We start from the raw sequence: 57,671 nt of genomic DNA on the forward strand, positions 1-57,671 counted from the left end.
GCTTCCTGACTCCCTGGCTCGATCTTCCCGGCGCCGAAGACCGGCTGCGGGCCTGGTCGGCCGCCCTCGACCTGGACCTGGTCCACTACGGCACGAAGGCCGACGCGGACGAGATCCGTGACACCGCGGTCGCCCAGCCGCTGCTGGTGGCGGCCGCCCTGCTGTCGGCCCGTCAACTCTTCCCCGCCATCGGGGACGTGGTCCGGGACGTCGGCGTCGTGGCCGGGCACAGTGTCGGCGAACTGGCCGCCACCGCGCTGGCCGGAGTGTTCACGGACGACGCGGCCATGCGGCTCGTACGGACCCGCGGGCTGGCGATGGCCGAGGCCGCCGCCACCACCAGGACGGGCATGTCGGCGCTGCTGGGCGGCGACCCCGAGACCACCTTCGCGTATCTGGAGAAGCTCGGTCTGACTCCGGCGAATGTGAACGGCGCCGGCCAGATCGTGGCCGCCGGCACGCTCGAAGAGCTCGCCGTGCTGGAGGCCGAGAAGCCGGAGGGCGTACGCCGCGTGGTGGCGCTCAAGGTCGCCGGCGCGTTCCACACGCGGCACATGGCGCCCGCGGTCGAGACGCTGGAAGCGGCCGCCCGGTCGCTCGACGCCGCCGACCCGGCCGTACCGTACGTCTCGAACAAGGACGGCCAGGCCGTCGCCACCGGCTCCGGAGTCCTGACACGCCTGGTCGGACAGGTCGCCAACCCGGTCCGCTGGGACCTGTGCATGGAAACCTTCGTCCAGCGGGGCGCGACCGCGCTGATCGAGCTGAGCCCCGGTGGCACCCTGACCGGTCTCGCCAAGCGCGCCATGCCCGGCGTGAAGACCCTGGCACTCAAAACCCCCGACGACCTCGACGCGGCCCGCGCCCTGATCGCCGAGCACTCCTCCACGGCTGAATAGGAGCCAGAGAGCATGTCGAAGATCAAGCCCAGCAAGGGCGCCCCGTACGCACGCATCATGGGCGTCGGCGGGTACCGTCCGACCCGTGTCGTGCCCAACGAGGTGATCCTCGAAACGATCGACTCGTCCGACGAGTGGATCCGCTCCCGCTCCGGAATCGCGACCCGGCACTGGGCCTCTCCGGAGGAGACGGTCGCCGCGATGTCCATCGAGGCCTCCGGCAAGGCGATCGCCGACGCCGGGGTCACGCCCGAGCAGATCGGCGCCGTGATCGTCTCCACCGTCTCGCACTTCAAGCAGACCCCGGCCATCGCGACCGAGATCGCGGACAAGATCGGCGCCGGCAGGCCGGCCGCCTTCGACATCTCCGCGGGCTGCGCCGGCTTCGGCTATGGACTGACCCTGGCCAAGGGCATGATCGTCGAGGGCTCGGCCGAGTACGTCCTGGTGATCGGCGTGGAGCGGCTCTCCGATCTGACCGATCTGGAGGACCGCGCGACGGCCTTCCTCTTCGGCGACGGCGCGGGCGCGGTCGTCGTCGGTCCCGCCAAGGAGCCGATGATCGGCCCGACCGTCTGGGGCTCCGAGGGCGACAAGGCCGACACCATCAAGCAGACCGTGCCGTGGGACGATTACCGCGACGGCACGGTGGCGAAGTTCCCGGCCATCACCCAGGAAGGCCAGGCCGTCTTCCGGTGGGCCGTCTTCGAGATGGCGAAGGTCGCCCAGCAGGCGCTGGACGCGGCCGGGATCAGCTCGGACGACCTGGACGTCTTCATTCCGCACCAGGCCAATATGCGGATCATCGACTCGATGGTGAAGACTCTGAAGCTGCCGGAGAGCGTCACGGTCGCCCGTGACGTGGAAACCACCGGCAACACTTCGGCCGCCTCGATTCCGCTCGCGATGGAGCGGCTTCTGGCGACCGGACAGGCGAAGAGCGGCGACACCGCGCTCGTCATCGGCTTCGGGGCGGGTCTCGTCTACGCCGCGACGGTCGTTACCCTCCCCTAGGCACTCCGGATCTTCCGGATCGTGTTCCGATATATCCCTCTGCTGACTATCGAAGGAGCGCCCACATGGCCGCCACCCTGGAAGAGATCGTCTCCGGTCTCGCCGAGATCGTGAACGAGATCGCCGGTATCCCGGTCGAGGACGTCAAGCTGGACAAGTCCTTCACCGATGACCTGGACGTCGACTCGCTGTCCATGGTCGAGGTCGTCGTCGCCGCCGAAGAGCGCTTCGACGTCAAGATCCCGGACGACGACGTCAAGAACCTGAAGACCGTCGGTGACGCCGCCTCGTACATCGCGGACCACCAGGCCTGACGCAGGTCGCGCGGCTGACGCCACCCGGTGGTGGCGCCGTATAAATTCAGCACCCTCTACACGTGGAGAAAGAATTCCAGTGAGCTCGACCAATCGCACCGTGGTCGTCACCGGTATCGGCGCAACCACACCACTGGGTGGCGACAGCGCATCGACCTGGGAAGGCCTTCTCGCGGGCCGCTCCGGCGTCCGGCCCCTGGTGGGCGAACGCTTCGCCAGTCTGCCGGTCCGTATCGCCGCCGTCGCGGCGGTCGACCCGGGCGATGTACTGCCCCGTCCGCTCGCCCGCAGGCTTGACCGCTCTGCGCAGTTCGCGCTGATCGCGGCCAGGGAGGCCTGGGCGGACGCGGGTTACACCGGCAAGGCCGGCGAAGACGCCTCCGTCGACGCGGACCGGCTCGGAACCGTGATCGCCTCCGGTATCGGCGGCGTGACCACCCTGCTCGACCAGTACGACGTGCTGAAGGAGAAGGGCGAACGCCGCGTCTCCCCGCACACCGTGCCGATGCTGATGCCGAACGGCCCCTCCGCCAATGTCAGCCTGGAGGTGGGCGCCCGCGCGGGCGTGCACACTCCGGTCTCCGCCTGCGCGTCGGGCGCCGAGGCCGTCGGCTACGCCGTCGAGATGATCCGCACCGGACGCGCCGACGTGGTCGTCGCCGGCGGTACGGAAGCGGCCATCCATCCGCTGCCCATCGCGGCGTTCGCCAACATGATGGCGATGTCCAAGAACAACGACGAGCCCACCAGGGCCTCCCGCCCGTACGACAAGGCGCGTGACGGCTTCGTCCTCGGCGAGGGCGCGGGCATCGTCATCCTGGAGTCGGCGGAGCACGCGGCGGCGCGCGGCGCGCGGGTCTACTGCGAGGTGCTCGGCCAGGGCATCTCCTCGGACGCGCACCACATCGCCCAGCCCGAGCCCACCGGGCGCGGCATCGCCAAGGCGCTCCAGAACCTGCTGGACTCGACCGACCTCAAGCCGTCCGAGGTCATGCACCTCAACGCGCACGCCACGTCCACGCCGCAGGGCGACGTCGCCGAGATCAAGGCGCTGCGCCGGGTCCTGGGCGACGACCTGGACCATGTCGCCGTCTCCGGCACGAAGTCGATGACGGGCCATCTGCTGGGCGGCGCGGGCGGTATCGAGACCGTGGCCACGGTCCTCGCGCTCCACCACCGCACGGCCCCGCCGACCATCAACATCGACGACCTCGACGAAGAGGTCGACGCGGATGTCGTACGCGGCGAGCCCCGCGCGCTCCCGAGCGGCACGATCTCGGCGATCAACAACTCGTTCGGCTTCGGCGGCCACAACGTCGTCCTGGCACTCCGCACGATCTGATTCCGGCGCTTCGCACGGCTCAGGCCCGGTCCCTCGAAAGAGGCCGGGCCTGAGCCGTTCGGCGGGCCCGGCATCGTCCGTCCGCGGCGCCGGGCCGTCAGTTGTCGAAGCTGGCGAAGTAGGTCGCCACCATGTCCTCGTCGCCGTGGCCCTGGGCCTCGGCCCGGCGGAAGCGCTCCGCGCCCGCTGCCGCGAGGTCCAGGTGTACGCCGGCGGCGTCGGCGGCCTGGACGATCAGACGGGCGTCCTTGCCCGCCGTGGTGACCGAGAACGCCGGGGCGTAGTCGTCGTTGAGGATCGCGGCGGCCTTGACGCGCATATAGCCGTTGTCCAGCGGGCCTGACATGGCCTCCAGGAAGTACCGCGGGTCGACACCCAGCCCCTTGGCCAGGGAGACGGCCTCGGCCGTGCCATGGGTGAGCACCAGGACCCAGCTGTTGCAGACGAGCTTGAGACGGGTGGCGGCCGCCGTGCTGCCGTCCTCGTCGAGCCAGACCGTGCGCCGGCCGATGGCGTCGAAGACGGGATCGAGCGTGGGCCGCGCCTCCTCCGGGCCCGCGGCCAGTACCAGGAGCTCGCCGCTCTCGGCAGGCCCCTTCGTACCGAGTACGGGCGCGTCGATGAAGACGAGTCCCTGCTGACGGGCGAGATCGGCCAGTTGGGCGAGGCCCTCGACGCCGGCGGTCGTCGACTGGACCCAGATGGCTCCGGGACGCAGACCGGGACCGGCGGCCGTCATGGCCTCCAGTGCGGCCGGCCCGTCGTACAGCATGGTGAGGACGACATCGGCGCCGGTGACGGCCTCGGCCGGGGTCTGGGCGACCCGGGCGCCGTCGGAGGTGAGGGCTTCGGCCTTTTCCGGGGTGCGGTTCCAGACGCGGACGTCGAGTCCCGCGCGGCAGAGGTTACGGGCCATCGCGGAGCCCATGATGCCGGTGCCGAGGACAGCTACTGTGAGTTGATCAGCCATGGGGACCACGGTAGGACGGCGTGGCCGGACGCGCTCACACGACCTGGTGCAACCAGCGGACAGGCGCGCCCTCGCCCGCGTAGCGGAAGGGCTCCAGCTCGTCGTCCCACGGCTTGCCGAGCAGCTTGGCGACCTCTTCCTCCAACTGGGTCTCGCCCTGCCGGGAGCGTGCGAGTGCGGCGCGCAGCCGGTCCTCGGGCACGAGGATGTCGCCGTGCATTCCGGTGACGGCATGGAAGATGCCCAGGTCAGGTGTGGCGCTGTAGCGCTCGCCCTCTGCGGTGGGACAGGGCTCCGCGGTCACTTCGAAGCGCAGCATCTGCCAGCCGCGCAGGGCCGAGGCGAGCTTGGACGCGGTGCCCGGCTGTCCCTTCCAGGACACCTCGGCTCTCCAGGTGCCGGGCGAGGCCGGCTGTCTGATCCAGTCGAGCTGGACGCGCAGGCCGAGAACGCCCGCCACCGCCCATTCGACGTGGGGACACATCGCGCGCGGTGCGGAGTGAACGTACAGAACTCCACGTGTCGTCACCGGGACCTCCAGTGTGGGACGAGGTTCGCCTTTCCCAGCGGCCTCAGTAAACAGCATCGGGAGTAAAACTCCGCAAAAGGGACAGCATGTGACGTGATGTAATTTACCGGAGCCGAGAGATCAGGCACCTCTGGTTCGACGTGGCAAAAGCTACCGTGCGGCGGGGGGCCCGGGGTGACGTACCGTCGGTCCCGGCCCCGATATGCGCGAAGCTTTCACTCGCCGGGACGCCGCCGGATGCCTGAGGACGCCAACGGGGAAGGGCCGTGATGCGGGAGAGCCGTCGGAGCTGGAGCCGGAGCCGGGCTCACGGCCGTCGCTCGCGCCTGGGCGTCGCGGCGCTGACGGCGGCGGTGCTCGCCGGCGGCTCCGCGCTGACCGGCTGCGATGTCCTCGGTCCGGCCTCGGACGCGACGAAGCGCGCCAGTCCTTCGCCGCGCCCCACGCCTGTCTGGAACCGCAGTCCGGCCTCGGTGGCGGCGGTCGGTGACTCGATCACCCGTGGCTTCGACGCCTGTGTCGTCCTCGCGGACTGCCCGGAGGTGTCCTGGTCGACCGGTACGGACAGCGAGGTGCGCAGCCTCGCGTTGCGGCTGCTGGGCGCACCGGCGGTGACGGAGCACAGTTGGAACCTCGCGGTGTCCGGGGCCCGGATGTCGGATCTGCCCGGCCAGATGATCCAGGCGGCGCGGCGCGGACCCGAACTGGTCACGGTCATGGTCGGCGCGAATGACGCCTGCCAGGACTCAGCCAAACAGATGACGCCGGTGGCCGACTTCCGTACGTCTTTCGAGCTGTCGATGCGCCGGCTGCGCGCCGGAGCACCGAGAGCGCAGGTGTATGTGTCGAGCGTGCCGGATCTCAAACGGCTCTGGTCGACCGGCCGCGGCAATCCGCTGGGCCGGCAGATCTGGAAGCTGGGCATCTGCGCCACGATGCTGGGCAACTCGCAGGACATGAGCAAGCGCGCGCAGAGCCGGCGGGCCCTGGTGTACGACCGGGTCGTGGCGTACAACGGCGTGCTGAAGGACGTGTGCGCCAAGGACCGGCGCTGCCGCTACGACGGCGGAGCGGTCTTCGACTACCGGTTCACCGGTGCCCAGCTCAGCCACTGGGACTGGTTCCATCCGAGCAAGAACGGACAGGGCCGGCTGGCGGAGATCGCGTACCGCAACGTCACCGCGGCGCGGCCGCCGTCCTGACCCGGCGCGGGAGCGGTCCGGCGTAGGGTACTTATGTGACTGTCATGAACACCGAACGCGTCGGTGCGACCGCCGAGGGTACGCCCGTCCACCGCTGGACCCTCGAACGGGCCGAGTCCCGGGTACGACTGCTGACGTACGGCGGAGTCGTGCAGTCGGTGGAGGTGCCCGACCGGAACGGCGGCATCGCGAATGTGGCGCTCGGCTTCCCCGATGTCGCGGGCTACCTCGGCTCGCGCGGACCGTACTTCGGCGCGCTGGTCGGCCGTTACGCCAATCGCATCGCGGGCGCCGCCTTCACTCTGGACGGGCGGACGCACCGGCTCGCGCGCAATGACGGGCCGAACAGTCTGCACGGCGGTGAGCAGGGCTTCGACCGGCGGGTGTGGCACGCGGAGCAGGACGGCGACCACGGAGTGCGGCTGTCGCGGATCAGCGCGGACGGCGAGGAGGGCTTCCCGGGCCGGGTCGAGGTCTCGGCGACGTACACGCTGGAGGCGGACGGCGCGCTGCGGATCGACTACCGCGCGGTGACGGACGCTCCGACGCCTGTCAATCTGACGAATCACACGTACTGGAACCTGGGCGGCGCGGGCAGCGGCACCGCGACCGGGCACGAACTGCGGATCGCGGCCGGCCGGATCACTCCGGTGGACGGCGCCGGTGTGCCGACCGGAGAGCTGATGCCGGTCGACGGCACGCGCTTCGACTTCCGCGCGCCGCGCCCGGTGGCTCTTGGCTACGACCACAACTTCGTGCTGGACGAGTTCGGGCCGGACGCGGAGCGGCCGGTGGCCGAGCTGTACGACCCGGAGTCGGGCCGGCTGCTGACGGTGACGACGACGGAGCCGGGCATGCAGCTCTACACCGGCGACCATTTCGACGGGAAGCCGTACGGTCCGGGCGAGGGCATCGCGCTGGAGACCCAGCACTTCCCGGACTCGCCGAACCGCCCGGACTTCCCGAGCACGGTGCTGCGGCCCGGTGAGGTGTACACCTCGACGACGACGTACGGCTTCGCCGTCAGATAGCGGAGGTCGGCTTCGCCGTCAGATAGCGCAGTACGGCCCCTGGGCGGCGTCAGGTTCCGCCCCGGGGCCGTACGTTTCTGTCCGTCCGCGCGCTACGCCCGCGCGTCCACCGTGGCGCTCAGCCGGCGGTCGGTGACGGAGTGGGCGGCCTGGACCTTGTACGAACCGGGGACGAACGACCAGGAGCCGGACCGTTCGTCCCAGATCTCGAAGGACCGGCGGCGCAGCGGGACGCATACCTCGACCGTCTCGCCCGGCGCCGCCTCGGCCGAGGCGAAACCGGCCAGCCAGCGCGCCGGCCGCTCCACGGTGTCCGGGTCCTGGGCCGGATCGGCCACCGGGGCCAGATAGATCTGCACGACCTCGCGGCCGCCTCGGACACCGGTGTTGCGCAGCCGCACCCTGGCCTCGGTGGTGGTGGCCGCGATCGTCTCGTACTCCCAGTCGGTGTAGCCGAGACCGTGTCCGAAGGGATACGCCGGTTCGGTGCCGGCCCGTTCCCAGGCCCGGTAGCCGATGAACACGCCCTCGGTGTAGTGGAGTTCGCCGTCGGCCGGAGTGGTGTCCGAGACCGGCGCGTCCGCCAGGACGGCCGGCCAGGTGGTCGGCAGCCGGCCGCCCGGCTCGGCCTCGCCGAGCAGGACATCGGCCAGGGCCGCGCCGCCCTCCTGGCCCGGGAACCAGCTCAGCAGCACCGCCGCCACATCGTCGCGCCACGGCAGCTCCACCGGTGAGCCGGTGTTGACGACCACGACGGTGTTCGGGTTGACGGCGGCGACGGCCCGTACGAGATCGTCCTGGCGTCCCGGAAGCCGCAGATTCTCGCGGTCGAAGCCCTCGGACTCGACGGCCTCGGTGGTGGCGACCACGACGACCGCGGTGCCCGCGGTGCGAGCGGCCTCGACCGCCTCCGCGATCAGCTCGTCCGGGTCGTACCGCGGGCCGAGGTGAAGCAGTGAGAAGGCGACGGCGCCGATCGGAGCGTCCGTGATCTTGTACACGGTGTGCAGCAGGGAGATCTCGACCCGCTCTCCCGCCGTGAGTTCGGCGCGGGCGCGCTCCACCGGGGCGCCGAAGAACGCTTCGAACGGGTCGGAGGAGGTGCCGGGTTCCTGGCCGCCGTCGAAGAGGACCTCGCCGCCGACGGTGAGGACGAAGCCACCGAGACCGCGGGTGCCGAAGGTGTGCTCGCCGCTCTCCCGAGGCGTGAAGTGGCCGGTCAGCTCGACGGTGTGCAGCTCGTCGTGGGTGACTCCGTCGGGCAGGTCACCGCCGGCCCACTGCACCCGGCCGCCGGGCACCGTGGCGGTCCCGAGGACACGTCCGTCCTCGGCGCGGCAGACGGCGCTGAGCGTGAACCCCTTGTCGGCGGCGGCGAGTTCACCGCTCGGGTCGGCGCCGATGGAGTAGGTCAGAGCGCCCGCGGCCAGGTCGGACTCGGCGAGGCCGGATCCGGCGAGCGCGGCGCTGAGGCCGTCCAGCGGCGAGACGATGTGGTCGGGGAAGACCACCGCGGAGCCGCCGCCGAGGACCCTGGCGTCGCGGGCCGCGGCGCCGATGAGCGCGATGGTGCCGGTCCTGGCCGGGGCGATCGGAAGGACGGGACGCTCGCCGCGCACCTCGTTGCGTACCAGGACGAAGGAGCGGCGGGCCACCTCGCGGGCGAGGGCCGCGCCGTCGACGGGCGCGGGCAGCCGCGTGACGGCGGCCGGCGCGCCGTCCAGGATGCCGACGCGAGCGGCCAGCCGCAGCACATGGCGTACGGCCTCGTCGACGGCGGACTCCTCCACCTCGCCGGCCCGGACGGCGGCGGCGAGCGCCTCGCCGTACACGGTGCGCGGGCCGGGCATCGCGACATCGAGGCCGCCGAGCAGCGCGCCGGTGGTGGAGCGCGCGGCCAGCCAGTCCGAGACGATGGAGCCGTCGAAGCCCCACTCGCCGCGCAGGACCTCGTTCTGGAGATAGCGGTGTTCGGTCATCGTCGAGCCGTTGACCTGGTTGTACGCGGCCATGATGCCCCACGGGTGGGCGTTGGCGACGATGGCCTCGAAGGGCGCGAGATACAGCTCGCGCAGCGGGCGCGGAGCGATGATGTTGTCGACGGTGAAGCGGTCGGTCTCGGCGTCGTTGCCGACGAAGTGCTTGACGGTGGTGCCGACTCCGCCGTCCTGGACGCCGAGGACATAGCCGGTGCCGATCTCGCCGGTGAGATACGGGTCTTCGCTGTACGCCTCGAAGTGCCGGCCGCCGAGCGGTGAGCGGTGCAGATTGACGGTCGGCGCCAGCAGGACATGCACTCCCTTGCGGCGGGCCTCCTGGGCGAGCAGCCGGCCGGCGCGGCGGGCCAGCTCCGGATCCCAGCAGGCGGCGAGCGCGGTCGGTGACGGCAGGGCGATGGACGGGTCGTCGGCGGTCCAGCGGATTCCGCGGACGCCGATCGGGCCGTCGGACATGACCAGCGACGCCAGCCCGATCTCGGGAAGCCCGGGCAGCGACCACATGTCCTGTCCGGCCAGCAGCCGGGCCTTGGCGTCCAGATCCAGTGTGCCGAGCGCCGCCTCGACGGCCGCGTGGCGTTCCTGATCGGCCTGGGTGACGGGTGCGCCTGCCACGGCGGTCCCTCCTCGTCCTCGTTGACGTTCCCGCCGATGATTACATACCGGCCGGAAAATCTGTAGACAGGTAGGCTTCGTTACTTTTTCGTGATATTGATATGGCGTACGGTCCTGTCGGCGGCGAAGGGAAGGACGGGGCCGATGGCGAGAGCCAGAAGCGAGGAGCGGCGGGCGGACATTCTCCGCGCCAGCCTCGAAGTGATCGCCGAGCGCGGCTACCGGGGCACGACGCTGGGCGCGGTGGCCGAGCGGGTCGGCCTCACCCAGCAGGGACTTCTCCACTACTTCCCCAGCAAGGAGGCGCTGCTCGTCGCCGTCCTGGAGGACCGCGACCAGTGGGACACCGGCGGCGGAGGCCGTGGCCGGCGGGGCTGGCGGCTGGAGCTGCTGACCTCGCTCGTGGACTACAACGCGATGCGTCCCGGAGTCGTCCAGACCTTCTCGGCGCTGCTCGGCGAGAGCGTCACGGAAGAACACCCGGCCAGGGACTTCTTCGCGCACCGCTACGACCAGGTCCGTGGCGAGATGACGGCGGTCCTGCGCGACGAGTTCGGCGACCGGCTGCCCGGCGGCCTCACGCCGGAACAGGCCGCGCCGCTGCTCACCGCGGTGATGGACGGACTCCAGTACCAGTGGCTGCTGGACCCGGAATCGGTGGACATGTCCGCGGCGTTCCGGGACTTTCTCACGCTGTTGCGCGCGGGCGGCCCCGGGCCTTCCGCCTGACCGGTGCCGGACCACGGCCGTCCGCGCGTCCGGGTCGCGGGACAGGCGCCATGGTCATCGACCGCTCCGGAGGCGATACTTCCGCCATCCGACGGAAGGACTCCCGTGAGACTCATGAGGCCCATGAGCCGAATACGTGTACGCCCCGACTTGCTCGGTGTCGTCCTGCTCACCTCCGCCGCCCTTACTCTCGCCGTGCCACCGCCGTCCGCCGCCGCCCAACAGGCGCCCGCCTCGGCGTCGTTCACCGTCGAGGAGCAGCGCCTCGACGGGGCCGTGCCGCGGGAGATCCTGCGGCGCAGCGGCTTCGACGAGGTGGCGCCGGACTTCGTACGCGCGCTGCGCGGCGCGGACTCGTACGCCGAAGCCGAGCGGGCCGTCGCCCGGCAGGGAACGCGTCTGTGGCAGCGGGCGGTGGACCGCGCGCAGGGCCGTGGTCCCGCGCGCGGCGATCTGAGCCGGGACGACGACCGGCCGCTCTACTGGGCGCGTCTCGCGCTCACTCGTGAACTCCGGCAGTGGCAGCCGGAGTTCAGGCTGTCCGAGGCCGCGCGGACCCGTCTGCTCGGGACGCTGGAGCGCTCGTCCCGAGGCCAGGACTCGCTGACGTTCCCGGCGCGGAAAGGCGGCCACGACCGCGGAGTCAAGCGGATCGTGGTGACGGGCTTCGACCCGTTCACACTGGACAGCGACATCCGGATCAGCAATCCGTCCGGAGCGACGGCGCTGGCGCTGGACGGCACGGTGATCAGGACGGCCGACGGTCCCGCTCGTATCGAGACCGCCGTCTTCCCGGTCCGCTGGCAGGACTTCGCCGACGGCACCGTCGAACGGGCCCTGCGTGGACCGCTGTCGGAGGCCGATCTGTTCACGACGGTCAGCCAGGGCCGGGTCGGCAGGATCGATGTCGAGCGCTTCAACGGCGCCTGGCGCGGCGGTTTCGGAGACAACGAGAATGTCTCGGAGACCGGGCTCGTCCCGGTGACCGATCCGGCGTCCCAGCCGCAGTGGACGACGACCAGTCTGCCGTACCAGGCGATCGTGGCGGCGGACACCGGCCGTTTCCCGGTGTACGACAACACCTCGGTGACGGAGATCCCGGCCGGCGCCACGGCTCCGGTGGTACGGCCGGACGGACCGACCGCCGGTTCGGCGGCCCGCGCCGGAGGCGGCGGGGACTATCTGTCCAACGAGATCGCCTATCGGGCGACCCTGCTGCGCGACCGGCTGGGCCGGGACATCCCGGGCGGCCATGTGCACACTCCGGTGCTGCAGTTCGGAGCGGGCAACACCGATCCGGCGACCGGGACCGTGACGGATCCGGAGTTCGTACAGAACCGGCTGGACATCATCGAGCAGCTCCGGACGATCATCAAGGTGGCGGCCGAGGCCTCCTGAGAAGCCGAGCCTCCTGAGAACCGGGGCCGCCGGACGCGGCGGCCCCGGCCGGAAGTCACCGGGAGCCGGTGCCCGGGCTCTCGGAACGCCGGCCCGGGCCCGGCTTCGGGACCGTACCGAGGGAGAGTGTCGTCCCGGCGTCATGGCCGCCGTCGACCGGTCGGTCCGGCTCGTCCTCCGGCGGCGCCGTCAGATCACGGGCCATCAGCGTCGCGCCCGCCACCGCGCCCGGCATCAGGAAGACCGCCACCAGCGGGACGAGAAAGGCGAGCGTGAGCGGAACACCGAAGCCCAGTGTGAGCATCCGCCGGCCGCGGAGCAGTACGAGACGTTCCTTCAGAGCGATCCCGCGCCGCTGGAGCGCCACCGCCGTCAGCTCCTCCGCCAGGAAGAAGCCGGACACGCAGAAGCCGATCACCGGGACGACGGTCTGTCCGACGACCGGAATGAAACCGAGCGCGAAGAGCACCACGCCGTACAGCGCCACTCTGACCAGGATCCGCAGGCTGTCCCGGGCGGAGATCCACAGCTCGCGCCAGAACGGCAGCCCGGACTCGGGGACCTCGCCGCCTTCCGCGCGGTCGACCGCCTCCGAGAGCGACTCGTAGAAGGGCTGGCCGACCAGCAGGGTCACGGCGGTGAAGGTGACCACCGCGAGGAACAGCCCGAGCGCGAAGAGCAGGACGGTGAGGAAACCGCGGAAGAGACCGAGCCAGGGCGAGGACCAGTCGTCGGCGAAAGGTGTCGCCCAGGCCGTCAGGTCGTCGGCGCCGTAGGCGAGGCCGATGAGCGCTCCCGCGTACAGCACCAGGGTCACCAGACCGGGCAACAGCCCGAATCCGAACCACCGGCCATGGCCGGCGACCCAGCGCTGGCCCTTCAACAAGTAGCCGAAGCCCACCCCGAGATCACGCATGGCGTTCACCCTACCGGCAGTGTTCGAGGACCTCTTGAAGCCAGAGGCCGCAACCTGCTAGACCCCCCGTACCGATCACTTCCGATCAATTCCGAAAGACCGGAGGCTCAGACGCATGGGGATACCCAGACCCGTCCTGCTCGCGACCGCCGTCACGGCTGGTGGCCTGCTGCTCGTCCCGCTCCCCGCATCCGCCGTTCCCGGCCGCGACGATTCGCGCCCGCACCATGTCCGGGAGAGCGGCGCCCCGGCCGCCGCTCTTCCGCCGGCCGGCCGGATCTCCGCCGTCACCGCACTCGCCGCGCTCGGGACACCGGGACCGGCTCTGCGCAAGGACGGCGGCTATCCGCGTCGTACGGTCCTCGAAGCGCCTCCCGAGAACGCCGCCGACAAGTCGATCAAGCTCGGTCTGGCTCCGTACCATGCGCTCGCACCACGGCTCAACGCCCTCCAGAAGCTGGGCAATCGCGTCAGTGTGGAGGTCGCGGGACGCTCCGCCGGCGGCCATGAGCTGTATCTCGTCACCGTCACCGCGCCGGAGAGCGCGCGGGAGGCCGGCGAGCAGGAGCGGATGCGCGAGCTGATCGAGAACTCTCCGGCCGAGGCCGCCAAGGACCGCCGGATCAAGTCCGCCTACAAGACGCCGGTGTTCATCAACAACAACATCCACGGCAATGAGTGGGAGGGCACCGACGCGGCTCTCGGGCTCATCGAGGAGCTGGCGAAGGCGAAGGACGGCAGGACCAAGGACCTGCTCGCCAAGAACCGGATCTATCTCAATGTCACGTCCAATCCGGACGGCAGGATCGCCGGGACCCGTGCCAACGCCAACGGCTTCGATCTCAACCGTGACTTCATCACGGCCTCGCAGCCCGAGACGCGCGCGGTCCGGCAGATCGCCATCGACAAGCAGCCGGCCGTCATGCTCGATCTGCACGGCTATGTCAATGGCACGCTGATCGAGCCGACGACTCCGCCGCACGGCGAGAACTACGAATACGACCTCTTCCTCAAGAACGCGTACGCCAACGCCCTCGGCATGGAGAAGGCGGTGAACGATCTCGGCTACACCTCCGCGAAGGACGGTGTCGAGCCGCCCGTCATTCCGTTCCGCGACCAGCAGGAGGGCTGGGACGACTGGCCGCCGATCTTCACTCCGCAGTACATGCCGTTCCAGGGCGCGGTCGCCTCGCACACGGTCGAGTTCCCGATGACCGTCAACAACCGCTCCTACGACACGCTTCCGGCCGAGGAACTGCGCAGGCGCGCGGCCATCAACACGGACATCGCGGGCGCGGTGATGCGCGCGACCCTCGACTACACCCTCGACCACCGGACTTCGGTGATCGCCGACCAGATCGAGACGTTCCGGCGCGGCGCGGCGGGCGAGGCGCAGCGGCCGGTGTCCGAGAAGACCGTGCCGGGAGTGCCGGGCATCGGTCCCGAGGATGTGTACACCGCGTCCTTCCCACGGGCCTATGTCATTCCGGCCGGAGGCGCTCAGCGCTCCGCGACCGCCGCGGCCCGGCTGGTGGACCATCTCATCGCCAATGATGTACGGGTACGCCAGGCCCGCGCCGCCTTCCGGTTCGCGGGACGGTCGTATCCGGCCGGGTCGTATGTCGTCGACATGCACCAGCCCAAGCGCGGCATCGCCAATGTGATCCTGTCCGAGGGCCGTGACATCAGCGCGGACGTCTCCACGATGTACGACATCTCGGGATGGAGCCTCGGGCTGCTGTGGGGCGCGAGCGTCGACACGGTACGGAAGGCGGACAGCGGCCCGCGCTTCGACGGCCGTACGGTCCTGGCCGCCTCCGCCACCGGCTCGGTGGCGGCCGGTCGCGGTGATCTGCGGCTGCGGCTCGACGATCCGAAGGAGCTGGCCGCTCTCAACTCACTGCTCGGACAGGGAGTGAAGGTCCGGCGGGCGGCGGACGGCGCGGCGGTCGTGCCGTCCTCGGCGCGGCGTCAGGCCGGTGTCCTCGCCGACCGTTACGGCGTCGTCTTCTCCGCCACGAAGGAGAAGGGAACGACCGGGCTGCACCGCACACGCGTCGCCGCCGCGGTGACGCCCGGCGAGCAGTTCGCGCTGCGCGAGATGGGCTTCGAGGTGCTGCCGGTGTCGACCGCGACGCTGAACGCGGGCTTCGACTGGACGGCGGCGGACGTCCTGTACGTCTCCTCCGGCCTCCAGTACGGCGCTCTGAACCCGGCCGCCCGCGCGGCTCTGGACGGCTTCCTCGCCGGAGGCGCCGGGCTGGTCACGCTTGGTCCGACGGGAGCGGCCTTCAACACCGCCGCGGGTCTGCTGGCCGCCGAGCCGGTGGCCGGAAACGGCGACGCCAATGGTGTGGTGCGGGTGGCCAACGCGGGCGGCGCGGTCACCGGCGGCGCTCCGGCGCACACCTTTGTCTACTCGCCGCTGTGGTTCACCGACCTCGGTCCCGGCGTGCGGACGGAGCAGTCGTACGCGATCGCCGATCCGCTCGTCTCGGGCCACTGGCGCGCGAAGAGCGACGGCTCCGGTGGTCCCGAGGACGCGGCGGGCAAGGCGTCGATCGTCAGCGGCACGTCCGCGCAGGGCACGCCGGTGGTGATGTTCGGTACGGAACCGCTGTTCCGTGACCATCCCAAGGGCGCGTTCGCGCAGCTCGGACGGGCGCTGCTGAGCGGTTCGGCCGGATAGGTCCGGCCGGGCGGCGGAAGGACCGAGGGCCGGACCCGTGCGGGTCCGGCCCTCGGCCATGCTCCATGGCGCTGTGCTCAGCGGGCGGCACCGCACCGAGCGAGTCGCTCAGTGCCGCGGCCGCCGCTCGCCGGGCGCCGTGCGGTCAGGCTACGGAGAGCTCGACCTTGATGTTGCCGCGGGTCGCGTTGGAGTAGGGGCACACCTGGTGCGCCTTCTCCAGCAGCTCCTTGGCGGTCGCCTTGTCCACATTGGGGATGGAGGCTGTGAGTTCGACCTCCAGGCCGAAGCCGCCGGCCTCGATCTTGCCGATGCTGACCTTCGCGGTCACGGTCGAGCCGGAGATGTCGGCCTTCGCCTGACGGGCCACGACACCGAGCGCACCCTGGAAGCAGGCGCTGTAACCGGCGGCGAAAAGCTGCTCCGGGTTGGTGCCGGCGCCGCTGCCGCCCATCTCCTTGGGCGGGTTGACGACTACGTCGAGCTTGCCGTCGTCGCTGGAGACGCGGCCGTCACGGCCGTTCTCCGCGGTGGCGACGGCGGTGTAGAGGACGTCGATCTTCTGGATGGTCATGAAGTGTGTTCCTCCTGTTGTTCGCCACGGCTCGCGCCCACGGACCGCGACGGTCTCTGCTCAGCCTAACGCTCAAGGCTGACGATCATCTTCCCGGTGTTCTCACCGCGGAGCAGACCGAGGAAGGCGTCGAAGCCCTTCTCGATACCTTCGACCACGGTCTCGTGGTACTTGAGCTCACCGGAGGCGAGCCAGCCCGCGACGTCCTCGACGAACCGCGGCCGGAGCGCGGCGTGGTCGCGCACCAGCATGCCCTGGAGCCGCAGCCGCTTTCCGACGGTCAGCGCGAGATTGCGCGGGGCCGGAGTGGGCTCGGTGCTGTTGTACTGCGCGATCATGCCGCAGAGCGTGGCGCGGCCGTGCGGGTTGAACGAGGCGATCGCGGCTTCGAGATGGTCGCCGCCGACATTGTCGAAGTAGACGTCGATGCCGTCGGGCGCCGCCTCCTTGAGCTGCTCCCCGACCGGGCCGTTCTTGTAGTTGAACGCGGCGTCGAAGCCGTACTCCTCGACCAGCAGCTTGACCTTCTCGTCGGAGCCCGCCGAGCCGATCACGCGGGAAGCGCCCTTGATCCTGGCGAACTGGCCGGCCTGGCTGCCGACGGCTCCGGCCGCGCCGGAGACGAAGACCGCGTCGCCCGCCTTGAAGGAGGCGACCTCGAACAGGCCCGCGTAAGCGGTGTGACCTGGCATGCCGAGCACACCGAGATACGCGGAGAGCGGGGCCGGCCCGGCGTCCACCTTGGTGGCGTGCTCCGCCGGAAGCTCGGCGTACTCGCGCCAGCCCAGACCGTGCACGACATGGTCGCCGACGGCGAAGCCCTCGGCGCGCGAGGCGATGACCTCGCCGACCGCGCCACCGTCCATCGGCTTGTCCAGCTCGAAGGGAGGCGCGTACGACTTCGCGTCGTTCATCCGGCCCCGCATGTACGGGTCGACCGAGAAGTACAGATTGCGCACCAGGATCCGGCCCTCGCCCGGCTCGGTCACCGGCGCCTCACGCAGAGCGGCATCCGTCGGCTCGGGCCAGCCATGGGGACGGGCGACGAGATGCCATTCGCGGCCGGACACGGGAAGTGCGGTCATGTACGGAGCCTCCTCAGACAGTTTTCCGTTTTCCGACGGTGAACGAAGGAAAAGCTTCATCATCTGAAACAACCATGCTCCTAGATATTTCACGTTGTCAAGTAACGCGTTACGCTGGTACGCATGGCCGCCGCACGTATAGATCCCCTGACCCTTGAGGTCGTCGAGCTCATCGGCACCGTCGTGGCCCGCTACTACGAGGAGTACGAGCAGGCCGCGGCGGAGCACGGCCTGACGGGCGCCCAGGCGCGCGTACTGGGGCTGCTCTCCCTGGAGCCCATGCCCATGCGCCGGATCGCGCAGAAGCTGAAGTGCGAGCCGTCCAATGTCACCGGCATAGTGGACCGGCTCGAAGCACGTGAGCTGGCCGAGCGGCGCCCGGACCCGGCCGACCGCCGGGTCAAGCTCGCCGCGCCCACCGAGAAGGGCCTCGCGACGGCCACCCGGCTGCGGGATTCACTGGGCTTCGCCCGCGAGCCGCTCGCCGGGCTGTCCGACGAGGAGCGCGGGATCCTGCGCGATCTGCTCAAGCGGATGCTGGGCGAGACCGTGCCGTAGCCAAGGGCTGTCCCGGACGCGGCGGGCCCGGATCAGAAACAGAACCAGAAAATGGTGGTGCAGGTCTTCGTCGGCTCCGGCTCGGGCTCCTCGCCAGCGGGAGTGGAACCGGTCGGCGTCGGACGGGCCGAGGTGGGCCCGTCCGTCGGCTCCGGCGGCCCGGTGGTCCCGGGCGTGGAGTCGTCGGGAGCGGGCGACTGCGGCCGGGCCGAGGACGTGCCGCCGGCGCTCGGCGTACCGGAGGCCGACGCCGGAGCCTGCGCGGAGCCGCTGCCCGGACTCTCGCTCGATCCCGGACTCGGCGATCCGCTCGCAGCCGGGCCCGAGGACGCCACGGGACCGGGATCGCCGGATGCCACGGGCCGGTCCGTGTCCCGCGGGCCGCCCTCGAAGTCGACGGGCGTCTCCTCCTTGACCGCGGTGGCCCCGCCCTTGCCCGGTGCCTCGACGGCCAGTTGGGCCAGGCTCAGCGCGGCCCCGGCGAGCACCACTCCGAGCGTCCCGATCAGCACTCTGCGGCCCCGCTTGCGGCGCGCCCTGCGCGGTCCCGTACGAGACCGGGACGTACGGCGCGAGGCGTTACGGCGCCGGTCGGAGCCGTGTTCTGAGCCATGACCGGAGAGCTCGTACACCTCTTCCGGTACGTTTTCGCGCTCCTCGCGTTCCTCGCGCTCCGCGTGCCGCTCCTCGGACAGGCCGAACCGGCCCTCGTCGTCCGGATGGCGGCTGTGGTGCGACCCGGGCGGAGGTGTGGTTCGCTGCCGCAGCACCTCGGCGGGGGTGCCGCATCCGGCGCAGGCCAACGCGCCGTTGAGGTGCCGTCGGCACTGAGGGCAGTAGTCCATGGCGCCCGCAGATTATGCGGCGAGGAGACACCTCGGATAGCCGAGACGGTGAGGATGTTGTGTGGAATCTTCACTTCTACGCGTGTCAGCCCACTCGGAGCTGAGCGGGCAGGATGGCGGTATGACCGCCAATGGGCCGTTCGGGCCGCTCCAGTTCCAGCTCGTCCTGCTGCGCCGGATGGCCGACCACCAACCGGAGCTGGTCGACGAGGCCCGGCGCGAACTGGGCGCCTCACTGGCCGAGATGCGTGAGGCCAATCGCCGCTGGCAGTCGATGGTGCGCTCGCCGCGGGCCCGCGGGTCGCTGTCCCGCTACCGCTCCGTCCTCGGCGAACCGGAGCTGGCCTTCCAGCGGGTGGTCGGCGATCTGGAGTGCGACGCGCTGCTGTGGCCCGTACCGCTCTGGCCAGATCTGCGCTTCGAGGTGATGGCCGCGCCCGGCGGAGCCGTCTGGAACGAATGGCTGGTCCGGGCTCCCGGCGCGGCGGGCCCGGAGCTGCGCGCGGCCGAGGATCTGCGTCCCTGGTCCTGCACCGTGGACGAGGTCGCGCGGGCCTTTCCGCCCGCGCGTCCGCTGGAGGGCACGGCGCCGACCCGGCTCGGGCTGGCGTTCACCCTGCCCGGCGGACGGCCGGGCGTGGCGGAGTTCACCTGGGGGCTGCTCCAGCGCTGGTCCGAGCAGCGGCCTCGGCCGGAATGACCGGCACGGATCCGGCGGCGCCGCCGTCCTACCTTCCTCAGAGCCCTTTCTAACGGTCCGTCAGATGAGAACGCCCGACTGGCGTAGCCCAACGCGCGCGGCGGTCCTCGTCCGCGCACGATTCGAACAGGGCCGGCCTCCGCCGGTGAACCACTTTCAGCGTTCTCGGGAGATCCTGCCGTGACCGTCAGTCTTGAGCAGTTGCGCCGTTGCCATATCGCCGTCGACCTCGGGGCCGCCAGGACCCGGGTCTTTGTGAAGGGTGCCGGACTCGTCGTCGACGAGCCGAGCGCCGCCGCTGTCAACACGCGTACCGGTGCGCTCATCGCCGTCGGCACTCTCGCCGAGCGAATGACCGGCCGTACGCCCGACTACATCCGCGTGTGCCGCCCGGTCAGCGGCGGCACCGTCGTCGACATCGAGATGGCTCAGCGGATGCTCCGCCATCTCCTCGGTGACAAACTCCGGCGCCAGCTCCGCCGCAAACCCCGGCTCCGCGCCGCCGCCTCCACGCCGCACGACAGCGATCCGCTCGCCCGGCGCGCCGCCGTGGAGACGCTGGTCGGCCTGGGCGCGCGCCGGGTCGAGCTGGTCGACACACTGATCGCCGCCGCCGTCGGCTGCGGGCTGCCGGTGGAACAGCCCACCGCCACCATGATCATGGTGTGCGGCGCGGCGACCACGCAGGTCGCGGTGCTCTCGCTGGGATCGATCGTCACCGCACAGCGCATCCCGGTCGGCGGCAACGCCATCGACCACGCGGTGATCCAGTATCTGCGCCAGCAGCACGAGCTGATGCTGCCCAGCCAGTCCGTGCGCCCGCTGCAACTGGCACTCAGCGGCAATGGCCTCACTCCGCACGGCCCCTCCGTGACCGAGATCCACGGCCGGGACGTGGCGACCGGCGTCGCGCGTACGGTGCTGGTGGACACCGCCGCCGTACGGAAGGCGATCTACAGTCCGCTCACCGCCGTCATCGACGGCATCGGCAAAGTGCTCCGTGACTGCCCACCCGATCTGGTGGCCGACCTCGCCGACCGCGGGATCACGATGGTCGGCGGCAGCGCGCTGCTGCCCGGCCTCGACCAGATGCTGCGGGACGCGACGGGCATGCCAGTGGCCATCGCGGAGCGCCCGGACATCTGCGCCGTGCTCGGCCTCGGCGCGATGCTCGAAGGCAAGATCGAGCCGCTGGTGCTGAACCCACTGGCCGGCACTCGCTGAGAGCGAGGCGGGCGGCGCGATGAGCGACGAGAGCTCGGGCGCCGGCGAAGCCCGCGGGCCCACCGGTGACGCCGCGTCGGCGCCCCGGCTGCCCATGCTGCTGGAGGCCGTGCTCGGTATCGGCACCGACCTCGAAGTACGCACCACGCTCCAGCACATTGTCGACACCGCCACCGAACTCACCGGAGCGCGGTACGGCGCCCTCGGCGTGATCGGCCCCGAGAGCGCGCGCTTCACCGAGCTGTTCACGGCGGGTATGAGCGACACCGACCGCCGGCGCATCGGACGGCTCCCCGACGGGCACACCGGCATCCTCGGTGTCCTGACCGAGGACCCGCGGCCGCTGCGGCTCGACGATCTGACGACCGACCCCCGGTCCGCCGGGATACCACCGGGCCATCCCGAGATGCGTTCCTTCCTCGGCGTCCCGGTCCAGGTGGGCTCGGAGGTCCTCGGCAGTCTCTATCTGGCGGAGAAGCGGACCGGTTCCTTCACCGAGCAGGACCAGAGCCTGCTGCTTCTGCTGGCCTCACAGGCGGGCATCGCGATCACCAACGCCCGGCTGTACGGGACGGTCCAGCAGCGCGAACGCTGGATCGAGGGAGCCGCGGCCGTCACCACCGCCCTGCTGACCGGGCAGAACGCCACCGAAGCGCTGATCACCGTGGCCGAGTCGGCCCGGGTGCTCGCCGACGCCTACGCGGGCGTGGTGCTCCAGCCCACCGCGGAGGGCGGGATGGAGATCGTCGCCGCGTCCACCGTCGACGCCGCGTCCACCGTCGACGAACCGGGCGACATCGTCGGCGCCGTCATCGAGCCCGGCTCTCCCGTGCTGAGCCAACTGCTCGGCGGTGAACCGGTGTTCATCGACGACTCGGCGACCGATCCCCGGATGACCACGCATGTAAGGGTGCGCTTCGGGCCGAGCATGATGCTGCCGCTCCAGAGCGGCGGCAAGCTGATCGGCACGCTCGCACTGCCACGCCGGCGCGGAGGCCGTCCGTACACCGACGCGGACCGGCTGCTCGCCACGCAGTTCGCCTCGCAGGCCGCGCTCGCGCTCGTGCTGGCGGACTCCCAGCACGACCGGGAGCAGCTCGCGGTGTACGAGGACCGTGACCGGATCGCGCGCGATCTGCACGATCTCGTCGTCCAGCGGCTCTTCGCCACCGAGATGATGCTGGAGTCGACCCGGCGGCGCGCGAGCGCGGCGGATCTGAACGTGCTGCTGGGCCGGGCCGTCGACGAACTGGACTCCACCATCCAGGAGGTGCGGACCACGATCTTCGCGCTCCAGCAGCCTCCGGCCGACGCTCCGACGACCGTCCGTGGGAAGGTGCTGCGCGAGACCGGCGGCGCGGCGGTCCTGCTGGGCTTCCGGCCTTCCGTCCGCTTCAACGGGCCGGTGGACACGGTCGTCGGCGAACCGGCGGCCCGGCGGCTGCTGGCCGCACTGCGCGGCGCCCTCGCCGCCGCGCACCGGCGGCCCGGAGTGACCTCGATCGAGGTACGGATCGACGCGGCGGCGCAACTGCCCGACGGCCGCGCCGGGGTCAGGCTGGTCGTCACGGACGACGGGCCGCGCGAGGGCGGCGGAGAGTCCGGAACCGGCGAGCGCGGCACGACGGTGACCTGGGAGACGCACCTCTGAAGGCCCGGCGCGCCGGAGCGGCGGCGCCTCCGCGAGAAGACACCGCCGCTCCGGCCAGGATGTACGGCCCGGCTCCGGCTAGGTGCAGCTCGGCGGATGAGTAGCGAGCATCCGCTGTACGGCGGGGAGCCCAGCAGGTCACTGGGCCGATCGTCGACACCTGGCACGCCGATGGCCGATGCGGCGGTCCAGGCGCGATCAGGCGGCAGAACCGCGAGCCGAGGCTGGAGTCCTGGTCCGGCGCCTGACATGCCGTCAACAACACCAGTGTGTCCGGCGGTGCGCTTGTCTGGAGGAGCGGGCCAAGCGGTTCGGCCGGACGCCGGCCGAACCGGCACGGCCCTCTGCGCGTCTGAAACCGCCCGCATCGGGGCCGGTCCGGACACTTTCCAGAACGCCCGTTCGCCACCCGCCGACGCCGTGCCCACCCAAAAGGGTGAATCGTTGCCGAAGGTGTGACGACCTCCCAGACGGATCCGACGGACACCGCCACCAACAAATCCCGCATCCGCCTTCCGCGCAGCCGACGCCCCCGGCCGCAGAGGGCGGTCCCGCACTACAGCGTCAGCGCCGAACGCCACGAGGACGCGCTGGACGTCTCCTGGTGGACCATCGCACGCCGGCTGCCCCGCCTGTCCGTCATCGTCGTACGGCTCGCATGGGCGGCCGGCCGCCGCCCATGCGTCCTGCTCGCCCTGCTCCAGCTCATCTCCGGAGCCGTCACCGCCGTCGGCCTGTACGCCACCACCGGAGCACTGGCACCACTGTTCACGGCGGGCCCCACCGCCGGGCGGCTGCACGAGGCCCTGCCGTCACTCATCACCGTCGCCGCGGCCGCCTCCGTACGCTCACTGGTCGCCGCCCTCACCATCGCCGTCACCGCCCGGATCGGACCGCGCGTGGACGGCATCGCGGAAATCCGCTACCTCGAAGCCGCCACCCGAGCCCCGCTCGCCGCCTACGACGACCCCGCCTGGTGCGACCACAGCGAAGCCGCCTCCCGCGCCGCCAAAGACGTCCACCTCATGACCGAGGCCCTCGCCAACGTCACCACCGCACTCCTCGGACTGGCAGCCGCCGTCGGCATCAGCACCCACCTCCACCCGCTACTCCTGCCGCTGCTGCTCCTCGCGGTCGTCCCCCGCGGCTGGGCAGCCGTCCGGGCCGCCCGCGCCGCCTACCTCACCGACCGCCACACCCTCAGCGACCGCCGGCTACGGCACTCCCTGATGTTCCACACCGCCGGACGCGACAGCGCCCTCGAAGTCCGCGCCAACACCATGCGCACCTGGCTGCTCACCCGTTTCCGCGCCGTCACCACCCGCCTGGAAGAAGCCGCCGCCGACGTCGGCCGCGACCACGCCCGCTACCAGATCCTCGGCGACGCCGCCGCCGGAACGGCCAGCGGCGGCGTCTACGCCGCACTGCTGTGGCTGACCGCGAGCGGCCACATCCCGCCCGCGGCGGCCGGCACCGCCTTCATCGCCGTACAGACCAGCCAGCGCCTCCTGACCGGCCTCGTCCAGGGCGCCAACGCCTCCTACAAGACCGGCCTGTACCTGGACGACTGGGACACCTTCCTCACCGACACCACCGCCCGCACCACCCGGCCCAGTGACGCTCAGCCCGTCCCCACCAGCCCGCAGACCATCACAGCAACAGGCGTCACCTTCCGCTACTCCGGCAGTGCCACACCCGCCCTCCAGGACATCGACGTACGCGTACGCCAGGGCGAGGTACTCGCCATCGTCGGCGCGAACGGCTCCGGCAAATCCACCCTCGCCAAACTGCTCGCCGGTCTCTACACACCCACCACCGGCACCGTCACCTGGGACACCACCGACCTGTCCCGCGCCGAACCCGAACACATCTGGAACCAACTGGCCATGCTGCCCCAGGACTTCGGCCGCTGGCCCGTCACCGCCCGCGAGAACATCACCCTCGGCCAAGGCCCCCAGGACGACGCCACCATCACCGCCGCGGCACACGCCTCCGGCGCAGACGCCGTACTCGCCGCCCTCCCCGACGGCCTGGACACCAACCTCGCCCCCTCCTGGTGGGGAGGACGCGACCTCTCCGGCGGACAGTGGCAGCGCATCGCCGCCGCCCGCGCCTTCTACCGCGACGCCCCCGTACTCATCTGCGACGAACCCACCTCAGCCCTCGACCCCCTGGCCGAAGAAGCTGTCTACGAACGCATCCGCACCCTCAGCACCGGCCGCACCGTCATCCTCATCACCCACCGCCTCGGCTCCACCCGCACCGCCGACCGCATCATCGTGCTCGACAACGGACACCTCGTCGAAGAAGGCACCCACGACGCCCTGCTCCAGCACAACGGCACCTACGCCACCATGTGGCACACACAGGCACAGACCTACGGCGCGACCACATCACTGTGCATGACACCCGCCGAGAAGCCGCCTGAACGATGACCAGCAGCGGCCAGGCGCACGACGATGTCTCTCCTCTCCCCACGTACCTGAACAGGGCAGCCCTGCACACGCCGGCCGGCCGCGCATACCCATGCCCTGGCGGCTGAACCCCACCTGGCGACACCGACGCCGGCCGCCTGCGGCGGCACCTCTCCCGTCGGGGTCGGGATGATCCGTTCCGGCCCCGACGCCATCGGCGGGTGGGTAGTGTCCAGGGATATGGGCGCACACCGAGCCTCCCCGCATGAGCCGTGGCCCGGCTGGTCAACCAGCCGGGCGGCTCAAGCCGCCTACGGAGAGCACCTGGTCCGCATCGGCCAACTCGTCCCAGTCCTGCTGTACATGCACGTCATGGACCGTCAGCGCCTGGCGGCCGCGCACACCGCCCGCCGCCAGGACCTCACCGACTTCCAGGTGAGCAGCCAGGCGCTGGAGTGCCGGGACGACCTGCTGGAGACCGCGGCCGTCCTGGACGCGCTCGCCCTGTGCCACGGGCACGGCAGCTACCTGCCGCGTCCCTACCAGGAGGACTCCCACCACCCAGTACCCCAGGACGTGGAACTGCGTACCGACGCCTCCGACGTCGCCGACCAGCTCGTTCGCCACGACCACCAACACGGAACCAGCACCACCGGTGACATCCCGTCGGCTCTGGAGAACGGCTGCACCGAAGCCGAGCGGAACGCGGTCCGCGCCTACGCCCGCCGAGAATGGATCAACTCCCAGGAGACATAGCCCGGGGACGAGGCCACCCGTACCCCGCATATGACCCGCACCGACCGCGCTCACCTGCAAGGATCGGCCGATGCTCATCACACCATGACATGGGGCCGACCGCGAGCAGGTCCTGCAGACCCTCCACAACGTCCATCTGCGAGCCTGAAACGTGTGAGACGCGGGTCAGACAACGTCTGCGGATGGCTTCTGCGTCACCTGGAATGGGCGACCAAGTCTGCCCGCAGCCTCCGCTCCCAACGAGTCTGGCCCCACCGCTCACGCGGCAGGACCAGAACCCGAGATCTTCCTGAGCCGGCTAGCCGAGGTCAGCCGTCGCCGTCACCTCCTGCGGAGTGCAGTCGGCGGCCACGGCTCCGGCCGCGTACTGGATCCCGCCGAGCAGCTCCTGCTGGAAGGCGGGGTCCGCGTACGACTCGGCGGTGTGTCCCAGTCCGGTGTAGAAGGACCGCCCGGCGCCCTGTGCGTGGCACCAGGTGATGGGATGGTCGCCGCTCATCTCGCCGCCGGTGTAGCTGCTTTCGTCGAGGCTCTGGAGCACCCGTACGTCCGCTCGCGGGTTGGTGCGGTAGTTGTACCACTCGTCGGTCCTGGACCAGGTCGGGTCGAGATGCGAGGTCGCCGGATGTGTCCGGTCCTCGTTGACGACCGTGGCCTGCTGGATCGCCGGATGGCTCTTGAACCAGGCGCCGACGAGCCGCTCGTACGCCGGCCACTCGTACTCGGTGTCGGCGGCGGCGTGGATCCCGGCGTAGCCGCCGCCTCCGTCGACATACGCCGCGAGAGCGTCCTGCTGGGCGTCGTCGAGGACATCGCCGGTGGTGCTCAGGAACACCACGGCCTCGTATCCGGCGAGATTCTCCGGAGTGAAGGCCGCGCTGTCCTCGGTGGCCGTGACGGTGAAGTCGTTCGCCGCGCCGAGGGCCTGGATCTCCGCGATACCGGCCGGGATCGAGTCGTGCCGGAAACCGGCCGTCTTGGAGAAGACGAGCACCTGGTACGGATCGGCGGCGGCCTGCGCCGTCACACCGGGCGCCAGGAAGGCGCCGCCGAGCGCGACCGCGAGGACCCATGACACCTGCCGTGCGTGACGGCTGAACCGGCTCCTCATCGCTTCGCCTCCCGGTCGGCGGTGGTGAAGCTGAAGGTGTCCATGTCGAACAGGTTGCCCTGGCCGGACGGGCCCTTGAAGACGAGGAACAGCTCGGTGGTGCCGGCCGGCGCGTTGCTCAGGCCCGCCGTCACATCCGTGAACTCCTCCCAGTCACCGGTCGGTTCGACGGTCGCCGTGCCCAGCAGAGTGCCGGTGGCCGATCCCGCCCGTACCTCGATGGTGCCGCCCGGTCCGGCCGACGAGACCCGCGCCGAGAACTGTGTCGCGTTGTCCAGGACGTACGGCTCGAAGGAGATCCAGTCGCCGTCGTCGGTGAAGCCGACCGTGTTGCCGCCCTCCGCGCTGCCGTGGCCCGCCACCTCGATGCCGGACTGTGCCGAGAAGTGCTCCGCCTGCCGGTGCCTGGGCTGGAGGATGCTGGTGCTGTGCGAGGTCAGACCACCGGCGTCGGTGTACTCGGCGTCGAAGACCCCGTACAGATTGGCGGCGCTGTCGTGCTCACCGTCGGCCGGGACGGTCAGCGATCCGGTGCAGCCGTCGGCCGAGGTGATCTGGTGCTGGTGGCTGTCGTGTCCCAGCAGATAGGTGACCTTGACCCGGGCGCAGTCGATCGGCCCGTCCTCGGGGTCGCTGCCCTCGACGGTGAACGGGACGGTGTCACCGAAGGAGAACAGCTCGCCGTCGCCGGGCGTGGTCAGCGTCACGGTGGGCGCGGTGTTGCCGACCGTCACCACCAGGCTGATGGTGCCGGTCAGTCCCTCCGGGTCCTTGACCGTCAGCGTGGGCTGGAAGGTCCCTGTCCCGGTGTAGGTGTGGCTCGGGTTGGCGTCGGTGGAGGTGGCGCCGTCACCGAAGTCCCAGGAGTAGCTGAGCGCACCGCCCTCCGGGTCGGAACTTCCCGCCGAGTCGAAGCTGACGGCGAGCGGAGCCTGGCCCGAGGTCTTGTCGGCGACGGCCTGCGCCACCGGGTTGCGGTTGCTGCCGGCGACGTATTCGACGCGGTAGAGCGCCTGGTTGTCGGAGCCGGTGCCGTAGTCGAGGACATACAGCGCGCCGTCCGGTCCGAAGGCCGTGTCCATGACCTGGGTGCCGGTCCACGGGAAGTCCTCGATGGTGCCGGGACTGCCGTCGGCCCGCACCTCGATCGCCTTGATCCACTGACGGCCGTACTCGCCGGCGAAGAAGCGGCCGTCGAGCGACTCCGGGAACTTCACGTTCGAGTCGAGGTCGGCGTCGAAGTGGTAGACGGGTCCGCCCATCGGCGACTCGGAGCCGGTGCCGAACTCGGGAGGTGATCCGGCGTCACCGGCGTACTTGATCCAGGCGTTCTGAGGCTTCGGCAGCTTCTGCAGGCCCGTGTTGTGCGGTGAGTTGTTGGTCGGACCGCCGGCGCAGTCGTACTTCGCGCCCGAGGGACCGCTGGGGAAGGTGTACTCGTTGTACGACTCGGTGGCGGTGTTGGTGCCGGTGCAGTACGGCCAGCCGAAGTTGCCGGGCGCGGTGATCCGGTCGAACTCGACCTGGCCGCTCGGGCCGCGGTTCGCGTCGGTGACACCGGCGTCCGGACCGTAGTCGCCCACGTAGACGATGCCGGTGGGCTTGTCGACAGCGAGCCGGAACGGGTTGCGGAAGCCCATCGCGTAGATCTCGGGCCGGGTGTTCGCGGTGCCCGGCGCGAAGAGGTTGCCGTCCGGGACGGTGTAGCCGCCTTCGGCCGTCGGCTTGATCCGCAGGACCTTGCCGCGCAGGTCGTTGGTGTTGCCGGAGGAGCGCTGCGCGTCGAACTGCGGGTTGCGGTCCGCCTGTTCGTCGAGCGGCGCGTAGCCCTGCGACTCGAACGGGTTGGTGTCGTCACCTGTGGACAGATAGAGATTGCCCTGCGCGTCGAAGTCGAGGTCACCGCCGACATGGCAGCACTGACCGCGGTCGTTCGCCACTTCGAGGACGACCTTCTCGCTGGCCAGGTCCAGGGTGCCGTCGGCCTTCAGAGTGAAGCGCGAGAGATTGAGATGGCCCTTGAACGGCTCGAAGTCCGCCGCGCTGCCGGTGACGGGAGCGTCTCCGGCCGGGGTGTTCAGCGCGGGCGAGTAGTACAGATAGAGATAGCGGTTGGTCGCGAACCCGGGGTCCGCGGCCACTCCCTGAAGACCTTCCTCGTCATGGGTGTAGGTGTTCAGCTTGCCCGCGACCTTGGTGTTGCCCGCGGCGTCGGTCAGCCGGACCGTGCCGTCCCTGGCCGTGTGCACGACCGACCGGTCCGGCAGTACGGCGAGACCCATCGCCTCGCCCAGCTCGGCGCCGCCGGAGGCGAGCTGGACCTGCTGGTAGTCGGAGGCGGGTATCTCGCTCGGCGCTCCGGACGCCGCCGTACCGACGGCGACTCCGCCGGTGAGCGCGAGCACGAGCGCGGTGAGGAGTCTGGACCACGCTGGGGGTCGAAGTGGCATGGAGCTTCCTTCCTGACGTGCGGTGGGGGGGATGTGTCAGGCAAGGCGCGCGCCGTCGCGCTTTGCGGTGGGCAGAGGTCCTTCTGTGGGGGTTGGAGTTCTCTGGTTCCGCGGTGAGCGATGTGATGCTGGCAACACCGAATTAATTTGTCAAGGTCATGGCCAAATTCCTGACGGGCCCTCGGGCGGAGCCGATCGGGCCTCAAAAGCCCGGCCTCGGCAGGGCCGTACACCACCTGAGCAGCCCGGTTCGCCGTCCGGGCCAGGCCGGTCAGGAGCCGTCGGCCACGCACTCTCCGGGCCCGGCCGAGGGCAGGAACAAATCCAGGGCCGGGCCCTGGACCGGGCCGTATACGATGCCGCGCCTCGCATGCCTGCCGATGTGGTACGGGGCGCCGGCCGTCTCAGCGCAGCAGTTCGTGGAGTGACGCGGTCATCCGCACGGCGAAGTCCTCGCGGGTCTCCGGCGCCACCAGCGCCAGGGACAGATACGGATTGAGGTCCTCCAGCTCGACAAGCAGCAGCTCGCCGTCCGGCGCCCGGCAGGCGTCCACCCGCTGTATCCCGTGTTCCAGCGCGTTCCAGTCGATGAACCGCCGCGCGAACTCCAGATCCCCGGCGCCGGCCTCGTAGGGTTTCAGTTCCCAGCGCCGCTCGGGGTCCGGCGCGTACAGGGCGTACTGGAAGTCGCGGTCGACGAAGTAGAACGAGACCTCGTAGCGGAACGGGATCCGTGGCTGCACCAGCACATCGTCGAAGGCGATGTCCGCGAGCCGGTCTCCGGGGACGAACTCCATCCCGATCGAGTCCGCGCCGGCCATGGGCTTGACGACATAGGTCCGGGCCTCCGGCAGCCGGCCGAGGTCCTCGGCCCGGTCGACGGTCGGTATGACCGGATACCCGGCGGCGCTCAGCTCCGCCAGATAGCGCTTGCCCACCATGTCGGCCCGCCCGTTGAGCGGGTTGTAGACCCGGACTCCGGCCGCGCGGGCACGCTCCCGGAAGGCGTCGTACTGTTCCTGGTAGTGCAGCACGGGCCCGCTGTTGCGCACCACCACCATGTCGAAGGCTCCCATCAGCCGCGCCGCGTCGAGAGGATGGCAGAGCGCGATGTCGAAGTCCCGCCGCAGCCGGGACGAGAGCTGGATGTCCTCGTCGCCGTACCTGCGTCCGCCGGCCTCGTACACAAGATCGCTGACGTAGAGGACGCGCGGCGGAACGGCGGCGGGCACGGGGGCTCCCGGTGATCGGAGAGGTCGCGGGCCGGGTGGCGCGCGGAGAAGGGAATCATCCGGCGGGCCAGGATACGGGAGCGCCGGTCCACAGCGGCGGCCCGGACCGGGAGCCCGGGACGTGTTCCGTGACAGGACGCGTCACCGGCCGGCGCCCGGCCCGTCCTGGACGGCACCGGCCATCGCACGGAATGTCGTGCCGGCTGTCGTGGCCGGCTGTCTCGCCGACCGCGCGGGGGTGAATTGGAGGCCAGAGGATGACGGCCCGTATCAGTGGCGCGCGCGAGTTCCCCTACGAGGACGAGACGTGCGCCCACTGCCACCGGCACGGGGTGAGCCTGCTGTAGAAAGGGCCGCTCATCACCGAGGGCGACCGCACGCACGACTGCCCGGGCCGGCTCGCGCGGGCGGCCCTCGGCTCCGCACCCGACCCCGCCGACCCGGCGAAACGGACCCGCTGAGCCCGCCCCGACCGCTCTCTCCACGGCAGGACAACGGCCGGGTCAGGGCACCAACCATCCACCGGAACGGAAGCCACCATGCAGTGTTCCAAGTGCGGCGGCCAGATGACGAAGACACAGGACGGCTGGTACATCTGCTATCCCTGCGGCACCAGCGGCACCGGAGAGTCGAGACGATGACGGTGACGGCCCGGCCACGCCGCACCGCCGAGGTCGCGCACCGGCTGTACGCCGGGCCGGCGCCCGGACGGCGGCGCCACCGGAAGAGGCCGTCTTCCCAGTCCCGCGCCCAGATCTTATTTTTCTTGTCTGGGCCGGACGGCCACGGGAAGTGCTTGTCGAAGTCGAATGGGGGGCCCGTGACTGTCATCGTCGGGCTAGTACAGAAGCAGCGGGTGCATCTGGGCGGAGACTCCGCCGGTGTCGCCGGCTACCAGCTCACTGTCCGCCAGGACGCCAAGGTGTTCACCACGGGCCCCTATGTCATGGGGTTCACCACGTCGTTCCGCATGGGCCAACTGCTCCGCTACGCCTTCCAGGCACCGCACCCCAACGGCGATCTGCACCGCTTCATGGTGACCACCTTCATAGACGCTCTGCGCGCCTGTCTGAAGGAAGGAGGCTGGGCGAAGAAGGACTCCGAGCAGGAGGAGGCGGGAACCTTCCTGGTCGGTGTACACGGGCATCTGTTCGTCGTCCACAGCGACTATCAGGTCGGCGAACCGGCGGACGGCTACGCGGCCGTGGGATGCGGCGACGAACTGGCTCTCGGCGCGCTGCATGTGACGGCGGCCCTGGACATGAAGCCACGGGCCCGCCTCGCCGCGGCACTGGCGGCGGCCGACCATCACAGCGCCGGGGTCTGCGCGCCGTACACCTACGCCGCCACGCCCCGGAACGCGTGAAGGCCGGGAGCAAGCGTGACACCCGCCGCACCCGGCCAATCCTTCGAAACCGCCGGATCCGTCGAACACCGGGCCGCGCCCCGGACCGCCCATGCGAGCGGCGCGTCCGGTCCTCCGGCGTGACCGGCCACGCTCCGGCGCTCACGGCGATAACCTCCGCCCATGAGCGCACGGAGCGACTGGCTGCCGGAGACCGACCCGACCCCCGCACTGGACCCCGACCACGGTCCTCAGATCACCGAGTCGGAGTGCAGGAGCTGCGGATGCCTGATCGCGGGGCTCGACGGCAGATACGCCTGCGGGGTGTGCGGCTGGTCGAACCACTGGAGTGAGGGACACCGCGAGCTGCCGGCCGCGGAAGACGATCCGGACCTCAGAAACCGTCTCTCCTGAGCCCCGGCGGCCAGGACTCTCTCGTCTCCGCGTGACCGCGACGCGGTCGGACGGGACAGTCCTTTGGGCCCTGGATCGCGCACCGGCCTGTCCATGGAAACCTGACCACGGTCAGACCGACATCACGCTCCGGACACTGCCGCACACGCCCGAGGGCGTGTTCAGCAGTGGCGGCCGCGTTTCGTGGCGTGGTCGTCCGGCCGGCCGGTGGGCTGGGCGGACCACTGGAAGAGGAACCGCAGTGCTTCCTGGGAGGGGGAATCGGGCGGTGCGGTGTAGGCGACCAGTTGCTGGTCGGGCTGGGTGTCGACGGAGAACTGCTGGACGTCGAGGGTCACGGTGCCTATGACCGGATGGTGGTAGGTCTTGGTGAGCTGTCTGGGCCCGCGCACCTGGTGGCTTGCCCACCAGGTACGGAAGTCCGGGTCGCGGACGGTGAGTTCGCCGACCAAGGCGGTCAGGGCCTGGTCGTTCGGGTTACGTCCCGCCTCCATCCGCAGGACGGCGACGCACTCACGCGCGGCGCGTGGCCAGTCCGCGTACAGGGACCGGTAGGCGTCGTCGAGGAAGGTCAGCCGGATCAGGTTGCGCTCGGCCGAGGGCAGCGCGGCGAAGTCGGTCAGCAGTGCGGCCGCTCCGCGGTTCCAGGCCAGCACGTCCATGCGGCGGTTGAGGACCATGGCGGGGACGTCGTGCATACCGTCGAGCAGCACCCGAAGCTGCGGGTCGATCTTCCGCCTGGCCGGCTGCCGCGCGGAGGTGGCCTGCGTGACGTCGGCCGCGGTGAACAGGTACGCGCGTTCGTCCGGAGCGAGCTGCAGCGCGTCGGCGAGCGCGTCGAGGACCGGGCGGGAGACCCTGCGGGTACGGCCCTGTTCCAGCCGTACGACGTAGTCGATGCTCACGTGCGCGAGCTGGGCCAGTTCCTCTCGGCGCAGGCCCGGTACCCGGCGCGGGCGGCCGTCATCGGGCAGCCCGACGCGGTGCGGGTCGAGGGCGGCGCGGCGGGCGCGCAGGAAGTCGCCGAGTCCATTCCCGCCTGCGGGGTTGCCGGGGTTTTCCATGGCTCCCAGTGTCCGCCGGGCCGCGTCCGCGTGCCTGGTACTGGTCTGCACAGGCAGGACCCTCCCTGGCACCTTGTACCGGGCGGCGCGACGGTGGTGGACGTGGCCGGCGGACTCAAGGCGGCCACCGCGGCTCGCCTCCCGCGGCGAGCCCGCCCCCCGCGCGACTGGAGAGCACCACCATGAGGACAGACGTCACCTTTCTCAGCGCCGGCCTGAAGCTCGCCGGACACCTCTACACGCCCGACAGCCAAGCCGGCGGCCCGCGTCCCGCCGTCGTCGTGGGCCATCCCGGCAGCGGTGTGAAGGAACAGGCCGCCGGTCTGTACGCACGGCGCCTGGCCGAGCGGGGCTTCGTCGCCCTCGCCTTCGACGCCGCCTACCAGGGCGAGAGCGAGGGCATCCCGCGCGGTCTGGAGGACCCGGCCCACCGGGTCGAAGACTTCAAGGCCGCGGTCTCGTTCCTCACCACCCGTGACGAGGTCGACTCCGACCGCATCGGGGCGCTGGGCATCTGCGCCTCCGGCGGATATGTGCTTCCCGCCGCCGCGGCCGACCACCGCATCAAGGCAGTCGGCACCGTCAGCGCCGTCGACATCGCCCGCCAGTTCCGCCTGGGCGCCGACGGCGCCCAGGACCCCGCCGTCATCCAGGGCATGCTCGACGCGGCCGCGGCCGCGCGCACCGCCGAAGCCCGCGGTGAGGGCGTCCAGAGCTTCCAGCTCTTTCCCGACACCGCTGAGCAGGCCCGCGCCCTGGGCGGCCGGCACGGCTTCGAGGGCTTCGAGTACTACCGCACGGACCGCGCTCAGCACCCGCGCTCGGCGAAGTTCCTCCCGTGGTCCAGCATTGACCACATGGTTTCCTTCGACGCCTTCCGCTTCGTCGATCTGATCGCGCCGCGCCCGCTGCTGATGGTCGTCGGTCGCGAAGCGGTGACCTCCTGGATGAGCGTCGAGGCGTTTCAGAACGCTCGCGGTCCAAAGGAACTGCACTGGATCGACGGCGCCGGCCACGTCGACCTCTACGACAAAGCGCGGTACGTCGGCCCCGCGATCGCGAAGCTGACCGACTTCTTCGGGACCCATCTGAGTGACCGGAAGGTGAACCGCCTGGTGGCGCAGCGCGTCAGCGAAGACGCCGGTCGGGCCGGCGGCGTCAACGCGGTCCGGCCGTAGGCGGATCCGGCGTGGCGGTGGCGGGATCACGGGCAGGTGATGTATCCGAAGGCGGTCGCCCGCCGGGGATGACGGGACAGCTCTCAGGTCGCGAGGGGACGTGGCTTGGGTGGCACGGCTGTGGCGGTTTGTCCGTCCTCCCGCAGATAGCTGAACACCTTGGATGTCTGAGTCTGGAGGTGCTCGCCGGCGAGGACCGGACTGTAGTGAAACCCGCCGTCGCCAATGAATTGGTCCAGTGGTTCGACAAGGCTGTGCCGATCCAGGCTGAAAAAGTACGGGAAGGAATATCTTTCCTCTCTGATCCAACCTACTTTGTGCCGTGCGGCCAGGAGTGCTCCGTTGGTCAGGATTTCCAGCATCTCCCCCGTGGTGACGACCAGGGCGCCTTTCAAAGGCGGGACTTCCACCCAGGCGCCGTCCGGTCGCTCGACTTCCAGGCCCGGACCGGTGGAGGCCAGTAACGTGAAGCACTCGAAATCCTTGTGCGTTCCAACGCCCTGCCGCGGAGTCGGACTCGCGGGATAGTGAAGGAGGCGCAATTGGTTGGGCGGGTCCTGGGCGCGTTCCAAGAAGAATTGGTCAGACGCGCCAATGGCCTGTGCGATGACGATGGACAGACCTTGCGCAATGCTCGTCATCTTCGAGTGGTAATGCTCCACTTCCTGCCGGAAGCCGGGAATCGGCGGCCAAAGGGATTGCGATGAGGGGATCTCGCCGTCTCGGTTTCGCCTGATCTCAAACAGACCCGAGTCGAATCCCTCCTTGAGATCCGGCGTGCTTGCCGCCGGACCCTCTTCACCTGTCGGGTAATATCCTTGATGGCGGGATGATTTATTGATATGAAACCGCAGTTTTTCACTGAGGGACATATCGAAGAAAGACCGCGCCACTGCGGCCAGTTGTTCCGTTGTGGCCGCTGAGACTTCAGATCCGGTGAGGTAGAAGTACCCCTCGTCGCGGAGCATGCCCCATACTCGTCGACTCTCTCGTTCCGGGTCGCTGTCCAGGTTGACCATCGGCAGTCTTGTCATGGCGTCACTTGCACCGTGCGTGCGTCTGTTGGTCCGGGTTGTCGCCCGGCTTCCTGGTTCGCATGTGTGTCTCATGGGTCGCCCGCGTGCGAGAACAGGCACGAAGAGTTGTATCTATATACTGGCACGCATGATGCTTCCGGCCATTCTGCCGCATGAACACGTCTTCTCGCGATTCCGAGGCGGCAAGGAGGAGCTGGCCGCGGAGTTCCTTCACAGCGAGTTGTCGCGTGCGGCCCGATCCGGTGTGACGGACATCATCGATTTGACGGCGTACATCAATCCTGTCAGGTATATGGATCTGATCAGCGATGTGCCAGTACGAGTGCATGCGTGCGTCGGATTCTACCTCTCGAATTCGGTCACTCGCACCGTCCGAGGTTACTCGGCGAAACAGTTGGAGCAAGGGCTGCTGCGGAAGTACGCGCGTCAGCGCGCACATGTCTCCACCGCCGCCCTGAAAGTGGCAGCGCATCAGGGGAATTTGTCCGAGTTCGAAGGCAATGCCTTCCGGGCGGTGGCGGCGGCCCACCACAGCACGGGGCTGCCCATTGTCACGCACTCGCCGAGCGGTGGACTGATGCACCTTCGACTCCTGGTCAGTCTGGGTGTAGAACCGCATAACGTGATGCTCAGCCATCCCGAACTGGAATTAAAAGGACAGCGGAAGAAGCCGTACGGAGAAGTACTGCGGTCGATGACGGCGTGTCTCGATGAGGGTGCTCGACTCTGCTTCACCGACATCACCCCGCTGTCCAGCAGTGCTGATGCGGTTCGGTTGGCACTGGTCAGAGAGTTGGTCGAACGGGGATACGGCGACAGGCTGGTGGTCTCCGGCGACCGGTCCTGGTCGGTTCGCGGCAGTCGCGTTGTTTTCCGTGGCGCGACCACTGAGCACGACCCCGGGTTCCTCCTGGCGCTCGACGCCCGTGCGAAGCTCGCGGCCCTGGAGGTCAAGGACTCAGATCTGCAGCGCATCTTTCAAGTGAATTCCGCCCAGTTCTTCGGTCTCGGTCATGAGCGGCGAAGTACCGGTGAAACGCCTCCAGCGATCTCGGTTCATCCTTGATTGAATGCAGGTCGCTTCGCATAAGACGACGCATGGCAATCATGGGGACCGGAGATCTCATCGTCATCAGGTCGGGCTGCACTCTGCTACGACGCTGACGATAGGGGTGGAAGCAGCCGACCATGATCCCGGCCTCGACGCTCTCCGCGCGGATCGCAAGGAACGCCGGCTCGATCACCGCTCGGTAGGCGTATCGGGGCACGGATTCGATCAGCCACAGTACCGCGGTTCGATATTCATCGCCGGATGCGGTGAGTATCCGGACTGCTCCTCCCAGAGCCTCCCGCAGCAGACTGGCCAGCCCGTGAACCGGCACCCTTGCCGAAGACTCCATTCCGGCGTAGTCGATGGGGCCCCAGTACAGCTGCCGCAGCTCAAGGACCAGCGGCAGCGCGGGGCAGAGGGCCCCGGGCCGGAGTAGCTGCCGGTGTGGTGCCGCGACAAAGTCGTAGACCCAGGTCCGGGCCGGTTCGGGAAGCGGATTGGCTTCGGAAACCCGGGCTGCCGCCGGTCTACCAGCCACCGCCGCCACCACCTCCGCCGCCGCCACCGCGCATGCTGATGGAGTACTTCTGCACCTGGCTCCAATCCGTGTCCGCCTCAGGCCCCGCGCCGTCCGCTGCGAGCGAGGAACCCAGCAGACGCACACGGCGCCGGACGTCGGGCTCGACCGCGTCCTCGTCCTCTGTGGGAGGCGGTGGCGTGCCCCCTCCCGCCATGATCTTGATCATTACGTCGATGTCCTTCCCAGCGTGAGAGACAGTTCCTGTTTCCGTTGGGTGCTGATCCGCGCCCGTGGGGCCGGAGCCGGGCCGGGAAGAGCTCGCCAGCGGCGAGGAGCGGATACGAAGGCCGGCGAGCTCTTTGAGGCGGCGTCGACAGATTCCGCCACGACGGCTCCCACGGCTGCGAGCGACCTGACCACGGCGTCCGCCTCCTCCACCGCCAGACCCGCCGCCTCGGCGGCCTCGGCCAGAGCGCGGGGCTCGGTGAGGATCTCCAGCAGCCGAGCGGTGGGTCCATCGCATTCAAAGGCTTGGTGGGTCTCCCAGACGTAGCATGAGTAGTGCTCGTCGGAGGCGTACGTACTCTTCTTGAAGGGCCCCATCACCACAAGCGAGTTGCTGGTTCGGATCCTCTGTGTCACGTCCACCGACAGCACCGGTTCGCGCCACCGCCCGGTCGCGGCCCGCTGAGCCTTCCACACCATCGTGGCGCGCGAAGTCTCGGTGAGGCGGTAGAAGATGTAAGGCGGGATGCTGGCCGAAGCGGGCATCCACGGGTACAGAACGCGTCGCATGAACTCGTTCCGCTCCGCGTCCAGCGATCCATAATTGAACGGTGTCTCCGCGCAATCCCAATCGATCAGGTTTTCCAGAAAATACTTCGTCGGCGTCGGCCACCTCAGCGTGGTGACGCCGAACTCCTCGTAGTTCTCGAAGAGTTTGCTGGCGACGTCGAAGCCGAGAATGTTCACGTTGAAGGTGACACTGGGGTACTTCGCGACGAGGCTCGCCAGAAACTCGTACGTTTCCTCACGCTCATCCGCGGTCTCTCCGGGAAACCCTACGATGGTCGGGAAGTGCACGGAGACACCGGCGGAATGGAATCGGGCAACTATCTGCTCGACCAAATCGAGTGACCAGCCGTCCGGATACTTGCCCATCAGGGCCAGAACACGCGGGCTTGCGGACTCGAAGCCCAGCCGGATCTCCCGGAGACCCGACTCTCCAAGGTCCGCGCAGATCTCGGACGAGAAATTCCGGTCAATTTTGCTTCGGGTCTCCCATGTCAGCGGGGATCCCAGGGCGATCAGCTCTTTGGCGAGAATACCGAGGTTGACCGGAGGGATCGCCTCGTCGACGGACCACAGGTAGGAAGTCCCCTGCTCACTGAGACGCACCATCATCTGCGCACGCTCTCGCTCCATGGAGAAGCTGTTGCGGGGCAGCGTGTTGTACCTGCGGTTGATGGCGCAGAAGTTGCAATTGTTCCAGTAGCACTGCGCGGCCGGCCACAGCCGGGTCTCCGCCACGGAGAGACTCGGCGCGATCATGAGCGCGTACTCATCACGTGGTGGCGCGCTGCGCAGGTCAGCGTCTGCCGCCCGGTCAGACACCACATAGCCGGTCTGGTGAATGAGGTCACCCTGGCGGTACATCAGATTGGGAACCGACTCCAGCGGATCATCGCCTTCAAGGGCCTCGCGCAGCAAACGCGGCGTGTTGTCGAAATCATCCAGGACGATGCTGTCGATGACGCTGAAGAGCTGACTGTTGGTCCGCAGATACTTGGTGATCTTGTTGAGCGAGTAGTACTCGCTGGAGTGCCCCACCACCGACACATGGCAGGCCGGGTTCACTTCCTTGATCTTCATGGCCATGGCCATGGTCGACAACTTGATGCGCCCCACGATCCATGCGAGATCCGGAGGGCTGTCTTCGATGACCGGGAAGACGAACTCTCTCAGGAACGGGAGATAGGGATTGCGGCTTGGGCTGAGGGCCGCGCGGATGAGTTCCAGAGAGGAGAGTTCATTGAGGACGTACCCTTCCTGGAGGGATAACTCGAAGGGATGTCCAACTGTGGCAGAGTGGATGTCCACGTACAGCTGCAAGGTCTCCAGGGCCCGGAATGCCGCTCGTGGGCCCGCTCCCAGGTCCACCATTGACTGCGGCGCCCTGACTACTTCGTCAACGAACTTCTGAGGCGCGGCCACGATGGCTTCCCACGCGGCCGGGTGCTCCGATCCGGGACGCAGCCAGTCGCCCAGCATGTCCACGGTCGCACGTACCGCCTTGGGCTCCAGAGCTTGCCGCCACCACAGGTTGTTGACCGTCCTGAGCGCACCGTGGTCGCCGGATGCCGGCGGCGCGGCGTCTCGCAAGGCTACGTAGTCGACGTCGTGGCACTCGTTGTAGAGGCCAGTGATCGGGTACAGGAAGAGTTGTCTCACAGTGCCTCTTCGGTTTCGACGACGCCACGTGGCCTTTTCCCCGCTTGCCAGCAGCCCTTGGATACCCGTGCAGCCAACTCATCGCGGGCCAGGTCGCAATTGTGGAGCGAACCGGACACCTGGTCAAGAGATGGATGAACGTAAGACACTTACGCTTTTCGTGATCAATTGAGCAGGCTGCAGGCGCCACTTGTGCGTAGAAACTCCTCACTGAGGTTTTCTCAGTGAAGATCATTTCCAGCTTTCGTTGAGCGAGTGCGGCGCGGACCATGTCGCCGATCCGGCTGGGGCTGAGCATGATGTGTGTGAGTGTCGCCGCATCATGTCGTCCGGCCCGGATGTCCCTCTCGCCGGCCGGCCATCCCCGCGACGGCGACGGACTGCCCCGGTTGTCTGCGCGAGCGGGTGCGCGCCACCCCGCAGAACTGTCCGGTGCAGGCGTTTCGCGTGGATGGCTCCGCGTCGGGGCTGCAGTTCCACCTGGAGGCCAACGCTGCCACTGTGGACGCCTTCATGACGGCGTTCCCGGAGGAGGCGGCGACCGCCGCCGGTCACGTCCGCCCACGCCGAGCCTTCGAAGCGGACCCGGACATCACCGGCACACAGCTCTACGCCGAGGTCGAGCGGCTGGCGGCCGAAGCGGGCTGGCAGCTCGGCGGCTGGCACGCCGATCACCTAAGGGCTAGGGCGCGTTTCGAAAGTAGCGCCGTCCGCCCCCTGGGGCGGGGCTCGCGGCGTCTGGTGCGTGCGATCGCAAGGCGGAGGATCGTTCGCGTACTGGACGTACTGGGACGACTCCGACAACTCGGCGAGCGTGCGTGCCAGGCGTTGCGAGCCAGGCGGGACTTTCGAAACACGCCCTAGTTCCCGCCCGAACACAACAACTGGGAGGACGTCGACTCCCACATCGTGCCCGCCTGGCCGTCCCCGGTAGCGCCACCGAGGGTGACTCGACGCCGGCGTGGCGTACGCGCACGGCGAGGCCGACTACAGCGGCCACCTCGGCGTGCGCGAGCTGTGCGACATCTGCCCGGAAGAGCGGGTCGCGCGGTGCCAGGCGGCGTGGGTCAAGCGGCTGGTCTCGTACCGCCCTCCTACAATCTTGTTCGCACCGGCCGGGCAGGGCGTTGTTCCTCATCGGTCCTGTTTCGGGTCCTGTAAGGGCCTGGTGGTCGTGTCTGGTCTTGCGTTGGTCGTAAGTTGGGTCGCGGCGGAAGCTGTTCTTCCGGATATGGAGAGCAGTCGTGTGCACAGTGCCGTGCCGCGTACGGTCTGCCGCCTACCACTCTCTGAATGCGTGTGTGGGCTTGAGAGTTGACTGACTGCGATGCCGCGCGTGCCCCTTGGACAGCCGATGGTTTTGGGGCCGAGTGGTGACAGGGAAGGACCTGGTGTGAGTCTCGTCGTGTTCCGTTGCCCGCCGCGCAGGCCGGGCCTGGTAGCGCCGCGAGGCCGACGGGTATCTCTGGAGCCGCCCGTCCTGCCTGCGTTCTTCTTCGCGTGGCACGCGTGGGCCGATCCGCTCACCGTGGTACGGACCGAGTGGCACAACGGCGGGGTGGGCAGGGTGTTTTCGGCGCGCATCGTTATCCGACAAGGTTGGCAGAGGGCGCTGAGTCATGCCTGTCGGTGAGATCAATCTGGATGAGGGGTGGCGTACTCTTTTCAACAAGGTTTTGGGGATTCCGTTTCCCGCGCTGAGTGAGAGCTATCTGCGTGAACTGGGTGATGCCTACGAGGCGGTAGGGCGTCGGGTCGACGAGCTGCCGGAGTTGTTCGCGGACATTGAGCGTGCGATGGCGGAGCAGTTCGACGGCGGAGAGACGGTTGGGAAGTTCCGTAAGGCGCTGAAGGATTTCCCGGGTTATATCGAGGCTGTCGTCACGGCCTCGAAGGCGAACAAGGATTTCCTGTACCAGGTCGCCCTGGACGTCGAGTATACGAAGTACATGGCCATGGCCATGCTCTTCCAGATGCTGATCGAAATCGCCTGGTGCATCGAGATGGCGGTGCCCACGGCCGGCGTTTCCCTGCTGTGGATTCCCGTGATCCGCCTGATGACGCAGTTGGGGCTGCGGAAGATACTGCAGGCCCTTTTGATGCGTATCGTCGGCCTGGTCACCGAGGAGATGACCCTTGGTCTAGCGGCAGACGGGGTCGTCCAGCGGATACAGATCGGCAAGGGCACCCGGCACGGGGTCGATCGCAATTTGCAGAGGGAAGCGGCGATCGGCGCCGCGATGGGTGTGGTCTTCGAAGGGCCGCTCGAAGCCCTCGGGCATCTGCTCAGCAACAGGATTACCGGCGAAGCCATAGGCAGCCTGCGGCAGGAGTTCGGCAATCTGCCGAAGGAGAGCGGAGGACTCGCCGAAGCCGTCAAGGACGTCCTCGGCGGCGGGCAGAACCTGCTCGGCGCCCTCGCCGCCAAGAGCGACCGCGTGGAACTCCCGTCGCACGTCCCCGTCTACTTCGGCGACCGGTTCGGTGACCTTTTCGCCACCCACTTCGGCAAGAACCTGGACGACGGTGCGGTGCGGGACCTGCGGGAGACGGGCCAGATGTACGGGCGCGTCCTGGTCGACAACATCGACAACAAGAAGGGCTCGACGGCCTTCAGCGAGGTGTGGAACACACCCGGTGCCCAGGCCGTGCCCGGTAACGTGCGCAACGTCTTCAGCCGGCTTCCCGAGGCGGTCGACAGGTCCACCACCGGCACCGTGAGGAAGGTATCGATCGCTGCGGGCCTCGTCGTCGGCAACGCCGCGTTCGAGGGGCTGGCGGAGCTCGGCGCGGAGGAGGTCACCCAGGTGGCGCTCCTGAGCGAAGTCCCGAAGGAGCAGCGTCCGCAGGACGACGGCGTCAACCCGTACACCTTCATCGGTGGCATGGTCACGGGCGCTGGTATCGGCGCCGCTGCCGCCGGGGTGAACGCCGCCCTCGACGCCGCCAAGCGTCTCACCCTCGACGTCCCCGATCCCGGCTCCACCACGTCGCTCCCGCCGACCGCATCACTTCCCGCGTCGCTGTTCACCCTCGTCGGCGGCGACGACAGCGAGGAGCCCTTCCCCGGCAACTGGCGGCAGGGCAACGCGGAGTCCGCCGCGAGCTCCGAGAGCGCAGCCGCGTCCGGGACACCCGCACCGTCGCCCGCCCACACCGCTCACACCGCTCATGCGGGCGGCGGAACGGGCGGGCAGAACACGCCCACCGCCGCACCGGCCCCCTTCGACGACACGTCGGCCGGCCGGCCGACGTGTCGTCGAAGGGGGCCGGTGCGGCGGTGGGCGTGTTCTGCCCGCCCGTTCCGCCGCCCGCATGAGCGGTGTGAGCGGTGTGGGCGGGCGACGGTGCGGGTGTCCCGGACGCGGCTGCGCTCTCGGAGCTCGCGGCGGACTCCGCGTTGCCCTGCCGCCAGTTGCCGGGGAAGGGCTCCTCGCTGTCGTCGCCGCCGACGAGGGTGAACAGCGACGCGGGAAGTGATGCGGTCGGCGGGAGCGACGTGGTGGAGCCGGGATCGGGGACGTCGAGGGTGAGACGCTTGGCGGCGTCGAGGGCGGCGTTCACCCCGGCGGCAGCGGCGCCGATACCAGCGCCCGTGACCATGCCACCGATGAAGGTGTACGGGTTGACGCCGTCGTCCTGCGGACGCTGCTCCTTCGGGACTTCGCTCAGGAGCGCCACCTGGGTGACCTCCTCCGCGCCGAGCTCCGCCAGCCCCTCGAACGCGGCGTTGCCGACGACGAGGCCCGCAGCGATCGATACCTTCCTCACGGTGCCGGTGGTGGACCTGTCGACCGCCTCGGGAAGCCGGCTGAAGACGTTGCGCACGTTACCGGGCACGGCCTGGGCACCGGGTGTGTTCCACACCTCGCTGAAGGCCGTCGAGCCCTTCTTGTTGTCGATGTTGTCGACCAGGACGCGCCCGTACATCTGGCCCGTCTCCCGCAGGTCCCGCACCGCACCGTCGTCCAGGTTCTTGCCGAAGTGGGTGGCGAAAAGGTCACCGAACCGGTCGCCGAAGTAGACGGGGACGTGCGACGGGAGTTCCACGCGGTCGCTCTTGGCGGCGAGGGCGCCGAGCAGGTTCTGCCCGCCGCCGAGGACGTCCTTGACGGCTTCGGCGAGTCCTCCGCTCTCCTTCGGCAGATTGCCGAACTCCTGCCGCAGGCTGCCTATGGCTTCGCCGGTAATCCTGTTGCTGAGCAGATGCCCGAGGGCTTCGAGCGGCCCTTCGAAGACCACACCCATCGCGGCGCCGATCGCCGCTTCCCTCTGCAAATTGCGATCGACCCCGTGCCGGGTGCCCTTGCCGATCTGTATCCGCTGGACGACCCCGTCTGCCGCTAGACCAAGGGTCATCTCCTCGGTGACCAGGCCGACGATACGCATCAAAAGGGCCTGCAGTATCTTCCGCAGCCCCAACTGCGTCATCAGGCGGATCACGGGAATCCACAGCAGGGAAACGCCGGCCGTGGGCACCGCCATCTCGATGCACCAGGCGATTTCGATCAGCATCTGGAAGAGCATGGCCATGGCCATGTACTTCGTATACTCGACGTCCAGGGCGACCTGGTACAGGAAATCCTTGTTCGCCTTCGAGGCCGTGACGACAGCCTCGATATAACCCGGGAAATCCTTCAGCGCCTTACGGAACTTCCCAACCGTCTCTCCGCCGTCGAACTGCTCCGCCATCGCACGCTCAATGTCCGCGAACAACTCCGGCAGCTCGTCGACCCGACGCCCTACCGCCTCGTAGGCATCACCCAGTTCACGCAGATAGCTCTCACTCAGCGCGGGAAACGGAATCCCCAAAACCTTGTTGAAAAGAGTACGCCACCCCTCATCCAGATTGATCTCACCGACAGGCATGACTCAGCGCCCTCTGCCAACCTTGTCGGATAACGATGCGCGCCGAAAACACCCTGCCCACCCCGCCGTTGTGCCACTCGGTCCGTACCACGGTGAGCGGATCGGCCCACGCGTGCCACGCGAAGAAGAACGCAGGCAGGACGGGCGGCTCCAGAGATACCCGTCGGCCTCGCGGCGCTACCAGGCCCGGCCTGCGCGGCGGGCAACGGAACACGACGAGACTCACACCAGGTCCTTCCCTGTCACCACTCGGCCCCAAAACCATCGGCTGTCCAAGGGGCACGCGCGGCATCGCAGTCAGTCAACTCTCAAGCCCACACACGCATTCAGAGAGTGGTAGGCGGCAGACCGTACGCGGCACGGCACTGTGCACACGACTGCTCTCCATATCCGGAAGAACAGCTTCCGCCGCGACCCAACTTACGACCAACGCAAGACCAGACACGACCACCAGGCCCTTACAGGACCCGAAACAGGACCGATGAGGAACAACGCCCTGCCCGGCCGGTGCGAACAAGATTGTAGGAGGGCGGTACGAGACCAGCCGCTTGACCCACGCCGCCTGGCACCGCGCGACCCGCTCTTCCGGGCAGATGTCGCACAGCTCGCGCACGCCGAGGTGGCCGCTGTAGTCGGCCTCGCCGTGCGCGTACGCCACGCCGGCGTCGAGTCACCCTCGGTGGCGCTACCGGGGACGGCCAGGCGGGCACGATGTGGGAGTCGACGTCCTCCCAGTTGTTGTGTTCGGGCGGGAACTAGGGCGTGTTTCGAAAGTCCCGCCTGGCTCGCAACGCCTGGCACGCACGCTCGCCGAGTTGTCGGAGTCGTCCCAGTACGTCCAGTACGCGAACGATCCTCCGCCTTGCGATCGCACGCACCAGACGCCGCGAGCCCCGCCCCAGGGGGCGGACGGCGCTACTTTCGAAACGCGCCCTAGCCCTTAGGTGATCGGCGTGCCAGCCGCCGAGCTGCCAGCCCGCTTCGGCCGCCAGCCGCTCGACCTCGGCGTAGAGCTGTGTGCCGGTGATGTCCGGGTCCGCTTCGAAGGCTCGGCGTGGGCGGACGTGACCGGCGGCGGTCGCCGCCTCCTCCGGGAACGCCGTCATGAAGGCGTCCACAGTGGCAGCGTTGGCCTCCAGGTGGAACTGCAGCCCCGACGCGGAGCCATCCACGCGAAACGCCTGCACCGGACAGTTCTGCGGGGTGGCGCGCACCCGCTCGCGCAGACAACCGGGGCAGTCCGTCGCCGTCGCGGGGATGGCCGGCCGGCGAGAGGGACATCCGGGCCGGACGACATGATGCGGCGACACTCACACACATCATGCTCAGCCCCAGCCGGATCGGCGACATGGTCCGCGCCGCACTCGCTCAACGAAAGCTGGAAATGATCTTCACTGAGAAAACCTCAGTGAGGAGTTTCTACGCACAAGTGGCGCCTGCAGCCTGCTCAATTGATCACGAAAAGCGTAAGTGTCTTACGTTCATCCATCTCTTGACCAGGTGTCCGGTTCGCTCCACAATTGCGACCTGGCCCGCGATGAGTTGGCTGCACGGGTATCCAAGGGCTGCTGGCAAGCGGGGAAAAGGCCACGTGGCGTCGTCGAAACCGAAGAGGCACTGTGAGACAACTCTTCCTGTACCCGATCACTGGCCTCTACAACGAGTGCCACGACGTCGACTACGTAGCCTTGCGAGACGCCGCGCCGCCGGCATCCGGCGACCACGGTGCGCTCAGGACGGTCAACAACCTGTGGTGGCGGCAAGCTCTGGAGCCCAAGGCGGTACGTGCGACCGTGGACATGCTGGGCGACTGGCTGCGTCCCGGATCGGAGCACCCGGCCGCGTGGGAAGCCATCGTGGCCGCGCCTCAGAAGTTCGTTGACGAAGTAGTCAGGGCGCCGCAGTCAATGGTGGACCTGGGAGCGGGCCCACGAGCGGCATTCCGGGCCCTGGAGACCTTGCAGCTGTACGTGGACATCCACTCTGCCACAGTTGGACATCCCTTCGAGTTATCCCTCCAGGAAGGGTACGTCCTCAATGAACTCTCCTCTCTGGAACTCATCCGCGCGGCCCTCAGCCCAAGCCGCAATCCCTATCTCCCGTTCCTGAGAGAGTTCGTCTTCCCGGTCATCGAAGACAGCCCTCCGGATCTCGCATGGATCGTGGGGCGCATCAAGTTGTCGACCATGGCCATGGCCATGAAGATCAAGGAAGTGAACCCGGCCTGCCATGTGTCGGTGGTGGGGCACTCCAGCGAGTACTACTCGCTCAACAAGATCACCAAGTATCTGCGGACCAACAGTCAGCTCTTCAGCGTCATCGACAGCATCGTCCTGGATGATTTCGACAACACGCCGCGTTTGCTGCGCGAGGCCCTTGAAGGCGATGATCCGCTGGAGTCGGTTCCCAATCTGATGTACCGCCAGGGTGACCTCATTCACCAGACCGGCTATGTGGTGTCTGACCGGGCGGCAGACGCTGACCTGCGCAGCGCGCCACCACGTGATGAGTACGCGCTCATGATCGCGCCGAGTCTCTCCGTGGCGGAGACCCGGCTGTGGCCGGCCGCGCAGTGCTACTGGAACAATTGCAACTTCTGCGCCATCAACCGCAGGTACAACACGCTGCCCCGCAACAGCTTCTCCATGGAGCGAGAGCGTGCGCAGATGATGGTGCGTCTCAGTGAGCAGGGGACTTCCTACCTGTGGTCCGTCGACGAGGCGATCCCTCCGGTCAACCTCGGTATTCTCGCCAAAGAGCTGATCGCCCTGGGATCCCCGCTGACATGGGAGACCCGAAGCAAAATTGACCGGAATTTCTCGTCCGAGATCTGCGCGGACCTTGGAGAGTCGGGTCTCCGGGAGATCCGGCTGGGCTTCGAGTCCGCAAGCCCGCGTGTTCTGGCCCTGATGGGCAAGTATCCGGACGGCTGGTCACTCGATTTGGTCGAGCAGATAGTTGCCCGATTCCATTCCGCCGGTGTCTCCGTGCACTTCCCGACCATCGTAGGGTTTCCCGGAGAGACCGCGGATGAGCGTGAGGAAACGTACGAGTTTCTGGCGAGCCTCGTCGCGAAGTACCCCAGTGTCACCTTCAACGTGAACATTCTCGGCTTCGACGTCGCCAGCAAACTCTTCGAGAACTACGAGGAGTTCGGCGTCACCACGCTGAGGTGGCCGACGCCGACGAAGTATTTTCTGGAAAACCTGATCGATTGGGATTGCGCGGAGACACCGTTCAATTATGGATCGCTGGACGCGGAGCGGAACGAGTTCATGCGACGCGTTCTGTACCCGTGGATGCCCGCTTCGGCCAGCATCCCGCCTTACATCTTCTACCGCCTCACCGAGACTTCGCGCGCCACGATGGTGTGGAAGGCTCAGCGGGCCGCGACCGGGCGGTGGCGCGAACCGGTGCTGTCGGTGGACGTGACACAGAGGATCCGAACCAGCAACTCGCTTGTGGTGATGGGGCCCTTCAAGAAGAGTACGTACGCCTCCGACGAGCACTACTCATGCTACGTCTGGGAGACCCACCAAGCCTTTGAATGCGATGGACCCACCGCTCGGCTGCTGGAGATCCTCACCGAGCCCCGCGCTCTGGCCGAGGCCGCCGAGGCGGCGGGTCTGGCGGTGGAGGAGGCGGACGCCGTGGTCAGGTCGCTCGCAGCCGTGGGAGCCGTCGTGGCGGAATCTGTCGACGCCGCCTCAAAGAGCTCGCCGGCCTTCGTATCCGCTCCTCGCCGCTGGCGAGCTCTTCCCGGCCCGGCTCCGGCCCCACGGGCGCGGATCAGCACCCAACGGAAACAGGAACTGTCTCTCACGCTGGGAAGGACATCGACGTAATGATCAAGATCATGGCGGGAGGGGGCACGCCACCGCCTCCCACAGAGGACGAGGACGCGGTCGAGCCCGACGTCCGGCGCCGTGTGCGTCTGCTGGGTTCCTCGCTCGCAGCGGACGGCGCGGGGCCTGAGGCGGACACGGATTGGAGCCAGGTGCAGAAGTACTCCATCAGCATGCGCGGTGGCGGCGGCGGAGGTGGTGGCGGCGGTGGCTGGTAGACCGGCGGCAGCCCGGGTTTCCGAAGCCAATCCGCTTCCCGAACCGGCCCGGACCTGGGTCTACGACTTTGTCGCGGCACCACACCGGCAGCTACTCCGGCCCGGGGCCCTCTGCCCCGCGCTGCCGCTGGTCCTTGAGCTGCGGCAGCTGTACTGGGGCCCCATCGACTACGCCGGAATGGAGTCTTCGGCAAGGGTGCCGGTTCACGGGCTGGCCAGTCTGCTGCGGGAGGCTCTGGGAGGAGCAGTCCGGATACTCACCGCATCCGGCGATGAATATCGAACCGCGGTACTGTGGCTGATCGAATCCGTGCCCCGATACGCCTACCGAGCGGTGATCGAGCCGGCGTTCCTTGCGATCCGCGCGGAGAGCGTCGAGGCCGGGATCATGGTCGGCTGCTTCCACCCCTATCGTCAGCGTCGTAGCAGAGTGCAGCCCGACCTGATGACGATGAGATCTCCGGTCCCCATGATTGCCATGCGTCGTCTTATGCGAAGCGACCTGCATTCAATCAAGGATGAACCGAGATCGCTGGAGGCGTTTCACCGGTACTTCGCCGCTCATGACCGAGACCGAAGAACTGGGCGGAATTCACTTGAAAGATGCGCTGCAGATCTGAGTCCTTGACCTCCAGGGCCGCGAGCTTCGCACGGGCGTCGAGCGCCAGGAGGAACCCGGGGTCGTGCTCAGTGGTCGCGCCACGGAAAACAACGCGACTGCCGCGAACCGACCAGGACCGGTCGCCGGAGACCACCAGCCTGTCGCCGTATCCCCGTTCGACCAACTCTCTGACCAGTGCCAACCGAACCGCATCAGCACTGCTGGACAGCGGGGTGATGTCGGTGAAGCAGAGTCGAGCACCCTCATCGAGACACGCCGTCATCGACCGCAGTACTTCTCCGTACGGCTTCTTCCGCTGTCCTTTTAATTCCAGTTCGGGATGGCTGAGCATCACGTTATGCGGTTCTACACCCAGACTGACCAGGAGTCGAAGGTGCATCAGTCCACCGCTCGGCGAGTGCGTGACAATGGGCAGCCCCGTGCTGTGGTGGGCCGCCGCCACCGCCCGGAAGGCATTGCCTTCGAACTCGGACAAATTCCCCTGATGCGCTGCCACTTTCAGGGCGGCGGTGGAGACATGTGCGCGCTGACGCGCGTACTTCCGCAGCAGCCCTTGCTCCAACTGTTTCGCCGAGTAACCTCGGACGGTGCGAGTGACCGAATTCGAGAGGTAGAATCCGACGCACGCATGCACTCGTACTGGCACATCGCTGATCAGATCCATATACCTGACAGGATTGATGTACGCCGTCAAATCGATGATGTCCGTCACACCGGATCGGGCCGCACGCGACAACTCGCTGTGAAGGAACTCCGCGGCCAGCTCCTCCTTGCCGCCTCGGAATCGCGAGAAGACGTGTTCATGCGGCAGAATGGCCGGAAGCATCATGCGTGCCAGTATATAGATACAACTCTTCGTGCCTGTTCTCGCACGCGGGCGACCCATGAGACACACATGCGAACCAGGAAGCCGGGCGACAACCCGGACCAACAGACGCACGCACGGTGCAAGTGACGCCATGACAAGACTGCCGATGGTCAACCTGGACAGCGACCCGGAACGAGAGAGTCGACGAGTATGGGGCATGCTCCGCGACGAGGGGTACTTCTACCTCACCGGATCTGAAGTCTCAGCGGCCACAACGGAACAACTGGCCGCAGTGGCGCGGTCTTTCTTCGATATGTCCCTCAGTGAAAAACTGCGGTTTCATATCAATAAATCATCCCGCCATCAAGGATATTACCCGACAGGTGAAGAGGGTCCGGCGGCAAGCACGCCGGATCTCAAGGAGGGATTCGACTCGGGTCTGTTTGAGATCAGGCGAAACCGAGACGGCGAGATCCCCTCATCGCAATCCCTTTGGCCGCCGATTCCCGGCTTCCGGCAGGAAGTGGAGCATTACCACTCGAAGATGACGAGCATTGCGCAAGGTCTGTCCATCGTCATCGCACAGGCCATTGGCGCGTCTGACCAATTCTTCTTGGAACGCGCCCAGGACCCGCCCAACCAATTGCGCCTCCTTCACTATCCCGCGAGTCCGACTCCGCGGCAGGGCGTTGGAACGCACAAGGATTTCGAGTGCTTCACGTTACTGGCCTCCACCGGTCCGGGCCTGGAAGTCGAGCGACCGGACGGCGCCTGGGTGGAAGTCCCGCCTTTGAAAGGCGCCCTGGTCGTCACCACGGGGGAGATGCTGGAAATCCTGACCAACGGAGCACTCCTGGCCGCACGGCACAAAGTAGGTTGGATCAGAGAGGAAAGATATTCCTTCCCGTACTTTTTCAGCCTGGATCGGCACAGCCTTGTCGAACCACTGGACCAATTCATTGGCGACGGCGGGTTTCACTACAGTCCGGTCCTCGCCGGCGAGCACCTCCAGACTCAGACATCCAAGGTGTTCAGCTATCTGCGGGAGGACGGACAAACCGCCACAGCCGTGCCACCCAAGCCACGTCCCCTCGCGACCTGAGAGCTGTCCCGTCATCCCCGGCGGGCGACCGCCTTCGGATACATCACCTGCCCGTGATCCCGCCACCGCCACGCCGGATCCGCCTACGGCCGGACCGCGTTGACGCCGCCGGCCCGACCGGCGTCTTCGCTGACGCGCTGCGCCACCAGGCGGTTCACCTTCCGGTCACTCAGATGGGTCCCGAAGAAGTCGGTCAGCTTCGCGATCGCGGGGCCGACGTACCGCGCTTTGTCGTAGAGGTCGACGTGGCCGGCGCCGTCGATCCAGTGCAGTTCCTTTGGACCGCGAGCGTTCTGAAACGCCTCGACGCTCATCCAGGAGGTCACCGCTTCGCGACCGACGACCATCAGCAGCGGGCGCGGCGCGATCAGATCGACGAAGCGGAAGGCGTCGAAGGAAACCATGTGGTCAATGCTGGACCACGGGAGGAACTTCGCCGAGCGCGGGTGCTGAGCGCGGTCCGTGCGGTAGTACTCGAAGCCCTCGAAGCCGTGCCGGCCGCCCAGGGCGCGGGCCTGCTCAGCGGTGTCGGGAAAGAGCTGGAAGCTCTGGACGCCCTCACCGCGGGCTTCGGCGGTGCGCGCGGCCGCGGCCGCGTCGAGCATGCCCTGGATGACGGCGGGGTCCTGGGCGCCGTCGGCGCCCAGGCGGAACTGGCGGGCGATGTCGACGGCGCTGACGGTGCCGACTGCCTTGATGCGGTGGTCGGCCGCGGCGGCGGGAAGCACATATCCGCCGGAGGCGCAGATGCCCAGCGCCCCGATGCGGTCGGAGTCGACCTCGTCACGGGTGGTGAGGAACGAGACCGCGGCCTTGAAGTCTTCGACCCGGTGGGCCGGGTCCTCCAGACCGCGCGGGATGCCCTCGCTCTCGCCCTGGTAGGCGGCGTCGAAGGCGAGGGCGACGAAGCCCCGCTCGGCCAGGCGCCGTGCGTACAGACCGGCGGCCTGTTCCTTCACACCGCTGCCGGGATGGCCCACGACGACGGCGGGACGCGGGCCGCCGGCTTGGCTGTCGGGCGTGTAGAGGTGTCCGGCGAGCTTCAGGCCGGCGCTGAGAAAGGTGACGTCTGTCCTCATGGTGGTGCTCTCCAGTCGCGCGGGGGGCGGGCTCGCCGCGGGAGGCGAGCCGCGGTGGCCGCCTTGAGTCCGCCGGCCACGTCCACCACCGTCGCGCCGCCCGGTACAAGGTGCCAGGGAGGGTCCTGCCTGTGCAGACCAGTACCAGGCACGCGGACGCGGCCCGGCGGACACTGGGAGCCATGGAAAACCCCGGCAACCCCGCAGGCGGGAATGGACTCGGCGACTTCCTGCGCGCCCGCCGCGCCGCCCTCGACCCGCACCGCGTCGGGCTGCCCGATGACGGCCGCCCGCGCCGGGTACCGGGCCTGCGCCGAGAGGAACTGGCCCAGCTCGCGCACGTGAGCATCGACTACGTCGTACGGCTGGAACAGGGCCGTACCCGCAGGGTCTCCCGCCCGGTCCTCGACGCGCTCGCCGACGCGCTGCAGCTCGCTCCGGACGAACGCGCGTACCTGTTCACCGCGGCCGACGTCACGCAGGCCACCTCCGCGCGGCAGCCGGCCAGGCGGAAGATCGACCCGCAGCTTCGGGTGCTGCTCGACGGTATGCACGACGTCCCCGCCATGGTCCTCAACCGCCGCATGGACGTGCTGGCCTGGAACCGCGGAGCGGCCGCACTGCTGACCGACTTCGCCGCGCTGCCCTCGGCCGAGCGCAACCTGATCCGGCTGACCTTCCTCGACGACGCCTACCGGTCCCTGTACGCGGACTGGCCACGCGCCGCGCGTGAGTGCGTCGCCGTCCTGCGGATGGAGGCGGGACGTAACCCGAACGACCAGGCCCTGACCGCCTTGGTCGGCGAACTCACCGTCCGCGACCCGGACTTCCGTACCTGGTGGGCAAGCCACCAGGTGCGCGGGCCCAGACAGCTCACCAAGACCTACCACCATCCGGTCATAGGCACCGTGACCCTCGACGTCCAGCAGTTCTCCGTCGACACCCAGCCCGACCAGCAACTGGTCGCCTACACCGCACCGCCCGATTCCCCCTCCCAGGAAGCACTGCGGTTCCTCTTCCAGTGGTCCGCCCAGCCCACCGGCCGGCCGGACGACCACGCCACGAAACGCGGCCGCCACTGCTGAACACGCCCTCGGGCGTGTGCGGCAGTGTCCGGAGCGTGATGTCGGTCTGACCGTGGTCAGGTTTCCATGGACAGGCCGGTGCGCGATCCAGGGCCCAAAGGACTGTCCCGTCCGACCGCGTCGCGGTCACGCGGAGACGAGAGAGTCCTGGCCGCCGGGGCTCAGGAGAGACGGTTTCTGAGGTCCGGATCGTCTTCCGCGGCCGGCAGCTCGCGGTGTCCCTCACTCCAGTGGTTCGACCAGCCGCACACCCCGCAGGCGTATCTGCCGTCGAGCCCCGCGATCAGGCATCCGCAGCTCCTGCACTCCGACTCGGTGATCTGAGGACCGTGGTCGGGGTCCAGTGCGGGGGTCGGGTCGGTCTCCGGCAGCCAGTCGCTCCGTGCGCTCATGGGCGGAGGTTATCGCCGTGAGCGCCGGAGCGTGGCCGGTCACGCCGGAGGACCGGACGCGCCGCTCGCATGGGCGGTCCGGGGCGCGGCCCGGTGTTCGACGGATCCGGCGGTTTCGAAGGATTGGCCGGGTGCGGCGGGTGTCACGCTTGCTCCCGGCCTTCACGCGTTCCGGGGCGTGGCGGCGTAGGTGTACGGCGCGCAGACCCCGGCGCTGTGATGGTCGGCCGCCGCCAGTGCCGCGGCGAGGCGGGCCCGTGGCTTCATGTCCAGGGCCGCCGTCACATGCAGCGCGCCGAGAGCCAGTTCGTCGCCGCATCCCACGGCCGCGTAGCCGTCCGCCGGTTCGCCGACCTGATAGTCGCTGTGGACGACGAACAGATGCCCGTGTACACCGACCAGGAAGGTTCCCGCCTCCTCCTGCTCGGAGTCCTTCTTCGCCCAGCCTCCTTCCTTCAGACAGGCGCGCAGAGCGTCTATGAAGGTGGTCACCATGAAGCGGTGCAGATCGCCGTTGGGGTGCGGTGCCTGGAAGGCGTAGCGGAGCAGTTGGCCCATGCGGAACGACGTGGTGAACCCCATGACATAGGGGCCCGTGGTGAACACCTTGGCGTCCTGGCGGACAGTGAGCTGGTAGCCGGCGACACCGGCGGAGTCTCCGCCCAGATGCACCCGCTGCTTCTGTACTAGCCCGACGATGACAGTCACGGGCCCCCCATTCGACTTCGACAAGCACTTCCCGTGGCCGTCCGGCCCAGACAAGAAAAATAAGATCTGGGCGCGGGACTGGGAAGACGGCCTCTTCCGGTGGCGCCGCCGTCCGGGCGCCGGCCCGGCGTACAGCCGGTGCGCGACCTCGGCGGTGCGGCGTGGCCGGGCCGTCACCGTCATCGTCTCGACTCTCCGGTGCCGCTGGTGCCGCAGGGATAGCAGATGTACCAGCCGTCCTGTGTCTTCGTCATCTGGCCGCCGCACTTGGAACACTGCATGGTGGCTTCCGTTCCGGTGGATGGTTGGTGCCCTGACCCGGCCGTTGTCCTGCCGTGGAGAGAGCGGTCGGGGCGGGCTCAGCGGGTCCGTTTCGCCGGGTCGGCGGGGTCGGGTGCGGAGCCGAGGGCCGCCCGCGCGAGCCGGCCCGGGCAGTCGTGCGTGCGGTCGCCCTCGGTGATGAGCGGCCCTTTCTACAGCAGGCTCACCCCGTGCCGGTGGCAGTGGGCGCACGTCTCGTCCTCGTAGGGGAACTCGCGCGCGCCACTGATACGGGCCGTCATCCTCTGGCCTCCAATTCACCCCCGCGCGGTCGGCGAGACAGCCGGCCACGACAGCCGGCACGACATTCCGTGCGATGGCCGGTGCCGTCCAGGACGGGCCGGGCGCCGGCCGGTGACGCGTCCTGTCACGGAACACGTCCCGGGCTCCCGGTCCGGGCCGCCGCTGTGGACCGGCGCTCCCGTATCCTGGCCCGCCGGATGATTCCCTTCTCCGCGCGCCACCCGGCCCGCGACCTCTCCGATCACCGGGAGCCCCCGTGCCCGCCGCCGTTCCGCCGCGCGTCCTCTACGTCAGCGATCTTGTGTACGAGGCCGGCGGACGCAGGTACGGCGACGAGGACATCCAGCTCTCGTCCCGGCTGCGGCGGGACTTCGACATCGCGCTCTGCCATCCTCTCGACGCGGCGCGGCTGATGGGAGCCTTCGACATGGTGGTGGTGCGCAACAGCGGGCCCGTGCTGCACTACCAGGAACAGTACGACGCCTTCCGGGAGCGTGCCCGCGCGGCCGGAGTCCGGGTCTACAACCCGCTCAACGGGCGGGCCGACATGGTGGGCAAGCGCTATCTGGCGGAGCTGAGCGCCGCCGGGTATCCGGTCATACCGACCGTCGACCGGGCCGAGGACCTCGGCCGGCTGCCGGAGGCCCGGACCTATGTCGTCAAGCCCATGGCCGGCGCGGACTCGATCGGGATGGAGTTCGTCCCCGGAGACCGGCTCGCGGACATCGCCTTCGACGATGTGCTGGTGCAGCCACGGATCCCGTTCCGCTACGAGGTCTCGTTCTACTTCGTCGACCGCGACTTCCAGTACGCCCTGTACGCGCCGGACCCCGAGCGGCGCTGGGAACTGAAACCCTACGAGGCCGGCGCCGGGGATCTGGAGTTCGCGCGGCGGTTCATCGACTGGAACGCGCTGGAACACGGGATACAGCGGGTGGACGCCTGCCGGGCGCCGGACGGCGAGCTGCTGCTTGTCGAGCTGGAGGACCTCAATCCGTATCTGTCCCTGGCGCTGGTGGCGCCGGAGACCCGCGAGGACTTCGCCGTGCGGATGACCGCGTCACTCCACGAACTGCTGCGCTGAGACGGCCGGCGCCCCGTACCACATCGGCAGGCATGCGAGGCGCGGCATCGTATACGGCCCGGTCCAGGGCCCGGCCCTGGATTTGTTCCTGCCCTCGGCCGGGCCCGGAGAGTGCGTGGCCGACGGCTCCTGACCGGCCTGGCCCGGACGGCGAACCGGGCTGCTCAGGTGGTGTACGGCCCTGCCGAGGCCGGGCTTTTGAGGCCCGATCGGCTCCGCCCGAGGGCCCGTCAGGAATTTGGCCATGACCTTGACAAATTAATTCGGTGTTGCCAGCATCACATCGCTCACCGCGGAACCAGAGAACTCCAACCCCCACAGAAGGACCTCTGCCCACCGCAAAGCGCGACGGCGCGCGCCTTGCCTGACACATCCCCCCCACCGCACGTCAGGAAGGAAGCTCCATGCCACTTCGACCCCCAGCGTGGTCCAGACTCCTCACCGCGCTCGTGCTCGCGCTCACCGGCGGAGTCGCCGTCGGTACGGCGGCGTCCGGAGCGCCGAGCGAGATACCCGCCTCCGACTACCAGCAGGTCCAGCTCGCCTCCGGCGGCGCCGAGCTGGGCGAGGCGATGGGTCTCGCCGTACTGCCGGACCGGTCGGTCGTGCACACGGCCAGGGACGGCACGGTCCGGCTGACCGACGCCGCGGGCAACACCAAGGTCGCGGGCAAGCTGAACACCTACACCCATGACGAGGAAGGTCTTCAGGGAGTGGCCGCGGACCCCGGGTTCGCGACCAACCGCTATCTCTATCTGTACTACTCGCCCGCGCTGAACACCCCGGCCGGAGACGCTCCCGTCACCGGCAGCGCGGCGGACTTCGAGCCGTTCAAGGGCCATCTCAATCTCTCGCGCTTCACTCTGAAGGCCGACGGCACCCTGGACCTGGCCAGCGAGAAGGTCGTCCTCGAAGTGGCGAACGACCGCGGTCAGTGCTGCCATGTCGGCGGTGACCTCGACTTCGACGCGCAGGGCAATCTCTATCTGTCCACAGGTGACGACACCAACCCGTTCGAGTCGCAGGGCTACGCGCCGCTCGACGAACAGGCGGACCGCAACCCGCAGTTCGACGCGCAGCGCTCCTCCGGCAACACCAACGACCTGCGCGGCAAGGTCCTGCGGATCAAGCCGACGGCCGAAGGCGGCTACACCGTCCCGGACGGCAACCTCTTCGCGCCGGGCACCGCGAACACCCGGCCCGAGATCTACGCGATGGGCTTCCGCAACCCGTTCCGGCTCGCTGTCGACAAGCCCACCGGCATCGTCTACGTGGGCGACTACGGTCCGGACGCCGGTGTCACCGACGCGAACCGCGGCCCGAGCGGCCAGGTCGAGTTCGACCGGATCACCGCGCCCGGCAACTTCGGCTGGCCGTACTGCACCGGCACCAACACCGCCACCGAGTCGTACAACGAGTACACCTTCCCCAGCGGTCCCTCGGGCGCGAAGTACGACTGCGCCGGCGGTCCGACCAACAACTCACCGCACAACACGGGCCTGCAGAAGCTGCCGAAGCCTCAGAACGCCTGGATCAAGTACGCCGGTGACGCCGGATCACCTCCCGAGTTCGGCACCGGCTCCGAGTCGCCGATGGGCGGACCCGTCTACCACTTCGACGCCGACCTCGACTCGAACGTGAAGTTCCCGGAGTCGCTCGACGGCCGCTTCTTCGCCGGCGAGTACGGCCGTCAGTGGATCAAGGCGATCGAGGTGCGGGCCGACGGCAGTCCCGGCACCATCGAGGACTTCCCGTGGACCGGCACCCAGGTCATGGACACGGCCTTCGGACCGGACGGCGCGCTGTATGTCCTCGACTACGGCACCGGCTCCGACAACCAGGCGCTCTACCGCGTCGAATACGTCGCCGGCAGCAACCGCAACCCGGTGGCGCAGGCCGTCGCCGACAAGACCTCGGGCCAGGCTCCGCTCGCCGTCAGCTTCGACTCGGCGGGAAGTTCCGACCCGGAGGGCGGTGCGCTCAGCTACTC

General features: G+C 68.7%; 45 protein-coding genes and 3 pseudogenes (2 of these 48 cut by a window edge). 28 read left to right on the forward strand and 20 right to left on the reverse strand.

Annotated features, from left to right (window positions below):
• From PV679_RS03455 to fabF, 4 genes are all read left to right on the forward strand, one after another.
• Nucleotides 1–899, forward strand: partial view of an ACP S-malonyltransferase gene (locus PV679_RS03455; RefSeq protein WP_319678705.1) — the 3' portion only. Its footprint begins 43 nt before the window's first position; the window shows 899 of its 942 coding nt (coding positions 44–942); its start codon lies off the left edge, out of view; it ends in the stop codon at nt 897–899.
• A 12-nt stretch (nt 900–911) separates the two neighbouring features.
• Nucleotides 912–1,913: a ketoacyl-ACP synthase III gene (locus PV679_RS03460; RefSeq protein ID WP_319678706.1), complete on the forward strand. Its 1,002-nt coding sequence runs from the start codon at nt 912–914 to the stop codon at nt 1,911–1,913.
• A gap of 65 nt (nt 1,914–1,978) precedes the next feature.
• The gene (locus tag PV679_RS03465; RefSeq protein WP_319678707.1) at nt 1,979–2,227 is read left to right on the forward strand and encodes an acyl carrier protein; all 249 of its coding nucleotides are present in this window, start codon (nt 1,979–1,981) and stop codon (nt 2,225–2,227) included.
• A gap of 79 nt (nt 2,228–2,306) precedes the next feature.
• The gene (gene fabF, locus PV679_RS03470) at nt 2,307–3,569 is read left to right on the forward strand and encodes a beta-ketoacyl-ACP synthase II (RefSeq protein ID WP_319678708.1); all 1,263 of its coding nucleotides are present in this window, start codon (nt 2,307–2,309) and stop codon (nt 3,567–3,569) included.
• A gap of 97 nt (nt 3,570–3,666) precedes the next feature.
• Here fabF and PV679_RS03475 read toward each other — a convergent pair whose 3' ends face one another.
• Together PV679_RS03475 and PV679_RS03480 are read right to left on the reverse strand one after the other, a co-directional pair.
• Complete coding sequence (locus PV679_RS03475) at nt 3,667–4,539, reverse strand: NAD(P)-dependent oxidoreductase (protein ID WP_319678709.1); 873 nt, start codon at nt 4,537–4,539, stop codon at nt 3,667–3,669.
• A gap of 34 nt (nt 4,540–4,573) precedes the next feature.
• On the reverse strand, nt 4,574–5,068 hold the full coding sequence (locus tag PV679_RS03480) for a DUF3145 domain-containing protein (RefSeq protein WP_319678710.1): 495 nt from the start codon (nt 5,066–5,068) through the stop codon (nt 4,574–4,576).
• A gap of 269 nt (nt 5,069–5,337) precedes the next feature.
• Here PV679_RS03480 and PV679_RS03485 point away from each other — a divergent pair, with 269 nt between their 5' ends.
• Entirely contained in the window at nt 5,338–6,270 is a 933-nt protein-coding gene (locus PV679_RS03485) for an SGNH/GDSL hydrolase family protein (RefSeq protein ID WP_319678711.1), read from the forward strand.
• Between the two features lie 44 nt (nt 6,271–6,314).
• Nucleotides 6,315–7,301, forward strand: coding sequence for an aldose epimerase family protein (locus PV679_RS03490; RefSeq protein ID WP_319678751.1), 987 nt, complete (start codon nt 6,315–6,317; stop codon nt 7,299–7,301).
• 92 nt (nt 7,302–7,393) lie between these two features.
• Here the strand turns inward: PV679_RS03490 and PV679_RS03495 are convergent, their stop codons facing one another.
• Entirely contained in the window at nt 7,394–9,913 is a 2,520-nt protein-coding gene (locus PV679_RS03495; protein WP_319678712.1) for a glycoside hydrolase family 3 protein, read from the reverse strand.
• Nucleotides 9,914–10,057: 144 nt separating this feature from the next.
• Between PV679_RS03495 and PV679_RS03500 the strand changes: the two genes are divergently transcribed.
• Nucleotides 10,058–10,642 carry a TetR/AcrR family transcriptional regulator gene (locus PV679_RS03500; protein WP_319678713.1) on the forward strand — a complete coding sequence of 195 codons (585 nt, stop codon included), beginning with the start codon at nt 10,058–10,060 and terminating at the stop codon, nt 10,640–10,642.
• 123 nt (nt 10,643–10,765) lie between these two features.
• Entirely contained in the window at nt 10,766–12,040 is a 1,275-nt protein-coding gene (locus tag PV679_RS03505) for a pyroglutamyl peptidase (protein ID WP_319678714.1), read from the forward strand.
• Nucleotides 12,041–12,095: 55 nt separating this feature from the next.
• On the opposite strand, the gene PV679_RS03510 is transcribed toward PV679_RS03505, so the two are convergent.
• Nucleotides 12,096–12,956 carry an EI24 domain-containing protein gene (locus tag PV679_RS03510; protein WP_319678715.1) on the reverse strand — a complete coding sequence of 287 codons (861 nt, stop codon included), beginning with the start codon at nt 12,954–12,956 and terminating at the stop codon, nt 12,096–12,098.
• Nucleotides 12,957–13,071: 115 nt separating this feature from the next.
• Here PV679_RS03510 and PV679_RS03515 point away from each other — a divergent pair, with 115 nt between their 5' ends.
• Nucleotides 13,072–15,645, forward strand: a complete 2,574-nt coding sequence (locus PV679_RS03515; protein WP_319678716.1) for a M14 family zinc carboxypeptidase — start codon at nt 13,072–13,074, stop codon at nt 15,643–15,645.
• A gap of 145 nt (nt 15,646–15,790) precedes the next feature.
• Here PV679_RS03515 and PV679_RS03520 read toward each other — a convergent pair whose 3' ends face one another.
• Both PV679_RS03520 and PV679_RS03525 read right to left on the reverse strand, forming a co-directional pair.
• Entirely contained in the window at nt 15,791–16,219 is a 429-nt protein-coding gene (locus PV679_RS03520; protein ID WP_319678717.1) for an organic hydroperoxide resistance protein, read from the reverse strand.
• Between the two features lie 65 nt (nt 16,220–16,284).
• A complete protein-coding gene (locus tag PV679_RS03525) occupies nt 16,285–17,304 on the reverse strand; it encodes an NADP-dependent oxidoreductase (protein ID WP_319678718.1) in 1,020 nt (339 codons plus the stop codon).
• A gap of 123 nt (nt 17,305–17,427) precedes the next feature.
• Between PV679_RS03525 and PV679_RS03530 the strand changes: the two genes are divergently transcribed.
• Nucleotides 17,428–17,862, forward strand: coding sequence for a MarR family winged helix-turn-helix transcriptional regulator (locus PV679_RS03530; protein WP_319678719.1), 435 nt, complete (start codon nt 17,428–17,430; stop codon nt 17,860–17,862).
• A gap of 32 nt (nt 17,863–17,894) precedes the next feature.
• Here PV679_RS03530 and PV679_RS03535 read toward each other — a convergent pair whose 3' ends face one another.
• Entirely contained in the window at nt 17,895–18,707 is an 813-nt protein-coding gene (locus PV679_RS03535; RefSeq protein ID WP_319678720.1) for a hypothetical protein, read from the reverse strand.
• A gap of 121 nt (nt 18,708–18,828) precedes the next feature.
• Between PV679_RS03535 and PV679_RS03540 the strand changes: the two genes are divergently transcribed.
• From PV679_RS03540 to PV679_RS03560, 5 genes are all read left to right on the forward strand, one after another.
• On the forward strand, nt 18,829–19,407 hold the full coding sequence (locus tag PV679_RS03540; RefSeq protein ID WP_319678721.1) for a hypothetical protein: 579 nt from the start codon (nt 18,829–18,831) through the stop codon (nt 19,405–19,407).
• 180 nt (nt 19,408–19,587) lie between these two features.
• Nucleotides 19,588–20,631, forward strand: a complete 1,044-nt coding sequence (locus PV679_RS03545; RefSeq protein WP_319678722.1) for a rod shape-determining protein — start codon at nt 19,588–19,590, stop codon at nt 20,629–20,631.
• 19 nt (nt 20,632–20,650) lie between these two features.
• On the forward strand, nt 20,651–22,282 hold the full coding sequence (locus tag PV679_RS03550) for a GAF domain-containing protein (RefSeq protein WP_319678723.1): 1,632 nt from the start codon (nt 20,651–20,653) through the stop codon (nt 22,280–22,282).
• A 455-nt stretch (nt 22,283–22,737) separates the two neighbouring features.
• Nucleotides 22,738–24,717, forward strand: a complete 1,980-nt coding sequence (locus PV679_RS03555) for an ABC transporter ATP-binding protein (protein WP_319678724.1) — start codon at nt 22,738–22,740, stop codon at nt 24,715–24,717.
• 351 nt (nt 24,718–25,068) lie between these two features.
• A complete protein-coding gene (locus tag PV679_RS03560; RefSeq protein WP_319678725.1) occupies nt 25,069–25,452 on the forward strand; it encodes a hypothetical protein in 384 nt (127 codons plus the stop codon).
• A 334-nt stretch (nt 25,453–25,786) separates the two neighbouring features.
• Here the strand turns inward: PV679_RS03560 and PV679_RS03565 are convergent.
• The 3 genes and pseudogenes from PV679_RS03565 to PV679_RS03575 form a co-directional block, all read right to left on the reverse strand.
• Nucleotides 25,787–26,563 (reverse strand): annotated as a pseudogene (locus tag PV679_RS03565) (ThuA domain-containing protein); the annotation flags it as partial.
• Nucleotides 26,560–29,013, reverse strand: coding sequence for a PQQ-dependent sugar dehydrogenase (locus PV679_RS03570; RefSeq protein ID WP_319678726.1), 2,454 nt, complete (start codon nt 29,011–29,013; stop codon nt 26,560–26,562). The gene PV679_RS03570 and the pseudogene PV679_RS03565, both read right to left, overlap by 4 nt.
• Before the next feature lie 404 nt (nt 29,014–29,417).
• Nucleotides 29,418–30,245 carry a hypothetical protein gene (locus PV679_RS03575; protein WP_319678727.1) on the reverse strand — a complete coding sequence of 276 codons (828 nt, stop codon included), beginning with the start codon at nt 30,243–30,245 and terminating at the stop codon, nt 29,418–29,420.
• A gap of 820 nt (nt 30,246–31,065) precedes the next feature.
• On the opposite strand from PV679_RS03575, the gene PV679_RS03580 reads away from it, so the two are divergent.
• Nucleotides 31,066–31,611 (forward strand): hypothetical protein, encoded by a 546-nt coding sequence (locus PV679_RS03580; protein WP_319678728.1) that lies wholly within the window; start codon nt 31,066–31,068, stop codon nt 31,609–31,611.
• Nucleotides 31,612–31,773: 162 nt separating this feature from the next.
• Nucleotides 31,774–32,004, forward strand: a complete 231-nt coding sequence (locus tag PV679_RS03585) for a hypothetical protein (RefSeq protein WP_319678729.1) — start codon at nt 31,774–31,776, stop codon at nt 32,002–32,004.
• A 161-nt stretch (nt 32,005–32,165) separates the two neighbouring features.
• On the opposite strand, the gene PV679_RS03590 is transcribed toward PV679_RS03585, so the two are convergent.
• Nucleotides 32,166–33,068, reverse strand: coding sequence for a helix-turn-helix transcriptional regulator (locus PV679_RS03590; RefSeq protein WP_319678752.1), 903 nt, complete (start codon nt 33,066–33,068; stop codon nt 32,166–32,168).
• 182 nt (nt 33,069–33,250) lie between these two features.
• Here PV679_RS03590 and PV679_RS03595 point away from each other — a divergent pair, with 182 nt between their 5' ends.
• A complete protein-coding gene (locus PV679_RS03595; RefSeq protein WP_319678730.1) occupies nt 33,251–34,246 on the forward strand; it encodes an alpha/beta hydrolase in 996 nt (331 codons plus the stop codon).
• An 83-nt stretch (nt 34,247–34,329) separates the two neighbouring features.
• On the opposite strand, the gene PV679_RS03600 is transcribed toward PV679_RS03595, so the two are convergent.
• Nucleotides 34,330–35,265 carry an isopenicillin N synthase family dioxygenase gene (locus tag PV679_RS03600; RefSeq protein WP_319678731.1) on the reverse strand — a complete coding sequence of 312 codons (936 nt, stop codon included), beginning with the start codon at nt 35,263–35,265 and terminating at the stop codon, nt 34,330–34,332.
• Between the two features lie 145 nt (nt 35,266–35,410).
• Here PV679_RS03600 and PV679_RS03605 point away from each other — a divergent pair, with 145 nt between their 5' ends.
• Nucleotides 35,411–36,349 (forward strand): hypothetical protein, encoded by a 939-nt coding sequence (locus PV679_RS03605; RefSeq protein ID WP_319678732.1) that lies wholly within the window; start codon nt 35,411–35,413, stop codon nt 36,347–36,349.
• Here PV679_RS03605 and PV679_RS36120 read toward each other — a convergent pair.
• Genes PV679_RS36120 through PV679_RS03615 form a run of 3 tightly spaced genes read right to left on the reverse strand, consistent with a single transcriptional unit; the run spans nt 36,234 to nt 39,305 of the window.
• On the reverse strand, nt 36,234–36,899 hold the full coding sequence (locus tag PV679_RS36120) for a DUF6875 domain-containing protein (protein WP_416069645.1): 666 nt from the start codon (nt 36,897–36,899) through the stop codon (nt 36,234–36,236). The two genes, PV679_RS03605 and PV679_RS36120, sit on opposite strands and share 116 nt — an antisense overlap.
• Nucleotides 36,862–37,080, reverse strand: coding sequence for a hypothetical protein (locus PV679_RS03610; protein ID WP_319678733.1), 219 nt, complete (start codon nt 37,078–37,080; stop codon nt 36,862–36,864). The genes PV679_RS36120 and PV679_RS03610 overlap by 38 nt, the downstream gene beginning before the upstream one ends.
• Complete coding sequence (locus PV679_RS03615; RefSeq protein WP_319678734.1) at nt 37,080–39,305, reverse strand: radical SAM protein; 2,226 nt, start codon at nt 39,303–39,305, stop codon at nt 37,080–37,082. The genes PV679_RS03610 and PV679_RS03615 overlap by 1 nt, the downstream gene beginning before the upstream one ends.
• Nucleotides 39,306–39,869: 564 nt before the next feature.
• Between PV679_RS03615 and PV679_RS03620 the strand changes: the two are divergent.
• Together PV679_RS03620 and PV679_RS36125 are read left to right on the forward strand one after the other, a co-directional pair.
• A pseudogene (locus PV679_RS03620) lies at nt 39,870–39,983 on the forward strand (aminopeptidase); the annotation flags it as partial.
• Between the two features lie 941 nt (nt 39,984–40,924).
• On the forward strand, nt 40,925–42,766 hold the full coding sequence (locus tag PV679_RS36125; RefSeq protein ID WP_319678735.1) for a hypothetical protein: 1,842 nt from the start codon (nt 40,925–40,927) through the stop codon (nt 42,764–42,766).
• A gap of 2,349 nt (nt 42,767–45,115) precedes the next feature.
• On the opposite strand, the pseudogene PV679_RS03630 reads toward PV679_RS36125, so the two are convergent.
• Nucleotides 45,116–45,229 (reverse strand): annotated as a pseudogene (locus PV679_RS03630) (aminopeptidase); the annotation flags it as partial.
• 564 nt (nt 45,230–45,793) lie between these two features.
• On the opposite strand from PV679_RS03630, the gene PV679_RS03635 reads away from it, so the two are divergent.
• From PV679_RS03635 to PV679_RS36130, 3 genes are read left to right on the forward strand one after another with little or no spacing between them, the layout of a single operon-like run.
• Nucleotides 45,794–48,019, forward strand: a complete 2,226-nt coding sequence (locus PV679_RS03635) for a radical SAM protein (RefSeq protein ID WP_319678734.1) — start codon at nt 45,794–45,796, stop codon at nt 48,017–48,019.
• Nucleotides 48,019–48,237 (forward strand): hypothetical protein, encoded by a 219-nt coding sequence (locus PV679_RS03640; protein ID WP_319678733.1) that lies wholly within the window; start codon nt 48,019–48,021, stop codon nt 48,235–48,237. The genes PV679_RS03635 and PV679_RS03640 overlap by 1 nt, the downstream gene beginning before the upstream one ends.
• On the forward strand, nt 48,227–48,865 hold the full coding sequence (locus tag PV679_RS36130) for a DUF6875 domain-containing protein (RefSeq protein WP_416069646.1): 639 nt from the start codon (nt 48,227–48,229) through the stop codon (nt 48,863–48,865). Before PV679_RS03640 ends, PV679_RS36130 begins: the two co-directional genes overlap by 11 nt.
• Here the strand turns inward: PV679_RS36130 and PV679_RS03645 are convergent.
• Nucleotides 48,750–49,688, reverse strand: a complete 939-nt coding sequence (locus PV679_RS03645; RefSeq protein ID WP_319678732.1) for a hypothetical protein — start codon at nt 49,686–49,688, stop codon at nt 48,750–48,752. The genes PV679_RS36130 and PV679_RS03645 overlap by 116 nt on opposite strands.
• 145 nt (nt 49,689–49,833) lie before the next feature.
• Between PV679_RS03645 and PV679_RS03650 the strand changes: the two genes are divergently transcribed.
• Complete coding sequence (locus PV679_RS03650; protein WP_319678731.1) at nt 49,834–50,769, forward strand: isopenicillin N synthase family dioxygenase; 936 nt, start codon at nt 49,834–49,836, stop codon at nt 50,767–50,769.
• Nucleotides 50,770–50,852: 83 nt separating this feature from the next.
• Here the strand turns inward: PV679_RS03650 and PV679_RS03655 are convergent, their stop codons facing one another.
• The gene (locus PV679_RS03655) at nt 50,853–51,848 is read right to left on the reverse strand and encodes an alpha/beta hydrolase (RefSeq protein WP_319678730.1); all 996 of its coding nucleotides are present in this window, start codon (nt 51,846–51,848) and stop codon (nt 50,853–50,855) included.
• Nucleotides 51,849–52,030: 182 nt separating this feature from the next.
• Between PV679_RS03655 and PV679_RS03660 the strand changes: the two genes are divergently transcribed.
• Nucleotides 52,031–52,933, forward strand: coding sequence for a helix-turn-helix transcriptional regulator (locus tag PV679_RS03660; RefSeq protein ID WP_319678752.1), 903 nt, complete (start codon nt 52,031–52,033; stop codon nt 52,931–52,933).
• A gap of 161 nt (nt 52,934–53,094) precedes the next feature.
• Here the strand turns inward: PV679_RS03660 and PV679_RS03665 are convergent, their stop codons facing one another.
• Nucleotides 53,095–53,325, reverse strand: coding sequence for a hypothetical protein (locus PV679_RS03665; RefSeq protein WP_319678729.1), 231 nt, complete (start codon nt 53,323–53,325; stop codon nt 53,095–53,097).
• A 162-nt stretch (nt 53,326–53,487) separates the two neighbouring features.
• Nucleotides 53,488–54,033, reverse strand: a complete 546-nt coding sequence (locus tag PV679_RS03670; RefSeq protein WP_319678728.1) for a hypothetical protein — start codon at nt 54,031–54,033, stop codon at nt 53,488–53,490.
• Between the two features lie 820 nt (nt 54,034–54,853).
• Here PV679_RS03670 and PV679_RS03675 point away from each other — a divergent pair.
• Together PV679_RS03675 and PV679_RS03680 are read left to right on the forward strand one after the other, a co-directional pair.
• A complete protein-coding gene (locus tag PV679_RS03675; protein ID WP_319678727.1) occupies nt 54,854–55,681 on the forward strand; it encodes a hypothetical protein in 828 nt (275 codons plus the stop codon).
• A gap of 404 nt (nt 55,682–56,085) precedes the next feature.
• Nucleotides 56,086–57,671, forward strand: partial view of a PQQ-dependent sugar dehydrogenase gene (locus PV679_RS03680; RefSeq protein WP_319678726.1) — the 5' portion only. It continues 868 nt past the right edge of the window; the window shows 1,586 of its 2,454 coding nt (coding positions 1–1,586); its start codon is at nt 56,086–56,088; its stop codon lies off the right edge, out of view.

Source organism: Streptomyces sp. AK02-01A (genome assembly GCF_033795305.1).
In the GTDB taxonomy this organism is placed as follows: domain Bacteria; phylum Actinomycetota; class Actinomycetes; order Streptomycetales; family Streptomycetaceae; genus Streptomyces.

Coding starts and splice junctions, on each gene's coding strand:
- PV679_RS03510 (WP_319678715.1), bottom strand. CDS start 12,956: ATGCGTGATCTCGGGGTGGGCTTCGGCTACTTGTTGAAGGGCCAGCGC.
- PV679_RS36125 (WP_319678735.1), top strand. CDS start 40,925: ATGCCTGTCGGTGAGATCAATCTGGATGAGGGGTGGCGTACTCTTTTC.
- PV679_RS03515 (WP_319678716.1), top strand. CDS start 13,072: ATGGGGATACCCAGACCCGTCCTGCTCGCGACCGCCGTCACGGCTGGT.
- PV679_RS03655 (WP_319678730.1), bottom strand. CDS start 51,848: ATGAGGACAGACGTCACCTTTCTCAGCGCCGGCCTGAAGCTCGCCGGA.
- PV679_RS03585 (WP_319678729.1), top strand. CDS start 31,774: ATGAGCGCACGGAGCGACTGGCTGCCGGAGACCGACCCGACCCCCGCA.
- PV679_RS03570 (WP_319678726.1), bottom strand. CDS start 29,013: ATGCCACTTCGACCCCCAGCGTGGTCCAGACTCCTCACCGCGCTCGTG.
- PV679_RS03610 (WP_319678733.1), bottom strand. CDS start 37,080: ATGATCAAGATCATGGCGGGAGGGGGCACGCCACCGCCTCCCACAGAG.
- PV679_RS03490 (WP_319678751.1), top strand. CDS start 6,315: ATGAACACCGAACGCGTCGGTGCGACCGCCGAGGGTACGCCCGTCCAC.
- PV679_RS03465 (WP_319678707.1), top strand. CDS start 1,979: ATGGCCGCCACCCTGGAAGAGATCGTCTCCGGTCTCGCCGAGATCGTG.
- PV679_RS03600 (WP_319678731.1), bottom strand. CDS start 35,265: ATGGTCAACCTGGACAGCGACCCGGAACGAGAGAGTCGACGAGTATGG.
- PV679_RS03540 (WP_319678721.1), top strand. CDS start 18,829: ATGACCGCCAATGGGCCGTTCGGGCCGCTCCAGTTCCAGCTCGTCCTG.
- PV679_RS03460 (WP_319678706.1), top strand. CDS start 912: ATGTCGAAGATCAAGCCCAGCAAGGGCGCCCCGTACGCACGCATCATG.
- PV679_RS03520 (WP_319678717.1), bottom strand. CDS start 16,219: ATGACCATCCAGAAGATCGACGTCCTCTACACCGCCGTCGCCACCGCG.
- PV679_RS03525 (WP_319678718.1), bottom strand. CDS start 17,304: ATGACCGCACTTCCCGTGTCCGGCCGCGAATGGCATCTCGTCGCCCGT.
- PV679_RS03500 (WP_319678713.1), top strand. CDS start 10,058: ATGGCGAGAGCCAGAAGCGAGGAGCGGCGGGCGGACATTCTCCGCGCC.
- PV679_RS03535 (WP_319678720.1), bottom strand. CDS start 18,707: ATGGACTACTGCCCTCAGTGCCGACGGCACCTCAACGGCGCGTTGGCC.
- PV679_RS03595 (WP_319678730.1), top strand. CDS start 33,251: ATGAGGACAGACGTCACCTTTCTCAGCGCCGGCCTGAAGCTCGCCGGA.
- PV679_RS03475 (WP_319678709.1), bottom strand. CDS start 4,539: ATGGCTGATCAACTCACAGTAGCTGTCCTCGGCACCGGCATCATGGGC.
- PV679_RS03590 (WP_319678752.1), bottom strand. CDS start 33,068: ATGGAAAACCCCGGCAACCCCGCAGGCGGGAATGGACTCGGCGACTTC.
- PV679_RS03665 (WP_319678729.1), bottom strand. CDS start 53,325: ATGAGCGCACGGAGCGACTGGCTGCCGGAGACCGACCCGACCCCCGCA.
- PV679_RS03660 (WP_319678752.1), top strand. CDS start 52,031: ATGGAAAACCCCGGCAACCCCGCAGGCGGGAATGGACTCGGCGACTTC.
- PV679_RS03645 (WP_319678732.1), bottom strand. CDS start 49,688: ATGATGCTTCCGGCCATTCTGCCGCATGAACACGTCTTCTCGCGATTC.
- PV679_RS03650 (WP_319678731.1), top strand. CDS start 49,834: ATGGTCAACCTGGACAGCGACCCGGAACGAGAGAGTCGACGAGTATGG.
- PV679_RS03505 (WP_319678714.1), top strand. CDS start 10,766: ATGAGCCGAATACGTGTACGCCCCGACTTGCTCGGTGTCGTCCTGCTC.
- PV679_RS03550 (WP_319678723.1), top strand. CDS start 20,651: ATGAGCGACGAGAGCTCGGGCGCCGGCGAAGCCCGCGGGCCCACCGGT.
- PV679_RS03530 (WP_319678719.1), top strand. CDS start 17,428: ATGGCCGCCGCACGTATAGATCCCCTGACCCTTGAGGTCGTCGAGCTC.
- PV679_RS03560 (WP_319678725.1), top strand. CDS start 25,069: ATGGACCGTCAGCGCCTGGCGGCCGCGCACACCGCCCGCCGCCAGGAC.
- PV679_RS03605 (WP_319678732.1), top strand. CDS start 35,411: ATGATGCTTCCGGCCATTCTGCCGCATGAACACGTCTTCTCGCGATTC.
- PV679_RS03485 (WP_319678711.1), top strand. CDS start 5,338: ATGCGGGAGAGCCGTCGGAGCTGGAGCCGGAGCCGGGCTCACGGCCGT.
- PV679_RS03640 (WP_319678733.1), top strand. CDS start 48,019: ATGATCAAGATCATGGCGGGAGGGGGCACGCCACCGCCTCCCACAGAG.